This is a genomic window from Lysinibacillus sp. EB106-09-02-XG168 (genome assembly GCF_058791475.1).
This window is the reverse complement of sequence record NZ_JBYTDN010000003.1, coordinates 4,093,454-4,151,124: the sequence shown is the minus strand read 5'-3', so window position 1 is coordinate 4,151,124 and position 57,671 is coordinate 4,093,454. Positions and strand designations below refer to the sequence as shown.

Annotated in this window: 51 protein-coding genes, 16 tRNA genes, 3 rRNA genes, 1 pseudogene and 1 other annotated feature (2 of these 72 running past the window's edge); of the genes and pseudogenes, 53 read left to right on the top strand and 18 right to left on the bottom strand. The window is 38.5% G+C overall.

All coding sequences use genetic code 11. The annotated features are described in order from the left end of the window. The 3 genes from bcp to perR all read left to right on the top strand — a co-directional run. Positions 1-318 carry the 3' portion of a thioredoxin-dependent thiol peroxidase gene (bcp, locus tag AC3WSO_RS21100; RefSeq protein ID WP_492533422.1) on the top strand. The gene continues 159 nt to the left of window position 1, outside the view, so 318 of the gene's 477 nt are visible here — the last part of the coding sequence; the start codon falls outside the window, past its left edge; its stop codon occupies positions 316-318. Continuing rightward, positions 315-1,259, top strand: coding sequence for a D-2-hydroxyacid dehydrogenase (locus tag AC3WSO_RS21095; RefSeq protein WP_492533420.1), 945 nt, complete (start codon positions 315-317; stop codon positions 1,257-1,259). The genes bcp and AC3WSO_RS21095 overlap by 4 nt, the downstream gene beginning before the upstream one ends. A gap of 246 nt (positions 1,260-1,505) precedes the next feature. Further along, the gene (gene perR, locus AC3WSO_RS21090; protein WP_139377005.1) at positions 1,506-1,949 is read left to right on the top strand and encodes a peroxide-responsive transcriptional repressor PerR; all 444 of its coding nucleotides are present in this window, start codon (positions 1,506-1,508) and stop codon (positions 1,947-1,949) included. A 25-nt stretch (positions 1,950-1,974) separates the two neighbouring features. Here the strand turns inward: perR and AC3WSO_RS21085 are convergent, their stop codons facing one another. After that, positions 1,975-2,325, bottom strand: a complete 351-nt coding sequence (locus tag AC3WSO_RS21085) for a YgzB family protein (protein ID WP_079564327.1) — start codon at positions 2,323-2,325, stop codon at positions 1,975-1,977. Between the two features lie 209 nt (positions 2,326-2,534). On the opposite strand from AC3WSO_RS21085, the gene AC3WSO_RS21080 reads away from it, so the two are divergent. The 24 genes from AC3WSO_RS21080 (at position 2,535) to AC3WSO_RS20965 (ending at position 13,621) form a co-directional block, all read left to right on the top strand. After that, complete coding sequence (locus tag AC3WSO_RS21080) at positions 2,535-3,428, top strand: nucleotidyltransferase-like protein (protein WP_197143526.1); 894 nt, start codon at positions 2,535-2,537, stop codon at positions 3,426-3,428. Between the two features lie 343 nt (positions 3,429-3,771). Then, positions 3,772-5,323 (top strand): 16S ribosomal RNA (locus tag AC3WSO_RS21075). Between the two features lie 183 nt (positions 5,324-5,506). Beyond that, positions 5,507-8,434 (top strand): 23S ribosomal RNA (locus AC3WSO_RS21070). Positions 8,435-8,550: 116 nt separating this feature from the next. Next, positions 8,551-8,666 (top strand): 5S ribosomal RNA (gene rrf / locus AC3WSO_RS21065). The 16S, 23S and 5S rRNA genes sit together here with 16 tRNA genes alongside, the layout of an rRNA operon. Before the next feature lie 16 nt (positions 8,667-8,682). After that, a tRNA-Asn gene (locus tag AC3WSO_RS21060) sits at positions 8,683-8,759 on the top strand. A gap of 5 nt (positions 8,760-8,764) precedes the next feature. Then, a tRNA-Ser gene (locus AC3WSO_RS21055) sits at positions 8,765-8,856 on the top strand. 30 nt (positions 8,857-8,886) lie between these two features. Continuing rightward, positions 8,887-8,961, top strand: a tRNA-Glu gene (locus tag AC3WSO_RS21050). Positions 8,962-8,975: 14 nt separating this feature from the next. Next, positions 8,976-9,051 (top strand) — tRNA-Val (locus AC3WSO_RS21045). Positions 9,052-9,076: 25 nt separating this feature from the next. Next, positions 9,077-9,151: transfer RNA gene (locus tag AC3WSO_RS21040), tRNA-Met, on the top strand. A gap of 4 nt (positions 9,152-9,155) precedes the next feature. Next, a tRNA-Asp gene (locus AC3WSO_RS21035) sits at positions 9,156-9,231 on the top strand. A 14-nt stretch (positions 9,232-9,245) separates the two neighbouring features. Next, positions 9,246-9,321: transfer RNA gene (locus AC3WSO_RS21030), tRNA-Phe, on the top strand. A gap of 9 nt (positions 9,322-9,330) precedes the next feature. Continuing rightward, positions 9,331-9,406, top strand: a tRNA-Thr gene (locus AC3WSO_RS21025). 9 nt (positions 9,407-9,415) lie between these two features. After that, positions 9,416-9,499: transfer RNA gene (locus AC3WSO_RS21020), tRNA-Tyr, on the top strand. A gap of 9 nt (positions 9,500-9,508) precedes the next feature. Beyond that, positions 9,509-9,582: transfer RNA gene (locus tag AC3WSO_RS21015), tRNA-Trp, on the top strand. 16 nt (positions 9,583-9,598) lie between these two features. Further along, positions 9,599-9,674 (top strand) — tRNA-His (locus tag AC3WSO_RS21010). A 32-nt stretch (positions 9,675-9,706) separates the two neighbouring features. Then, positions 9,707-9,782, top strand: a tRNA-His gene (locus tag AC3WSO_RS21005). A 17-nt stretch (positions 9,783-9,799) separates the two neighbouring features. Continuing rightward, positions 9,800-9,874: transfer RNA gene (locus AC3WSO_RS21000), tRNA-Gln, on the top strand. A gap of 6 nt (positions 9,875-9,880) precedes the next feature. After that, a tRNA-Gly gene (locus tag AC3WSO_RS20995) sits at positions 9,881-9,955 on the top strand. A gap of 8 nt (positions 9,956-9,963) precedes the next feature. After that, positions 9,964-10,037 (top strand) — tRNA-Cys (locus tag AC3WSO_RS20990). A gap of 47 nt (positions 10,038-10,084) precedes the next feature. After that, positions 10,085-10,165: transfer RNA gene (locus AC3WSO_RS20985), tRNA-Leu, on the top strand. Between the two features lie 529 nt (positions 10,166-10,694). After that, entirely contained in the window at positions 10,695-11,252 is a 558-nt protein-coding gene (gene thpR / locus AC3WSO_RS20980) for an RNA 2',3'-cyclic phosphodiesterase (protein WP_492533417.1), read from the top strand. A gap of 180 nt (positions 11,253-11,432) precedes the next feature. Then, on the top strand, positions 11,433-12,467 hold the full coding sequence (locus AC3WSO_RS20975) for an ABC transporter permease (RefSeq protein ID WP_492533415.1): 1,035 nt from the start codon (positions 11,433-11,435) through the stop codon (positions 12,465-12,467). 1 nt (position 12,468) lies between these two features. After that, a complete protein-coding gene (locus AC3WSO_RS20970) occupies positions 12,469-13,155 on the top strand; it encodes an ABC transporter ATP-binding protein (protein ID WP_492533413.1) in 687 nt (228 codons plus the stop codon). 178 nt (positions 13,156-13,333) lie between these two features. Further along, positions 13,334-13,621, top strand: a complete 288-nt coding sequence (locus AC3WSO_RS20965) for a hypothetical protein (RefSeq protein ID WP_492533411.1) — start codon at positions 13,334-13,336, stop codon at positions 13,619-13,621. A gap of 240 nt (positions 13,622-13,861) precedes the next feature. Here the strand turns inward: AC3WSO_RS20965 and AC3WSO_RS20960 are convergent, their stop codons facing one another. The 3 genes from AC3WSO_RS20960 to AC3WSO_RS20950 are packed head-to-tail and all read right to left on the bottom strand — an operon-like array spanning position 13,862 to position 15,989. Further along, positions 13,862-14,677, bottom strand: a complete 816-nt coding sequence (locus AC3WSO_RS20960) for an SDR family NAD(P)-dependent oxidoreductase (RefSeq protein ID WP_492533409.1) — start codon at positions 14,675-14,677, stop codon at positions 13,862-13,864. A gap of 19 nt (positions 14,678-14,696) precedes the next feature. Continuing rightward, on the bottom strand, positions 14,697-15,392 hold the full coding sequence (locus AC3WSO_RS20955; RefSeq protein ID WP_492533407.1) for an SGNH/GDSL hydrolase family protein: 696 nt from the start codon (positions 15,390-15,392) through the stop codon (positions 14,697-14,699). Continuing rightward, positions 15,393-15,989, bottom strand: a complete 597-nt coding sequence (locus AC3WSO_RS20950) for a TetR/AcrR family transcriptional regulator (protein WP_492533405.1) — start codon at positions 15,987-15,989, stop codon at positions 15,393-15,395. It lies immediately after the preceding gene. A gap of 226 nt (positions 15,990-16,215) precedes the next feature. Here AC3WSO_RS20950 and AC3WSO_RS20945 point away from each other — a divergent pair. Further along, positions 16,216-16,564: pseudogene (locus AC3WSO_RS20945) on the top strand (VOC family protein). A gap of 101 nt (positions 16,565-16,665) precedes the next feature. Here the strand turns inward: AC3WSO_RS20945 and AC3WSO_RS20940 are convergent. Further along, on the bottom strand, positions 16,666-17,409 hold the full coding sequence (locus tag AC3WSO_RS20940; RefSeq protein WP_492533403.1) for an arylamine N-acetyltransferase family protein: 744 nt from the start codon (positions 17,407-17,409) through the stop codon (positions 16,666-16,668). A 204-nt stretch (positions 17,410-17,613) separates the two neighbouring features. Between AC3WSO_RS20940 and nagB the strand changes: the two genes are divergently transcribed. The 3 genes from nagB (at position 17,614) to AC3WSO_RS20925 (ending at position 19,598) form a co-directional block, all read left to right on the top strand. Beyond that, a complete protein-coding gene (gene nagB, locus AC3WSO_RS20935; RefSeq protein WP_492534439.1) occupies positions 17,614-18,327 on the top strand; it encodes a glucosamine-6-phosphate deaminase in 714 nt (237 codons plus the stop codon). 78 nt (positions 18,328-18,405) lie between these two features. After that, positions 18,406-18,672 (top strand): hypothetical protein, encoded by a 267-nt coding sequence (locus AC3WSO_RS20930; RefSeq protein ID WP_492533401.1) that lies wholly within the window; start codon positions 18,406-18,408, stop codon positions 18,670-18,672. A gap of 23 nt (positions 18,673-18,695) precedes the next feature. After that, positions 18,696-19,598 (top strand): S66 peptidase family protein, encoded by a 903-nt coding sequence (locus tag AC3WSO_RS20925; protein WP_492533399.1) that lies wholly within the window; start codon positions 18,696-18,698, stop codon positions 19,596-19,598. A gap of 49 nt (positions 19,599-19,647) precedes the next feature. On the opposite strand, the gene AC3WSO_RS20920 is transcribed toward AC3WSO_RS20925, so the two are convergent. After that, entirely contained in the window at positions 19,648-21,234 is a 1,587-nt protein-coding gene (locus tag AC3WSO_RS20920) for a catalase (protein ID WP_492533397.1), read from the bottom strand. Between the two features lie 878 nt (positions 21,235-22,112). On the opposite strand from AC3WSO_RS20920, the gene AC3WSO_RS20915 reads away from it, so the two are divergent. Then, complete coding sequence (locus AC3WSO_RS20915) at positions 22,113-22,763, top strand: hypothetical protein (protein ID WP_492533395.1); 651 nt, start codon at positions 22,113-22,115, stop codon at positions 22,761-22,763. A 102-nt stretch (positions 22,764-22,865) separates the two neighbouring features. Here the strand turns inward: AC3WSO_RS20915 and AC3WSO_RS20910 are convergent, their stop codons facing one another. Both AC3WSO_RS20910 and AC3WSO_RS20905 read right to left on the bottom strand, forming a co-directional pair. Then, positions 22,866-23,375, bottom strand: coding sequence for a hypothetical protein (locus tag AC3WSO_RS20910; RefSeq protein WP_492533393.1), 510 nt, complete (start codon positions 23,373-23,375; stop codon positions 22,866-22,868). A 14-nt stretch (positions 23,376-23,389) separates the two neighbouring features. After that, positions 23,390-24,079, bottom strand: a complete 690-nt coding sequence (locus AC3WSO_RS20905) for a B3/B4 domain-containing protein (RefSeq protein WP_492533391.1) — start codon at positions 24,077-24,079, stop codon at positions 23,390-23,392. Between the two features lie 59 nt (positions 24,080-24,138). On the opposite strand from AC3WSO_RS20905, the gene queG reads away from it, so the two are divergent. After that, positions 24,139-25,269 (top strand): tRNA epoxyqueuosine(34) reductase QueG, encoded by a 1,131-nt coding sequence (gene queG, locus AC3WSO_RS20900; protein WP_492533389.1) that lies wholly within the window; start codon positions 24,139-24,141, stop codon positions 25,267-25,269. Positions 25,270-25,283: 14 nt separating this feature from the next. Beyond that, a complete protein-coding gene (trmL, locus tag AC3WSO_RS20895) occupies positions 25,284-25,757 on the top strand; it encodes a tRNA (uridine(34)/cytosine(34)/5-carboxymethylaminomethyluridine(34)-2'-O)-methyltransferase TrmL (protein ID WP_492533387.1) in 474 nt (157 codons plus the stop codon). A gap of 74 nt (positions 25,758-25,831) precedes the next feature. Here the strand turns inward: trmL and AC3WSO_RS20890 are convergent, their stop codons facing one another. Beyond that, positions 25,832-26,677, bottom strand: coding sequence for a VOC family protein (locus tag AC3WSO_RS20890; RefSeq protein ID WP_492533385.1), 846 nt, complete (start codon positions 26,675-26,677; stop codon positions 25,832-25,834). A 530-nt stretch (positions 26,678-27,207) separates the two neighbouring features. Between AC3WSO_RS20890 and AC3WSO_RS20885 the strand changes: the two genes are divergently transcribed. Both AC3WSO_RS20885 and AC3WSO_RS20880 read left to right on the top strand, forming a co-directional pair. After that, complete coding sequence (locus tag AC3WSO_RS20885) at positions 27,208-27,384, top strand: hypothetical protein (RefSeq protein WP_170939047.1); 177 nt, start codon at positions 27,208-27,210, stop codon at positions 27,382-27,384. Positions 27,385-27,468: 84 nt separating this feature from the next. Then, positions 27,469-28,299, top strand: coding sequence for an aldo/keto reductase (locus AC3WSO_RS20880; RefSeq protein WP_492533383.1), 831 nt, complete (start codon positions 27,469-27,471; stop codon positions 28,297-28,299). Positions 28,300-28,343: 44 nt separating this feature from the next. Here AC3WSO_RS20880 and AC3WSO_RS20875 read toward each other — a convergent pair whose 3' ends face one another. The 3 genes from AC3WSO_RS20875 to AC3WSO_RS20865 form a co-directional block, all read right to left on the bottom strand. Continuing rightward, positions 28,344-30,521, bottom strand: coding sequence for a 5'-nucleotidase C-terminal domain-containing protein (locus AC3WSO_RS20875; RefSeq protein ID WP_492533381.1), 2,178 nt, complete (start codon positions 30,519-30,521; stop codon positions 28,344-28,346). A gap of 263 nt (positions 30,522-30,784) precedes the next feature. Further along, positions 30,785-31,624 carry an RluA family pseudouridine synthase gene (locus tag AC3WSO_RS20870; RefSeq protein WP_492533379.1) on the bottom strand — a complete coding sequence of 280 codons (840 nt, stop codon included), beginning with the start codon at positions 31,622-31,624 and terminating at the stop codon, positions 30,785-30,787. 54 nt (positions 31,625-31,678) lie between these two features. After that, on the bottom strand, positions 31,679-32,104 hold the full coding sequence (locus AC3WSO_RS20865) for a disulfide formation protein C (RefSeq protein ID WP_079563298.1): 426 nt from the start codon (positions 32,102-32,104) through the stop codon (positions 31,679-31,681). Between the two features lie 193 nt (positions 32,105-32,297). On the opposite strand from AC3WSO_RS20865, the gene AC3WSO_RS20860 reads away from it, so the two are divergent. From AC3WSO_RS20860 to AC3WSO_RS20840, 5 genes are all read left to right on the top strand, one after another. Next, the gene (locus tag AC3WSO_RS20860; RefSeq protein ID WP_492533377.1) at positions 32,298-33,413 is read left to right on the top strand and encodes a GAF domain-containing sensor histidine kinase; all 1,116 of its coding nucleotides are present in this window, start codon (positions 32,298-32,300) and stop codon (positions 33,411-33,413) included. An 11-nt stretch (positions 33,414-33,424) separates the two neighbouring features. Next, a complete protein-coding gene (locus AC3WSO_RS20855) occupies positions 33,425-34,072 on the top strand; it encodes a response regulator (RefSeq protein WP_492533376.1) in 648 nt (215 codons plus the stop codon). Positions 34,073-34,280: 208 nt separating this feature from the next. Continuing rightward, positions 34,281-35,195, top strand: a complete 915-nt coding sequence (locus AC3WSO_RS20850) for a helix-turn-helix transcriptional regulator (protein ID WP_492533374.1) — start codon at positions 34,281-34,283, stop codon at positions 35,193-35,195. A gap of 73 nt (positions 35,196-35,268) precedes the next feature. Next, complete coding sequence (locus AC3WSO_RS20845; RefSeq protein WP_492533373.1) at positions 35,269-36,012, top strand: effector binding domain-containing protein; 744 nt, start codon at positions 35,269-35,271, stop codon at positions 36,010-36,012. 223 nt (positions 36,013-36,235) lie between these two features. After that, positions 36,236-36,514, top strand: coding sequence for a hypothetical protein (locus AC3WSO_RS20840; protein WP_492533372.1), 279 nt, complete (start codon positions 36,236-36,238; stop codon positions 36,512-36,514). 119 nt (positions 36,515-36,633) lie between these two features. Here AC3WSO_RS20840 and AC3WSO_RS20835 read toward each other — a convergent pair whose 3' ends face one another. The 4 genes from AC3WSO_RS20835 to AC3WSO_RS20820 form a co-directional block, all read right to left on the bottom strand. Continuing rightward, positions 36,634-37,542: a cation diffusion facilitator family transporter gene (locus AC3WSO_RS20835; protein ID WP_492533371.1), complete on the bottom strand. Its 909-nt coding sequence runs from the start codon at positions 37,540-37,542 to the stop codon at positions 36,634-36,636. Positions 37,543-37,831: 289 nt separating this feature from the next. Further along, positions 37,832-39,169: a hemolysin family protein gene (locus tag AC3WSO_RS20830; protein WP_492533370.1), complete on the bottom strand. Its 1,338-nt coding sequence runs from the start codon at positions 39,167-39,169 to the stop codon at positions 37,832-37,834. A 1,022-nt stretch (positions 39,170-40,191) separates the two neighbouring features. Continuing rightward, complete coding sequence (locus AC3WSO_RS20825; protein ID WP_492533369.1) at positions 40,192-40,608, bottom strand: hypothetical protein; 417 nt, start codon at positions 40,606-40,608, stop codon at positions 40,192-40,194. A 167-nt stretch (positions 40,609-40,775) separates the two neighbouring features. Further along, positions 40,776-40,979: a YheE family protein gene (locus tag AC3WSO_RS20820; RefSeq protein ID WP_492533367.1), complete on the bottom strand. Its 204-nt coding sequence runs from the start codon at positions 40,977-40,979 to the stop codon at positions 40,776-40,778. 324 nt (positions 40,980-41,303) lie between these two features. Between AC3WSO_RS20820 and AC3WSO_RS20815 the strand changes: the two genes are divergently transcribed. From AC3WSO_RS20815 to AC3WSO_RS20770, 10 genes are all read left to right on the top strand, one after another. Then, a complete protein-coding gene (locus AC3WSO_RS20815) occupies positions 41,304-42,446 on the top strand; it encodes a DUF445 domain-containing protein (protein WP_492533366.1) in 1,143 nt (380 codons plus the stop codon). Positions 42,447-42,463: 17 nt separating this feature from the next. Continuing rightward, positions 42,464-42,808: a YlbF family regulator gene (locus AC3WSO_RS20810; protein ID WP_492533364.1), complete on the top strand. Its 345-nt coding sequence runs from the start codon at positions 42,464-42,466 to the stop codon at positions 42,806-42,808. 138 nt (positions 42,809-42,946) lie between these two features. Then, positions 42,947-43,609 carry a ribonuclease H family protein gene (locus tag AC3WSO_RS20805; protein ID WP_492533363.1) on the top strand — a complete coding sequence of 221 codons (663 nt, stop codon included), beginning with the start codon at positions 42,947-42,949 and terminating at the stop codon, positions 43,607-43,609. 533 nt (positions 43,610-44,142) lie between these two features. Next, positions 44,143-45,063 (top strand): stalk domain-containing protein, encoded by a 921-nt coding sequence (locus tag AC3WSO_RS20800; RefSeq protein WP_492533362.1) that lies wholly within the window; start codon positions 44,143-44,145, stop codon positions 45,061-45,063. 198 nt (positions 45,064-45,261) lie between these two features. Then, on the top strand, positions 45,262-46,299 hold the full coding sequence (locus AC3WSO_RS20795) for an LCP family protein (RefSeq protein ID WP_492533361.1): 1,038 nt from the start codon (positions 45,262-45,264) through the stop codon (positions 46,297-46,299). 150 nt (positions 46,300-46,449) lie between these two features. Then, positions 46,450-47,955 carry a coproporphyrinogen III oxidase gene (locus tag AC3WSO_RS20790; RefSeq protein ID WP_492533360.1) on the top strand — a complete coding sequence of 502 codons (1,506 nt, stop codon included), beginning with the start codon at positions 46,450-46,452 and terminating at the stop codon, positions 47,953-47,955. A 142-nt stretch (positions 47,956-48,097) separates the two neighbouring features. Beyond that, positions 48,098-49,249: a glycerate kinase gene (locus AC3WSO_RS20785; RefSeq protein ID WP_492533359.1), complete on the top strand. Its 1,152-nt coding sequence runs from the start codon at positions 48,098-48,100 to the stop codon at positions 49,247-49,249. 85 nt (positions 49,250-49,334) lie between these two features. After that, entirely contained in the window at positions 49,335-50,522 is a 1,188-nt protein-coding gene (locus AC3WSO_RS20780; protein ID WP_492533358.1) for an MBL fold metallo-hydrolase, read from the top strand. Then, positions 50,509-50,757 carry a DUF3006 domain-containing protein gene (locus tag AC3WSO_RS20775; protein WP_492533356.1) on the top strand — a complete coding sequence of 83 codons (249 nt, stop codon included), beginning with the start codon at positions 50,509-50,511 and terminating at the stop codon, positions 50,755-50,757. Before AC3WSO_RS20780 ends, AC3WSO_RS20775 begins: the two co-directional genes overlap by 14 nt. A 240-nt stretch (positions 50,758-50,997) precedes the next feature. Further along, positions 50,998-51,786 carry an HAD family hydrolase gene (locus tag AC3WSO_RS20770; protein ID WP_492533354.1) on the top strand — a complete coding sequence of 263 codons (789 nt, stop codon included), beginning with the start codon at positions 50,998-51,000 and terminating at the stop codon, positions 51,784-51,786. A gap of 108 nt (positions 51,787-51,894) precedes the next feature. Here AC3WSO_RS20770 and serA read toward each other — a convergent pair whose 3' ends face one another. Beyond that, positions 51,895-53,502, bottom strand: a complete 1,608-nt coding sequence (gene serA, locus AC3WSO_RS20765; RefSeq protein WP_492534437.1) for a phosphoglycerate dehydrogenase — start codon at positions 53,500-53,502, stop codon at positions 51,895-51,897. Positions 53,503-53,801: 299 nt separating this feature from the next. Further along, positions 53,802-54,040, bottom strand: a binding site (T-box leader). A 375-nt stretch (positions 54,041-54,415) separates the two neighbouring features. Here serA and AC3WSO_RS20760 point away from each other — a divergent pair. Next, positions 54,416-56,068, top strand: coding sequence for an FAD-binding dehydrogenase (locus AC3WSO_RS20760; protein ID WP_492533353.1), 1,653 nt, complete (start codon positions 54,416-54,418; stop codon positions 56,066-56,068). A gap of 124 nt (positions 56,069-56,192) precedes the next feature. On the opposite strand, the gene trhO is transcribed toward AC3WSO_RS20760, so the two are convergent. After that, on the bottom strand, positions 56,193-57,164 hold the full coding sequence (gene trhO, locus AC3WSO_RS20755) for an oxygen-dependent tRNA uridine(34) hydroxylase TrhO (RefSeq protein ID WP_492533352.1): 972 nt from the start codon (positions 57,162-57,164) through the stop codon (positions 56,193-56,195). A gap of 138 nt (positions 57,165-57,302) precedes the next feature. Between trhO and AC3WSO_RS20750 the strand changes: the two genes are divergently transcribed. Further along, positions 57,303-57,671 carry the 5' portion of an enoyl-CoA hydratase gene (locus AC3WSO_RS20750; RefSeq protein ID WP_492533351.1) on the top strand. Its footprint extends 414 nt past the window's final position, so only the first 369 of its 783 coding nucleotides appear in the window; its start codon is at positions 57,303-57,305; its stop codon lies off the right edge, out of view.

Here is a 57,671-nt window from a genome sequence, read left to right as displayed (position 1 = left end):
GATAAACATGAGGATTTTAGTAAATTAAATGCAGTTGTGCTTGGTATTAGTCCTGACGAAGCTAAAAGGCATATCAAATTTATAGATAAACATGGATTACCATTTTCACTATTAGTGGATGAGGATCATGCCGTGGCAGAGGCGTATGGAGTTTGGGTGCTGAAGAAGATGTATGGACGTGAATATATGGGGATTGAACGTTCAACATTTTTAATTGATACAGAAGGAAATTTGATAAAGGCTTGGCGTAAAGTACGTTTGAAAAATCATATTGAAGAAGTATATACATATTTAGCAGAATGGGAGGCAAAGCAATGAGAATTTATTTTACATTTGAACCAAGACCAGATTTACGTGAGCCACTAGTAGCAGAATTTCCACAAGTGGATTTTGTTTTTGAAAATGGATTATCAAATAATGAGCTACAAGAAGCGGATGTGCTCGTGACATATGGTGAAGATTTAAATGATGAAAATATTCAGTATGCGACAAAGGTTAAATGGATTTTTGTAGCTTCAGCGGGGATCGAAAAAATGCCAGCTCAAGCCATTATTGACCGAGGAATAGTTGTTTCGAATGTGCGTGGCATTCATAAAACGCCAATGGCAGAATCAATGCTTGCTCATATTTTAGCGATTAAGCGTGCACTACCATGGGTGTATGAACAGCAGAAGAAAAGTGAATGGTCAAAAAAAGCGAAACAAACCGAGTTGCGAGATAGCACAGCACTTATTTTGGGGCCTGGAGCTATTGGCTCGGAAGTAGGTCGCTTATTGCAAGCTTTTGGTGTTTCGACAATTGGCTGTAACCGTTCAGGGAACGGAGCGGCATATATGAAAGAGATGGTGAGTTTTGATCAATTAGCCGAAACTTTACCTAATGCTGATATTGTCATTTCAGTTTTACCAAAAACAGAAGAGACGACACATTTATTGAAAGCAGACCATTTTAAAGCGATGAAAAATGACGCCATTTTTATGAATTTTGGTCGTGGGAACTTAGTAGAAGAGACTGTTTTGATGCATACCATTCAAACAGGTGAAATTGGTTACGCTGTTTTAGATGTATTTGAACAAGAGCCTTTAGCGGCGGATCATCCAATATGGACTTTGCCGAATGTCATTGTGTCTCCGCATATTTCAAGCCACTCATCTCGCTATGTTGAACGTAGCTTAGCGATTTTTAAGCCGAATTTAGAGAAGTGGTTACGTGGTGAAACAGATGTAGAAAATAGGCTGGATTTATCAAGAGGTTATTGAAGCAACAATCCTAAACCAATTATGCCTCGGCATAATTGGTCCGGAATCGGCTTTGTGCTTGCACAAAGAACTCCTTTTCGATTTCCGTGACATCCGCCGGAGGCTTTAACTTCTTTCAGGTGTTTGGATACCCGCTGAAAGAAGTTAAAGTGAAATGTGTATGAATGTTGACAGAAGTAAGCTAAATTGGATACACTAATTATAACTATTATTAATTAATAATCTTTATGGAAGAGGTGCATGACGATGTCTGAAATGCATTTACAGGATGCACTTGACACGTTGAAAACAACTGGTGTTCGTATTACTCCTCAGCGTCATGCTATTTTGGAATATTTAATTCAAACAATGGCACATCCAACTGCCGATGAAATTTATAAAGCACTTGAAGGGAAATTCCCGAATATGAGTGTAGCGACTGTCTATAATAACCTTCGCGTATTTCGTGAAGTTGGTCTAGTGAAAGAGCTAACTTTCGGTGATGCTTCAAGCCGCTTTGATTTCGTTACAAACGATCATTATCATATGATTTGTGAATGCTGTGGAAAAATAGTCGACTTCCATTATCCTGGTCTCGACGAAATTGAACATTTTGCATCACAAGTAACAGGCTTTGATGTGCATGCGCATCGTTTAGAAATTTACGGCACTTGTCCATCGTGTAAAGATGTATCTGCAAAAGTACAATAAAAAAATCCTAGCTCTTCTATGAGGGCTAGGAATTTTTTGTCTTATTATAAGATTGATCGAACTCTTTTCCTTCTAGAGTTGGATCCAGAGTTAATGGTTCATTGCAGTACATACACATATCTACACGGCCTAATACTTTTGTATGCTTATGGCAATTAGGGCATTCGACTTGAACAGCTTTTGTTGAGAGCAGTCCAATCCATGCATAAACAACTGTACTACCAATAATACAAAGTACACCAAGGGTCATGAAAATTAAGACTAGAATAGGATAGTTTTTAAAGAAGATTCCCCCATACATAACTACAAAGCCGATAAAAATAAGTGCTAATGCGAATGAACGGATTTTATTAATTTTACTTTTGTAAGGTTTCATTTATCATCTTGCCTCCCAACCTAAAATCTACTATAACATATAAGAACAAAGTATTTTAGCTTTGAAAACGTGGAAAGAAGGATTACTTTTAGAGTATGTCGAAATTTTAACGAAATCAATTTCGCCTTGGCGTAATTGAGCACGGTGTAAATCCGTGATATCCACTGAATGAAGATAAAAGGTTACAAACAAATAGAGGGGGACTGAACATGGAACAAGTTTTGCGTCCAATATATCAGGAACGTGCAAGTCAGTCGAATACACTAGGCGTTATTTTGGTGGAAAAACGAGAGGAACAAAGTAATGTTACAGATACATTTGATACAATCTTACTTATTATCGTAAAAGAAGCAGAACAGCCAGTCTTTACGAAACATTACCTATATGAAGGAAATAAAGTAGCTTTACATACGGTTACCGAGAAAATAATACGAAAATGGCTGCTTATTGGCTCGAATAAAAAAGTGGTCGATTGGATTTTCTTTGGAAGAGTATTATTTGATCGTAATGAATTTCTTCATAAATTAAAAATTGAATTACAGGAGTTTCCATTTAGTGGTCGTAAAATCAAAACAGGCATTCAATTTTCAAAATTAATTCGTCGTTACTTAGAAGGAAAAGAATACTTTGATAAAGGTAGCTATCTTGATGCTTATAATCATGTAGTAGATTCGTTACATCATTTAGGCCGTTTATCCATAATTGATAGTGGACTTTATCCTGAAGTAACTGTTTGGGCGCAGGTGAAAAAAATAGAACCAGCGATTTATAAATTGTACGAGGAGCTCGTTACAAGTATTGAGCCAATAGAGAAACGATTAGAGCTATTGTTTTTAGCGAGTGAGTTTTTAATACATTCACGTACTCGAGACGGCGCCCAACATATTTTAGAAGTCATGCAAACAAAGGATACTTGGACTATTCAGGAATTGCATGATCATGGTGAGCTCATGAATTACTCAGTAGATTTAGAAGTATTTGTAGAATATCTAGTGGACAAAGGTTATATTCAAATTGAACCGATCGTTGCGAAAAGTGAGATGATATTCCACCGTCATTATAAGGTAAATAAAGAAGCTCTAGAAATGGAGCAAGGACTGTAGTATGCTAGTTATCGAGGTATGAAAAATACCTCGATATTTTCTATAAAAAAGTTATTGACTTTTAATTAATTGATATTGTATTATATTAATTGTCGCTAAGACATAATAAAAAACTCAACGAACGGAAAAAACTTTTTTAAAAAAGTTGTTGACATGAATTGAGTTAAATGTTAATATAAAGAAGTCGCTGAAAAAACAACGACAACGAAATGAACCTTGAAAACTGAACAAGCAAAACGTAATCAATAAAGTTTTCAGTAGCTAACCTTGAGTTAGTGAACGAAACAAAAATTTGGACATCAAACATGATGCCAGCAAAACAATTTGAGCTAATCAAATTTCTTTTATGGAGAGTTTGATCCTGGCTCAGGACGAACGCTGGCGGCGTGCCTAATACATGCAAGTCGAGCGAACAGAGAAGGAGCTTGCTCCTTTGACGTTAGCGGCGGACGGGTGAGTAACACGTGGGCAACCTACCTTATAGTTTGGGATAACTCCGGGAAACCGGGGCTAATACCGAATAATCTATTTTACTTCATGGTGAAATACTAAAAGACGGTTTCGGCTGTCGCTATAAGATGGGCCCGCGGCGCATTAGCTAGTTGGTGAGGTAACGGCTCACCAAGGCGACGATGCGTAGCCGACCTGAGAGGGTGATCGGCCACACTGGGACTGAGACACGGCCCAGACTCCTACGGGAGGCAGCAGTAGGGAATCTTCCACAATGGGCGAAAGCCTGATGGAGCAACGCCGCGTGAGTGAAGAAGGTTTTCGGATCGTAAAACTCTGTTGTAAGGGAAGAACAAGTACAGTAGTAACTGGCTGTACCTTGACGGTACCTTATTAGAAAGCCACGGCTAACTACGTGCCAGCAGCCGCGGTAATACGTAGGTGGCAAGCGTTGTCCGGAATTATTGGGCGTAAAGCGCGCGCAGGCGGTCCTTTAAGTCTGATGTGAAAGCCCACGGCTCAACCGTGGAGGGTCATTGGAAACTGGGGGACTTGAGTGCAGAAGAGGAAAGTGGAATTCCAAGTGTAGCGGTGAAATGCGTAGAGATTTGGAGGAACACCAGTGGCGAAGGCGACTTTCTGGTCTGTAACTGACGCTGAGGCGCGAAAGCGTGGGGAGCAAACAGGATTAGATACCCTGGTAGTCCACGCCGTAAACGATGAGTGCTAAGTGTTAGGGGGTTTCCGCCCCTTAGTGCTGCAGCTAACGCATTAAGCACTCCGCCTGGGGAGTACGGTCGCAAGACTGAAACTCAAAGGAATTGACGGGGGCCCGCACAAGCGGTGGAGCATGTGGTTTAATTCGAAGCAACGCGAAGAACCTTACCAGGTCTTGACATCCCGTTGACCACTGTAGAGATATGGTTTTCCCTTCGGGGACAACGGTGACAGGTGGTGCATGGTTGTCGTCAGCTCGTGTCGTGAGATGTTGGGTTAAGTCCCGCAACGAGCGCAACCCTTGATCTTAGTTGCCATCATTTAGTTGGGCACTCTAAGGTGACTGCCGGTGACAAACCGGAGGAAGGTGGGGATGACGTCAAATCATCATGCCCCTTATGACCTGGGCTACACACGTGCTACAATGGACGATACAAACGGTTGCCAACTCGCGAGAGGGAGCTAATCCGATAAAGTCGTTCTCAGTTCGGATTGTAGGCTGCAACTCGCCTACATGAAGCCGGAATCGCTAGTAATCGCGGATCAGCATGCCGCGGTGAATACGTTCCCGGGCCTTGTACACACCGCCCGTCACACCACGAGAGTTTGTAACACCCGAAGTCGGTGGGGTAACCTTTTGGAGCCAGCCGCCGAAGGTGGGATAGATGATTGGGGTGAAGTCGTAACAAGGTAGCCGTATCGGAAGGTGCGGCTGGATCACCTCCTTTCTAAGGATATTTTCGGAATACAAACCTAGGGTTTGTAAGATTACGTTTTGCGTTCAGTTTTGAAGGTTCATTCTTAACGAATGAAATACTTCAAAACTTGTTCTTTGAAAACTGGATAAAACGACATTGAAATAGTAACAAACACATTTATTTTTTAAGTTTTTTTTATAGGCTTAATAACTTGGTTAAGTTATTAAGGGCGCACGGCGAATGCCTTGGCACTAGGAGCCGATGAAGGACGGCACTAACACCGATATGCTTCGGGGAGCTGTAAGTGAGCTTTGATCCGGAGATTTCCGAATGGGGGAACCCACTACGTTTAATCGCGTAGTATCTTGACGTGAATACATAGCGTCTTGAAGGCAGACCCAGGGAACTGAAACATCTAAGTACCTGGAGGAAGAGAAAGAAAAATCGATTCCCTGAGTAGCGGCGAGCGAAACGGGAAGAGCCCAAACCAAGAGGCTTGCCTCTTGGGGTTGTAGGACACTCTATACGGAGTTACAAAAGAGCGAGTTAGATGAAGCGACTTGGAAAGGTCCGCCAGAGCAGGTAAAAGCCCTGTAGTCGAAAGTTCGTTCTCTCCTGAGTGGATCCTGAGTACGGCGGAACACGTGAAATTCCGTCGGAATCCGGGAGGACCATCTCCCAAGGCTAAATACTACCTAGTGACCGATAGTGAACCAGTACCGTGAGGGAAAGGTGAAAAGCACCCCGGAAGGGGAGTGAAAGAGATCCTGAAACCGTGTGCCTACAAGTAGTTAGAGCCCGTTAATGGGTGATAGCGTGCCTTTTGTAGAATGAACCGGCGAGTTACGATTACGTGCGAGGTTAAGCTTTAGAAGGCGGAGCCGCAGCGAAAGCGAGTCTGAATAGGGCGAAATAGTACGTGGTCGTAGACCCGAAACCAGGTGATCTACCCATGTCCAGGGTGAAGGTGAGGTAACACTTACTGGAGGCCCGAACCCACGCACGTTGAAAAGTGCGGGGATGAGGTGTGGGTAGCGGAGAAATTCCAATCGAACTTGGAGATAGCTGGTTCTCTCCGAAATAGCTTTAGGGCTAGCCTCGTGATGAGAATACTGGAGGTAGAGCACTGTTTGGACTAGGGGGCCATCCCGGTTTACCGAATTCAGACAAACTCCGAATGCCAGATATTTATACACGGGAGTCAGACTGCGAGTGATAAGATCCGTAGTCAAAAGGGAAACAGCCCAGACCACCAGCTAAGGTCCCAAAGTAATCGTTAAGTGGAAAAGGATGTGGCGTTGCACAGACAACCAGGATGTTGGCTTAGAAGCAGCCATCATTTAAAGAGTGCGTAATAGCTCACTGGTCGAGTGACGCTGCGCCGAAAATGTATCGGGGCTAAACGATTCACCGAAGCTGTGGATTGACATCTACGATGTCAGTGGTAGGAGAGCGTTCTAAGTGCGTTGAAGTCAGATCGGAAGGACTGGTGGAGCGCTTAGAAGTGAGAATGCCGGTATGAGTAGCGAAAGACGGGTGAGAATCCCGTCCACCGTATGACTAAGGTTTCCTGAGGAAGGCTCGTCCGCTCAGGGTTAGTCGGGACCTAAGCCGAGGCCGATAGGCGTAGGCGATGGACAACAGGTTGATATTCCTGTACCACCTCCTCACCGTTTGAGAAATGGGGGGACGCAGTAGGATAGGGTAAGCGCGCTGTTGGATATGCGCGTCCAAGCAGTAAGGCGTGTGTGTAGGCAAATCCGCACACTGTAACGTTGAGCTGTGATGGCGAGTCCGTATGGACGAAGTTCCTGATTTCACACTGCCAAGAAAAGCCTCTATCGAGGTGAGAGGTGCCCGTACCGCAAACCGACACAGGTAGTCGAGGAGAGAATCCTAAGGTGTGCGAGAGAACTCTCGTTAAGGAACTCGGCAAAATGACCCCGTAACTTCGGGAGAAGGGGTGCTCTTGAGCGTGCAAGCGCATGAGAGCCGCAGTGAATAGGCCCAGGCGACTGTTTAGCAAAAACACAGGTCTCTGCAAAACCGTAAGGTGACGTATAGGGGCTGACGCCTGCCCGGTGCTGGAAGGTTAAGAGGAGTGGTTAGCGCAAGCGAAGCTGCGAATTGAAGCCCCAGTAAACGGCGGCCGTAACTATAACGGTCCTAAGGTAGCGAAATTCCTTGTCGGGTAAGTTCCGACCCGCACGAAAGGCGTAACGATCTGGGCACTGTCTCAACGAGAGACTCGGTGAAATTATAGTACCTGTGAAGATGCAGGTTACCCGCGACAGGACGGAAAGACCCCGTGGAGCTTTACTGTAGCCTGATATTGAATTTTGGTACAACTTGTACAGGATAGGTAGGAGCCAGAGATCTCGGAGCGCCAGCTTCGAAGGAGGCGTCGGTGGGATACTACCCTGGTTGTATTGAAATTCTAACCCATGCCCCTTAGCGGGGCAGGAGACAGTGTCAGGCGGACAGTTTGACTGGGGCGGTCGCCTCCTAAAAGGTAACGGAGGCGCCCAAAGGTTCCCTCAGAATGGTTGGAAATCATTCGTAGAGTGTAAAGGCACAAGGGAGCTTGACTGCGAGACCTACAAGTCGAGCAGGGTCGAAAGACGGGCTTAGTGATCCGGTGGTTCCGCATGGAAGGGCCATCGCTCAACGGATAAAAGCTACCCCGGGGATAACAGGCTTATCTCCCCCAAGAGTCCACATCGACGGGGAGGTTTGGCACCTCGATGTCGGCTCATCGCATCCTGGGGCTGTAGTCGGTCCCAAGGGTTGGGCTGTTCGCCCATTAAAGCGGTACGCGAGCTGGGTTCAGAACGTCGTGAGACAGTTCGGTCCCTATCCGTCGTGGGCGTAGGAAATTTGAGAGGAGCTGTCCTTAGTACGAGAGGACCGGGATGGACACACCGCTGGTGTACCAGTTGTCTTGCCAAAGGCATCGCTGGGTAGCTATGTGTGGACGGGATAAGTGCTGAAAGCATCTAAGCATGAAGCCCCCCTCAAGATGAGATTTCCCATTACGCAAGTAAGTAAGATCCCTCAAAGACGATGAGGTAGATAGGTTCGAGGTGGAAGTGTGGTGACACATGGAGCTGACGAATACTAATCGATCGAGGACTTAACCAAAATGTTTGAAACATTCAATGCACCGTTTATCCAGTTTTGAAAGAATAAAAACTATTAAAAATATACTTGTAACTTCAACAAAGATATGTTATAATAAGTATTGTCTTTCAAAATAGTCTAGTGATGATGGCAAAGAGGTCACACCCGTTCCCATACCGAACACGGAAGTTAAGCTCTTTAGCGCCGATGGTAGTTGGGGGCTTCCCCCTGTGAGAGTAGGACGTCGCTAGGCTATATGATAAAATTATTCCGAAGTAGCTCAGTTGGTAGTAGCACCTGACTGTTAATCAGGTTGTCGCAGGTTCGAGTCCTGCCTTCGGAGCCATTCTTGGAGAGTTGTCCGAGTGGCCGAAGGAGCACGATTGGAAATCGTGTAGGCGGTTAACACTGTCTCAAGGGTTCAAATCCCTTACTCTCCGCCAGCACTTTAAGGATTTTCCATTCCAAACGATGGCCCCTTGGTCAAGTGGTTAAGACACCGCCCTTTCACGGCGGTAACACGGGTTCGAATCCCGTAGGGGTCACCATTTAATACCCAGATGGAGGATTAGCTCAGCTGGGAGAGCATCTGCCTTACAAGCAGAGGGTCGGCGGTTCGAGCCCGTCATCCTCCACCATTATTTAAATAAATCACCTTATTATCGCGGGGTGGAGCAGTGGTAGCTCGTCGGGCTCATAACCCGAAGGTCGTTGGTTCAAATCCGGCCCCCGCAACCAAAATGGTCCCGTGGTGTAGCGGTTAACATGCCTGCCTGTCACGCAGGAGATCGCCGGTTCGATCCCGGTCGGGACCGCCATTTTTTAAAAATATGGGTCAGTAGCTCAGTTGGTAGAGCATTAGATTGAAGCTCTAAGTGTCGGCGGTTCGATTCCGTCCTGACCCACCATATTTTTTTGCCGGTGTAGCTCAGTTGGTAGAGCAACTGACTTGTAATCAGTAGGTCGTGGGTTCGACTCCTATCGCCGGCACCATGTATTCCCGGAGGGGTAGCGAAGTGGCTAAACGCGGCGGACTGTAAATCCGCTCCTTAGGGTTCGGCGGTTCGAATCCGTCCCCCTCCACCAGTTTTTTATAGGGGCATAGTTTAACGGTAGAATAGAGGTCTCCAAAACCTTTGATGTGGGTTCGATTCCTACTGCCCCTGCCAATTAATTAATTTCATGGCGGTTGTGGCGAAGTGGTTAACGCACCTGATTGTGGTTCAGGCATTCGTGGGTTCGATTCCCATCAGTCGCCCCATTTAATTTAAAATAATAAAATATAATAATATGGCGGTTGTGGCGAAGTGGTTAACGCACCTGATTGTGGTTCAGGCATTCGTGGGTTCGATTCCCATCAGTCGCCCCATTTATATATTTAACTTTTGGGATATAGCCAAGCGGTAAGGCAACGGATTTTGATTCCGTCACGCCCTGGTTCGAATCCAGGTATCCCAGCCATTTATTGCGGAAGTAGTTCAGTGGTAGAACACCACCTTGCCAAGGTGGGGGTCGCGAGTTCGAACCTCGTCTTCCGCTCCAATTATTAAGGCGGCATAGCCAAGTGGTAAGGCACAGGTCTGCAACACCTTTATCACCGGTTCAAATCCGGTTGCCGCCTCCATAATTTATTACTCAATCGGTTTATCCGATTTTTTTTATCTCCATTGTGCCGGTGTGGCGGAATTGGCAGACGCGCACGACTCAAAATCGTGTTCCTTTGGAGTGTCGGTTCGACCCCGACCACCGGTATCTTTAGTTTAATTTACGTTACGATAAAAAAGTTAAGAAAGCTCATAAACCTTGATATGATAGGGTTTATGAGCTTTTTGCATTTCCTGAGAATAAGATAGAAAACGATAAGAATTGATTTTGTTTTACACAAATTTTACACATAATCAGATTTGTTTTACAGTAGTAATCCAAAGTGATGCACCAGCAGCACGAACGTTTTTGTAACAGCAGTAACAATAATAGAAGCTATTAAGTTAAACAGGAGTTTAACAAGGAGAAGGGAAATAAATATTGAGATAATAGGTGCTGTGGTAACAGGAACACCGAAAGCTGGGGAGTTATTTAATAAGAAAAGATAATAAGAAAAGATAATAAGAAAAGATAATAAGAAAAAAATAGATAAAAAGCAAAGTGGATTATTTAAATAGCAGGAATGTTTACTTTAGCTGAGCAGTATTCGCCTTTAGCGTGAGTAGTTATGGTTAAATTATAGTAGGAAAAGACATAATGCCTGTGAAGTAGCATTTACGATGAGAGAGGTATGATTATGAACAGACACTTTTTTATTGCGGTTCCACTTCCTTCAGACATTAAAGCAGCTCTTAATGTGAGAGGGGAAAAATTAAAAACAGACTTTCATTTTAAACGATGGGTTCATCAGGAAGATTATCACATCACTTTGGCTTTTTTAGGTCATGCGGATGAAGAGCAATTACAAGCTGTAATGAATGAAGCGAGGGGAAATCTTTTGAATGTTTCTCCATTCGAATTAAAAATTCAGGGGTTCAATACTTTTGGAAGAAAAGAATATCCAAGAATTTTATGGGCGGATCTGCTCGAATCGCGGCAATTAAAAGTTGTGCAAGAAATAGTATACCAAGACTGTATGAAGGTTGGATTTGAATTAGATAAGAAGCCCTTTGTCCCCCATATAACTGTTGCAAGAAAGTGGGATGAAGCATGCGGGAAAATTTCGTCAGAGGCATTGATGGAAGATAATTTTCAGCTTCCTGAATTTCTAGTAGAAGAAGTAGTTTTGTACGAATCAAGAATTGAGGAAACCCCAAAATATTATAAAAAAGCTGTCATTCGTTTAGAGGGCTAATGGATCTGTTAAAAGCGTACTATAATAATGATGAATATTACAATCAGCTCGTAAACCTAAAAAAGAAAAGGTTTATGAGCTTTTTTTTGTTAAAAGCATCTCATAATTAATAATTAGTTCATCTTCCGTTCATTTAAGGATTTTATGCTAAGGATGTAAAAAGGAATGGAGGAGTTAACGATGAATCTTGCGTGGAAAGAAATTAAGAAAAATAAAATAAGATTTTTAATATTAGGGTCAATTGTTTTTTTAGTTAGTTTATTAACTTTTATTATTTCTGGTTTGGCGAACGGATTGTCTCAAGATAATGCAGCTCTAATTAAGGATTTACCACAAGGTCAATTTTATATGAATGAGGATGCAGATCGAACTTATAATCTGTCAAAAATAGATAGTGGTACACAAAATGAAATATTGAGCAAAGAAAAAGATGCAGTAGCTTTTTCATTACAAATGGGCTTTTTAAATGATCAGGACGATAAGCAGCAAAGCGTTGCCTTTGTTACATCGACCGATTCAGCGTTATTTGAAAATGTGGAACATGAGGAAGTTATATTAGACAGTTCCATGAAAGATAAAGGAATTAAAGTAGGAGATACATTAACGAGTAATCAATTTGGTGGCAAGTTTGTAGTAAAGGGATTTGCCATCCAAAAGAAATATAGTCATGCACCTGTTGCCTATATTAATCAAGAGGATTATAAAGAAATTTATCGTGTGGATGAAATGCAGATGATTTTCGTACCAGACGGAGATTCTTCGAAAGAATTTGCTGGATTAGAATCATTTTCAAATAAAGAATTTCTTAACACAATCCCAAGTTATAACGCAGAACAAATGTCTTTAAATATGATTGTTTGGTTTTTAGTAGTCATTAGTGGGATGCTGTACGCCATCTTCTTCTATATGATGAATGTCCAAAAAATCGGCTTATACGGAATCTTAAAGGCGATTGGTTTGAAAACAAGCAAGTTATTCAAAATGATATGGACACAGATGGCCATCATTACAGTTATTTCACTTGTTTTATCTGTAACCTTTAGCCAGGCCTTTAATCTGATAGCGCCAAAAGGAATGCCATTCACTTTATCGATTGCGACAACAACACAATTATCGATCGTATTCCTAATTATTGGATTTGTAGGCGCTACAATTTCAGCAATCCAAATTAAAAAAATTGAACCATTACAAGCGATACAGCAAGGAGAGGCTTAATATGACTTTATTTAAAATCGATGAAGTTAGAAAAACGTTTACGACTGGCGAGGTAGATGAGGAAATACTAAAAGGGATAGATCTTTCATTAAAAGAAGGAGAAATAACTGCATTGGTAGGTGCATCTGGTTCCGGTAAAAGTACGCTATTGACAATTGCCGCGGGACTTCAACCTGCAACAGATGGATATGTTATATTTGAAGGAAAAAACCTGTCAATTATGAACGCTGAGGAGGTTCGAAAAGTACGAGCAAGTGAATTTGGGTTTGTCTTTCAATTTGCACACCTCGTACCTTTTCTTACAGTTGAGGACCAGCTGCTACTAATGCTAGATGTTTCTGAATCAAAATTAAATAAACAGGAACAAAAAAATGAAGTGGATCGCATATTAAAATTAGTAGGGATGGACCATCGGAAAATGGCCTATCCTCAATCATTGTCTGGCGGGGAGAAGCAACGTGTTGCAATTGCTCGTGCGATCATTCATAAACCAAAAGTTCTATTCGCAGATGAACCAACTGCAAGCTTAGATTCTCAACGATCAAAAGAGGTTATGATATTAATTAAGGATTTAACTAAATCGTTAAACATTACAACTTTAATGGTGACCCATGATGAAGGGATGCTTGCTTATACAGATCGTATTATAAAAATGAGCGATGGTGTCATTTTGCAAGATGATATTTAGATCGAGTAGTAGAAAGCCACAACCATAGCTTTTTGATGGTTGTGGTATTTTTTTTGAATCAATGGATGGTTGCAGTCTAGGCACAAATTACGAAATATTTTTAAAAGCCTAGTGTTAAGTTACCAAATCGATAAACGAAAGCAGCATATTGTAGAAGGAAAGGAGGAGGTGATTTGAAATGACGTTTGTTATTGCCTTAATAATTGTATTAGTAGGGTTAATAGCGGGATTCCAATTAAGCGAAGGAAGGTTAAAAAAAGGAAGATATATCATTTGGGGTATCATTATAATGATTGCGTTTGCACCATTTTTATCATATATAATTGGCGTATTGTATGGAGTATTGGTTAGAAACGGTTGGGCAGCATCGATTATGATGGTTTTATTTCCTATAATTTTTATCATAGGTCTTATTATTTTACTCTTAGGTATTTATAAGAAAAATGAAGAAGAGCATAAAAACTAGCTACTTGTCTCTTAAAAGGGGTTATTTCGTTCAGTGTTTTTGTTATCTAAATTAAAAAGGTAAAAAGCCGCGAGACTCCTAGAATTGTTTTTCAATGTAGTGTAAATGAAAATATAGCGAAGGAGACATATGCCTTCGTGTTCAAGATCCTATTTTTTGCACTGATGCGGCTCGTGCCTTGCCGGCAGAAAAGCATAGCGGTTTTTTACCATCCGGAAGAAAGCTTTTACCGTTACAAACTTATGTTAATCGAGCTTTTCGACTTACTTTACAGACCATTCTCATTAATGCCCTGTGTAACGAAGGTAAGATCGTAAAGACAACATCCATTGTTTTACGCATTGGCATAGGACAAATAATAGGCTTATTTTTGTGGACGCCTGCAATAGCGATTTTCGCTAGTTGCTGTGAAGACATCATTTTTTGCTTTTTCAATTGTTTGAACATCGCTGATTTATCGATATTAATAGCTGTTGCTTTATCAAAAATAGGTGTATCAACAAAAGTCGGACAAAGGGTACTTACCTTGATGCCAAATTCCTCAGCTTCATAGTGTAGTGATGTTGTTAAGCCTACAACAGCATGCTTCGTAGTTGAGTATGCAGTTGATATAGGAGATGGTCCCAAGCCTGCAGCTGATGATGTATTGATGATATGTCCAAAACCTTGCTCCTTCATGATTTGATACCCAATTTGTGTACCATAAACAACGCCCCAGAAATTAATATCCACAATGTCTTTCCAATCGTCAATTGACATATCATAAATTTCACCGTACATAGCTATACCAGCATTATTGAACAAATAATCTAATCGTTGAAATTCCTCATATACATTTGTAATGACATGTTCAACATTTTTGAAATTGATTACGTTTAATTCAACAAATCGAGCATTTGAAGTATCTTTATTTAGTTCTGCCTCTAGAAGACGTCCATCATGTTCGTTAATATCTGCAATAATGACAAATACATATCGACTTACTAACTCTTTGCAGATAGCCCTCCCTATACCTGATACACCACCAGTAACAATCGCAACCCTTCTCATAATCATCACCTCTTGTATGAATTCCTTAATGGACAGGGGCTTCCTGCAATTGAAGTCGTTTAATGACAGCTGAGTATTCTTCGACGACAAGCTCTGCTCCTTTACTATTTAAATGAATACCATCCAAAGTTAAATGTAGCCCTCTCTTTTTGGATAATCGATCAATACGTATAGGATTTTTATACAACAGTACATCTTTCATCACTCGTATAACATTGGTGTTCACATACCCCGAACTAGTAACATGTTTTAATTGATCTTCAAAAACCTCTTGCATATTTAAAAAGCTAACATTTTCATATTTAGAGGAAATGGAATGAATAATGGAGGAGAGCTCTTTTAATTCCATATTGGGATTATTTTTTATTTCCTCTCCTATTAAAGCTGGTGTTACTAAAACTACATGTTTAGAGAAGGCTAAAATCATTTTTAAAACATTTACATAGGAATCTTTAAACTCTTGATGATCTTTTGAAACCGGTTGTGCCTGCACTTTCAAAAGTTTAGTGTAGACATCATTGACACCAATCCAAAGAAAGCTAAGGTCATAAAAAGTAGCTAGCTTCGATTTCTCTAAACGAGTGAGTAAGCTTTTCACTGTCTCACCTGGTTTACCGAGATTATCAAATTCTATATGTTGATGTTTAGCTCTTAATCGTTTAAAAAATGAAACCCCTGGTCGACCTTCTGTTAAGCTGTCTCCGATACATGCAATTTTCATTTATATCCCACCTTTTTTAATTTCTCTTAAAAAAATGGTAACTGCCTGATTAAAGAGTGGTTCTAATGCTTTAAGCTCCTGCGTATTTGTCAACTGACATAAACCTCCTAGCCATGTACCTAGTAGAACTGTCCATTCATCAATATTGCCATTAACAAATTCTCCTCGATCAATGCCTTCTTGAAGGATTGCACGATAAGCACCCATCGGTAAAATCGCTAAATTGTATAATTGTTCCACTGATTCAGAGCTCGATTTTGGATTGGAAGCTAGTTCTTGCCCGGATCTTAATAAAGGTGTTTGGTAATGATAGAGAACATGCATGGCCATGCCATATAGTTTCTCTGCTGCCGTGAAGTAGATACACTCTTTTTGAAGCCATTTGTTGTGCCAATCTTGGATTGTTTGTTGTGCTAGAATTACAAAAAGCTTTTCTTTGTTTTCAAAATGGTAATAAATATGTCCCTTGCTGTAGCCTGAAGCGGTTGAAATATCTCCGACTGATGTTTGATTATAGCCCTTTTGAGAAAACAAACTAACCGCATGTTCCATAATTTCAACTTTTGCTTTCTCGCTATCATAACGTCTTTTATTCAATGATTTACCCCTTTATAACATTTGAACGGCCGTTCTAATTTTATTATACAATATTTTACTATTAAAAGAATGGTTAAATACCTAAGTCATCAAGTTTTAACAATTGTTACGGACTAGCCCGCTACAAAAGTTTCTTACCTTTTTGGCTAAGACATAATTTGGGTCGAGGGAATATTCACCAAACTGTTGAACGATTAATTATGCTTCAAAAATCAGGGGGGATAATATGGGGAGAGTAGTTGGGTTTGAATTAAATAGTCAGGAGCCAGAGAAAGCTGCTGCGTTTTATGCCAAGGTTTTTGGTTGGGAGGTAGCTGCACCTAATTGGGAATATAGGGGTGTAACAACTGGAGATGATAATAAATCAGGGATTAACGGCGGTATTGTAAAGGGGCCACATGACTATCCTTTTGGAACACGTATTCAAATTGAAGTTGATTCTAGATGAAGCTATTTCAAAGGCTACGCAAAATGGTGCCGTTATTGTACGAGATAAACTGGAATTTGATGAATTTTATCTTGCTTATTTGGTAGATCCAACTGGGCTTGGCTTTGGCATGATTCAAAACAAGTAACCTGACACTGATTAAGAATTCTCTGCAATGGATTGTGGGGGTTTTTTTGTTAATGCAACAGAAAAAGCAAGTCTCCCATTGATAAGGAGGCCTGCTTTTGTCTAATCTAATGTGATATGAAAAAAACGCTGAAGTGCTTGTCGCCAATCCTTTTCGTTATGAGTTGAATAGGTCGTTAGGGACTGCCCCTCATATATTCGGAATTCATTGTTAAGCATTGTATGTCGTCCGCGAGGGGTGCGAATCATAGCAATTTTATTTTTTTGTTTAGAAAGTCGTGGCGCAAACTTTGCATCGTTAGCGTCATCAAAAAAAGTATACAGTAAACGCCAACCGTGTTTTGTTTGTTCGTACAGCATCCAGCCGTTCACTTCATCTCGTTCAATTTTATAAAGTTCATTACCTTCACGGTGTTGATGCCCAGCTATTAGTGGCACTGGTTTACAAGGAGCTACTGCACCAACCCCAACATCTGAAATATATGATTGACCAGCAAAATGGACAAGCAATAGCTGGTGCATAGGTACAACCTCAACAGGAGTATCTGCTTCAACGTTACGCCAAAACTGTGCATAGCGATTGGTCACAGAAAAGCCAAGCTCGCGAAGTAGCCAACTAAATAAAATATTTAGTTCAAAGCAATTGCCTCCACGATGGTGAATAATAATTTTTTGAAAAAGGTCAGGGATAGCGAAGGAGATGCCGTATTTCAAGGCAACATCTAGGTTCTCATAAGGAATTATATGTAGATGTCTTGTTTGGAGCTGACTAAGTAACTTAATAGAAGGCTCTAAAGATCCTTGAAATTGAAGAAGCTTTAAATATTGCTGTATTTGTAAATTCATAATATCGCCTCACTCCTTATTAAATAACATAACCGAAATGGCTTAAGAATACACGCGATTATTAGTAAGAAAATAATAGAAAAATAGGTAAATAACTTGTAAAATTAAAATATTAGCTACTATAAGAATACTATTTCTATTAGTCTAGTTAATAATAATGATTGTAAGGTAGGTATACGAATGACAAGCGAAATTAAATGCGAAATGAAATGGATAGAAGTAAATTCATACGATGAAATGAGCGAAGTAGCAGCGGATATTTTCACTAAACAATTACAAGCAAAGCCAGCAAGTATTTTAGGATTAGCAACTGGCGGTTCTCCAGTAGGGATGTATAAAGAATTATTAAAACGCCAACAAGCTGGAACTATTTCTTTTAACGACGTGATCACTTTTAACCTAGACGAATATGTAGGTCTCGACCAATCAAGTCCCGCAAGTTATTGGACATTTATGCATGAGAACTTATTCAATCATGTAGATATTAAGGAAGAAAATATACATTTACCAAATGGCAAGGCAGAAAATTTAGATGCGGAGTGTGTTACTTATGATGCTCGCATCAAGGAAGTGGGAGGCATTGACCTTCAGCTATTAGGCATCGGCGTTAACGGACATATTGGCTTTAACGAACCGGGCACATCTTTCGAATCTCTGACTAATATCGTAGAGTTAACAGAATCTACACGCACAGAAAATGCCATCTATTTTGATGATTCTAAGGATGTACCGACGCACGCTATTACAATGGGCATTCAATCTATTATGAATGCCAAGGAAATCGTCTTAATTGCATTTGGTGAGAAAAAACTAGAGGCCATGGAAAAATTAAAAAGTGGGATCATCACTGAAGATTTCCCAGCAAGCCAATTATTAAACCATCCGAATGTAACGATTATTTACGGCGGAACAAAATAGAAATTAAGCGTAGACTTTATTTTATTTGAAGTCTGCGCTTATTTTTTTGAATTCGAAGGGACGGGGATAGGAATCAGAGTGACGGATAGAGTTGGCAAAGCGACGGAAAGAAAGACGAGAGCGACGGGAAGAAATGCGAGAGTGGCGGATAGAAAGACGAAAACGACGGATAGAACAGGCAAAATCGTGGATAGAACAGGCAAAATTGTGGATAAAACAATCAAAATCGTGGATAGCCCCGCCATAGCCCCGCCAAAGTCGGGCTATTCACCCGGACATTTAAAGATTGTAGGCATTAGCTTCGCCATTAATCAATGCTACAATATTATCTATATGCTAGAATGAGAAAAACAATAGGAGGGGTTAGGGTGAAAAGCACCGTATCACATTTAGAAAAGGGCGATATAGTTGGTCTTGTGGCTTTATCAAGTCAAGTAGAGCCCGAAAAGCTAGGAGTTGCAATAGCCTTTCTTGAAGAGTTAGGTCTTAATTATATAATTGGGGATACGATTCAGGCAAAGCATGATTATCTGGCAGGTAGTGATGAGGAACGTCTGGCTGACTTTCATGAGATGGTGAGAAATCCAGAGGTGAAAGCAATTTTTTGTGTTAAGGGAGGCTATGGCGCTGCTCGAATTGCGGAAAAGATTGACTACGGACTACTTGAGGAAAATCCGAAAATCTTCTGGGGCTTCTCTGATCTTACATATTTACATTGTGCGATTAATGAATATGCTAATTTAGTGACGTTTCATGGACCGCTCCTTATGTCTGTAGATAGAATAGATGATTTATCAAAGAAAATGTTTTTACAGTTATTTTCACCGATGGAGTTACAGTATACGGAGGATATTGCCCCGTTAACAACGATTGCACCTGGTATTGCTCGTGGTCAGATTATTGGTGGGAATTTACGTCGTCTTGTTAATACAATAGGTACTAAATTTGAAGTGCGCACGGAAAGTCGAATTTTATTGATTGAGGAGCTTGGAGAAACTATTCCAAAAATCGATGAGATGTTGCAGCAATTAAAACAAGCAAGAAAGCTTGAGCAATTAGCAGGAGTTATTATCGGTTCCTTTACACAAACAGAAGCGGATGAAGCGGCTCTATATACTTTAATGAAGGACTATTTTGCGGATTTAGACGTTCCGGTTGTAGCAGGCTTTAAAATTGGTCATGATTCAACGAATATTGCTATTCCATTAGGGGTAGATGCTATTTTAGATGCACAGGAAAAGTTACTGAAAATTTTGCCTGGTGTGCATTAAAAGAACGCTCAGCACTTTATATTGTGCTGAGCGTTTTACTGTAAGGTTATTAATAAGGCTCTGCGTCATGACCTTTATCTACTGCCTTGTTAGGCGCTTTATCACCATCAATATTGCCAAGTGGCTTTGATGAAGAAGAATCATTCTGAGCTTTTTGCAACCCTTCTTTTAACAAGCGACCATACTCCTCGTCTGCTTTCTCCGCTAATGCAATCATCGCCTCTTGAATGGCAATATTACAGACAGCTAAATCACGAATTAAATTTTCAAGCAGTTCATCTCGCTCCCATTGCTCAAAACTGCGATATGTTTCTCCAGCTTGCTTCGTATTACTTTGACGATCAATGGATTCCCGAACGAGATTACCTTCCACAAGTGGTGTGTGTTCTTTAGCCGTTTGGGTAGCTTCCTTTAAACCATTTAACATCGAAGGCTCATAGTTAATATGAGGATTTTGCCCTGGAGCTAAATCACGCTTATACATCATTTGACCACCATTTTGATTGGTTGCTACTCGTTTTTTAGGAGCATTGATAGGAAGTTGCAAATAGTTTGCACCTACACGATGACGCTGTGTATCAGAATAAGAGAAGGTACGACCTTGTAACATTTTATCATCTGAGAAATCCAATCCGTCCACAAGCACACCTGTACCGAATGTAGCCTGTTCAACCTCAGCGAAATAATCTTCTGGATTTTTATTTAACACCATCTTACCAACTGGATACCATGGGAACTGATCATTGGGCCAAAGCTTTGTATCATCTAATGGATCAAAATCAAGCTCTGGGTGCGGACCATCCTCCATAATTTGGACGTTAAGCTCCCATTCAGGGTAATCACAGTTTTCAATTGCATCGTATAAATCCTGTGTGGCATGATTAAAGTTTTTCTTTTGGATGTCTTCCGCTTCTTTTTGTGTTAAGTTTTTAATGCCTTGTAAAGGTTCCCAATGATATTTTACAAGGACAGCTTTGCCTTCATTATTGACCCATTTATACGTGTTAACGCCGGAGCCTTGCATCATTCGATAATTAGCTGGAATACCCCATGGTGAATAAATGAATGTCACCATATGGAAGGATTCTGGAGAGCTTGCGCAGAAATCAAAAAAGCGTTCAACGTCTTGAATATTTGTAATAGGGTCAGGCTTAAAGGCGTGAATCATATCCGGGAATTTCATAGCATCGCGGATAAAGAAAATTTTTAAATTATTGCCGACTAGATCCCAGTTACCATCCTCGGTATAAAACTTTACAGCAAAACCTCGTGGATCTCGTAATGTTTCTGGTGAATGGCCACCATGAATAACTGTTGAGAAACGCACAAAAACAGGCGTCTGCTTCCCTTTATCCTGAAATACTTTTGCCCTTGTATACTTAGAAATAGGATCATCCCCGACAACACTGTATGTCTCAAAATAACCATGTGCCCCTGCACCTCGCGCATGAACAACACGCTCAGGAACTCTTTCCCGGTCAAAGTGACTTATTTTTTCTATAAAATCATAGTTTTCAAGGGTTGCAGGACCTCGATTACTGACAGTTCGTATATTTTGATTTTTAGTAATAGGGTGCCCCTGTCGATTTGTCAAGGTCATGTCATGCTCGTCTGTTGAATCATGTTGGTTTGTCATTGTTTAACCCCTTTCTTTTGATATAGCCATTCTGTCCATATTAGAGGGCAAATAGACATGAAAAAAACTAGATGAGTGAGAGTTAACGAAAGTGAAATTATCAAAATATGATGTTGATTTTGCCTCTGTTGATATTCATTGCGAATGAAAGCGAATGAAAAAAGCCCTCCCACACACAAGGTGTAAGAGAGCTATTGGATGGTGTTTTCGAATGATTTAGTAAGTTTACAGGTATGGCCATTGCTTATAGTTGGTTAATAGTCATTGGTCATACAGTAACAGGTAACTTGTCATTGGTTTCGTTTAAGTTAGCTCCAAAAAGCTAGTTTTGAAAACAGCACATCCAATTCGATATGAAGTCTCATCGACTCCATAACCTATTGTATACATTTCCCAATGATATGAAAAGCTTTGATTCATCAGTATGTACGCATTGTAAATCGTTACTAATAAATTACATACTCTAATAGCGAGCAAAAATTCATATTTATTACAAATTTTTGAAAGACTCACAGTGACATACTGAGGATAAATTATTTTATATTTGAATTGTTTATTCCTGTACACACTCTTCCTATTATTTTATGGCCTTAACCTTGATATACAAGGCTTTATTAATTTTGAATAGATGTTTCCTTCGGTGTAATCGAGAGTATTGAATACCTTTTTTAGTTAGTTCAATGTACATCATAAAGTTTTTATTTTACCAAAATGTCGAAAAATGGCGAATGATATTTATGGTAATATACACCTAGTTTTGCCAGAATTCTAATAAGAGGATATTAAATAGAAATAAAAGTATTTTTTACTATGATTCTATTTTATTGAATCTAAACACGTATAGTTATAATGATATGCATTCGGAGGGAATATAGGTAATGAGGAAAGCTTTATTATTACTTCTAGTAACAGTTATGCTAGTTGGCTGTTCTGGAGAAGGAACAGAGAAGAAACAAGAGAAAGATGTAAAGAAAGATGAGGTAGTAAAGGAAGAGAAAGTAGTTCCTGTAAAATTTGAAGAAGTTGATCCTGAATCAAAGGCTGAGGTAGAAAAGTTTGTTAAAAAGTATAATACCAGAGTTGATATGTATAAACAGAATGCAGAAGCAGGAATTGAAATAGCGAAAATTCCAGAACCAATAACTAGTGAACTGAATAAAGAGGAAAATATTTTCTCACAAAACTTATTGGATACTGATTTTATAAAACATAAGGGTCATTATAAGATAGATGCTAGATATAATGAGAATAAAAAAATACTTGGATATTTTATTTCTATAGAAGGAATCCCTGCAAATGAAATAAGTGCAAAGGGAGAAGAATGGGCAGAAGGAATGACATCCACTATGTCAATTGCTTATATACTAGGACTGGATATAGATAAATTTGACGAAGAAGGTGATATAGCTCTTGAAGAGGAGAAACCCACTTATACATATACTGATCCTAACACTAAGACTAATGTAACTTTTCTTTTTGCTGATTGGGATTTAGGGAAATTTGAAATCGAATATGATTTAAGTAAGTAAAACAAAAAGCATCCCAAAGCTGCACTCCAATTGTTAAACAGAATTGCAGGTGCAGTTCAAAAAATAGGATGCTTTTTTTTATTGCAGTATTTTACGATCTGATTAGAAATAACGAGAATCATCAAAGTTGATTTCAACACTATAATTTTTTGCATTGATAAGATTCGATAATTTATGGGCATCTTTTTCTAGTGTAATAGCACGTTCACGATACTCATCTGGCTCATACATTGCAATTTCATAAAGCATTGTATTTTCACCATAACCCATGCGTACACTCTCTTTTTCATGCATACTAAACTGTTTGCAAAGCTCGGCATCTGCGCGCAGCTGTGTAGCAAGCTCAATCGCTTCAACCAATGCTAGTTTTTCACCTTTAAAGTCCACTGTGTTTTTTATATTTGCTTCATATACTAAACGATCCAATATACGAACATCGAGACGTACTTGAGCCAATTCAGCTTCAATTACGTTCATTGCACGATTACTGGTTTTGGGTGCTTGTCCTTTTTCAACAGTTACAAAAGCGCTACGTTCTAATTCGCCAATAAGCTCCTGTACTTTTTTTGCTAAAATACTCTTTAGCTTAACGGATTCTGCAAGATTAATCATGAAAACACGTCCTTTTACAGTGTTGTAGTTGGTGCTGCGTTTGTTAATAGGTCCATTTTATAATCGCCACCATGAACTTGGTTAAACATCTTACCGGCAGAGGCAAGAAGCTCTTTCGCATTTTCTTCTGATAATGATGGACGAAGGTAAAAAATATGTAGAGCCTCGGTCGTTTCCTCTGAAACAGACGTACGTTTAGAATCGACAAATGGTGATCCAAATGCTCCTTCAGCATCACAGCTATAAAGGATATTTTTTAATGCATTAAAACGACCATTTAAGCCTTCATAGCCAGTATCCTCGTTGCCAAGTGCGATTTCTATATTTCCTTTTAGTTCAGCTACATCATATAAGCCTACTGGAATCTCATATTGCAGGGAGAAGAAATTATTTAAATCAACACCTGAGTGAAGTGGTGTTAAATAATTTTGCTTACTAATTCGACGCATTAAGCTTTCTGCTGAGTGACGATAGCGATTCGGATCTGCGCCAAGCTTTTTCCATAGTTGTCGCCATTCTGCGATACCCTCACGTTGCGTTACAGGACGATCTTGCATTTCTAAAAAGAGATTTTCCTGATACAATTGCATGCGGCCTTTAATCATTTGAGGGGATTCTGCGACGACAATTTTGGTATAATGAATAATGCCGATTTTAAGCTCGGGATGTTGTGTCAATAGAGATTGATTAATTGAAATGTCCATAAAACATCACCTACTTTATCTATTTTTATTATTGTACCATGTAAGGAGTTGGGAATAAAATGAACATACATGACCTACAACGTGAATTTGTGGCGTATGCAATGTCCATTGGTGTAGACAAGATTGGCTTTACAACAGCAGCTCCATTTACAGAATTAAAAAATAGACTGCGCCGCCAGCAAGAGCTTGGCTATCAGTCTGGCTTTGAAGAAAGCGATGTTGAAAAACGTACCGAACCCCTACAATTGTTAGAGGGAGCAGAGAGCATTGTGGCGATCGCAGTAGCCTATCCGTCGCGCATGCAAAATGCACCTGTTGGCAAGAAGGGAGCAAGACGTGGAATTTTTTGCCGTGCTTCCTGGGGTGTCGATTATCATACAGCATTACGTGAGCGATTGAGATTATTATCAGCCTGGCTTGAGGAGCGTGTAAAAGGTGCACGTATTGAGTCAATGGTTGATACGGGGGCGCTTGTGGATAGGGCAGTTGCAGAACGTGCAGGGATAGGCTGGAGCGGAAAAAACTGCTCGATTATTACACCTGAGTTTGGTTCTTATGTATATTTAGGAGAGCTTATTACGAATATCCCTTTTGCTCCTGATAAGCCTATGGAGGATGAATGCGGGGATTGCCGTTTATGTTTAGATGTTTGTCCAACAGGAGCTTTAATCGAAGGGGGACAACTAGACTCGCAACGTTGTATAGCCTTTTTAACGCAAACTAAGGGAATGCTACCAGATGAGTTTCGTACCCATATTGGTAATCGTTTGTATGGCTGCGATACATGCCAGACAGTATGCCCAAAGAATAAAGGCAAGATTAATTGGATACATGAGGAATTTATGCCTGATCCAGAGCTTGCAAAGCCATTACTTGTTCCACTTTTAACGATTTCAAATCGTGACTTTAAAGAAAAGTTTGGACATGTTTCTGGTTCGTGGCGGGGGAAAAAGCCAATTCAACGCAATGCTATTTTGGCACTTGCGCACTTTAAAGAAGAAGCTGCGATACCAGATTTAGTAGCACTTCTTGGAAAAGATGAACGACCTGTTATTCGAGGAACAGCAGCATGGGCTTTAGGTAAGATAGGCGGGGAGCAGGCCCAATCTGCATTACTTGAGGCAAAAGCAAAAGAACGAGACGAGGAAGTACTCGTTGAAATAGATAAAGGTTTACAATTTTTTAGTTAAGGAAGTGTACCGTTATGCCATTGCATATCGTTTTATATCAACCAGAAATTCCAGCGAATACAGGAAATATTGCACGCACATGTGCTGGAACAAATACCTCATTACATTTAATCCGTCCTCTTGGCTTTTCTACGGACGATAAAATGCTAAAACGTGCTGGCTTAGATTACTGGCATAGTGTAAATGTCGTATACCACGATTCGCTAGAGGATTTTTTAGAGGCATCCAAAAATGGCGACGTTTATTTAATTGAAACATATAGTGAAGAGCCCTTTACGACACATGATTTTAGTGATAAAGATCGTGATATTTACTTTATGTTTGGAAAAGAAACGACTGGCCTTCCAAAGGATTTTGCGTATGAGCGTCGCAATATGTGCTTACGTATTCCTCAAAGTGAGCATGTGCGTTCACTTAATCTATCGAATACAGCAGCCATTGTTATTTATGAAGCGTTACGTCAACAAGGATATCCAGGATTACATTAAAAAAGGCAGTTCTCTCATAGAGGAGAACTGCTTTTTTCGTAAAAACGAATCCAAAAGTGCCGGAAACATTACTTTTAAAATTTTAATAAAACAACAATACCTGATGGGTCCTCTGTTTGGAAACCTCCATCTATATCAGTAACAGGTGCACCAATTGCACGAAGATTTTCTTTCATTGTTGCTGCTTGCTCTTCATTATCTAGACGCAGTGAAAATGTTTGTAAGCCAACCTGATTTTCACCAAGCTTTGGTGCGTTTTCAGAGTGCCAAGTGTTTAAACCGATATGATGGTGATAGCGGCCAGTTGAGATGAATAAAGCTTGTGCGCCGTAGCGAGTGACAATCTCAAATCCTAATCCTTTTGTATAAAATTCCTCTGCGGCAGCTAAATTAGATACTGATAAATGAATATGCCCCATAACCGTATCAGCTGGAAGGCCATCCCATCTACCATCGCCCTCCTCTAATATAGAATGGATTTTAAGAGGTTCAGTCACCATATGCACTTGGTCGAAATGCCAAGTCCATTCATTTTCAGGACGATCCGCATAAACCTCAATACCATTATTATCAGGATCATTTAAATAAAGTGCTTCACTGACATCATGGTCAGATGCTCCGAAGTACACGCCATTGTTATGGAAATGAGTAATGATATTTGCTAAATCACGACGAGTAGGCAATAAAATGGCAAAATGATAAAGGCCAGTTGTTAAGCTCGTTTTTTCTTCTACTGTTTCAGGTTGGATGATTGTCAGTAAAGCTGTTTTACCATCAGCTGTTAAAGTTGCTCTATGTGACTCTTGATGTAAAACTTTAAAACCAATTACCTCCTGATAATAAGTTAATGAACGTTGTAAATCACTCACTTTAATTTCAACGTTTGTGACATATGTGTTAGGTTTTTCATGAAAATGCATAGCCAATTACCTCCAAATAAAAGTTATTATTAATTATCAACTTACTTTATGTAAGTAAGTTTATTTTATAAAGTGTAGAAAGTCAAGCAATTATATTGTTTCAAAAAATATGAGAAATAACCAAAATCGGACGCCGCAGGAAAAGCACTCAGTCGGAACGGAAATCAACTCCTCGCTTTGCCTATGAGCGCAACTTTATTTAATATGACAACTTATTTTCTTTGCGGTAGTAGTTTTACAAAAACAAAAAATCACTAAGCACAAACTTATGCTTAGTGATTTTCTTGAGGTATTATTTGTCTGATCTGTAGTCGCCTTCGTAACCAGCAGTGAAAATAGCAGTTAAGAATGCTACAGTTACACCAATAATTAATAATAAACTCATGGAAGTACCCTCCTCATGTTTATAAAGACATCTCTTTTTAGTATAGCCTATCTACTATAAAAATGAAACGACGTAGCGGAATAAAATATGTCAGAAATGGTTCGGAAATAACTATTTAGGGGAAACTATAAGAGAGGTGATAATAGTGGAAAAAAAGGTCCCAAACATCGAAAACGGTACAATGGCTAGAAATTTTAAGGATTTACAGGATTTAGGGAAGCAAATGGAGCATTTACGTGATGGTCAAGAGCTTATAGAAGACGATCGAATTCCAGACCCTATCCAAGTAGATGATTATGAAGAGAAAGCAGAAGAACAATAAGAAATAACCCCGTAAATTTTCCTTATGTTTCTTAAAACCAATTTTTTGTATAATGGAACTAGGAAAAGAAAGGGGTTGTTATTCTTGAATTTACAATCAACAAAAACATTAACAAACGGTGTGGAAATGCCTCGCTTTGGCTTAGGTGTTTATAAAATGACAGAGCGTGATGAGACTTTGCAGGCTATTGATAAAGCTCTTAAATATGGCTACCGAGCTATAGATACGGCTTCGCTTTATGGTAATGAAGCTGAAGTGGGCGAAGCTATTCGTCATTCAGGCGTTAAACGTGAGGATATTTTTGTGACGACAAAGGTTTGGAATAATGACCAAGGTTATGATAAAACATTACGAGCTTTTGAAGGATCTTTGAAAAAGTTAAATATGGATTATTTAGATTTATATTTAACGCATTGGGCAGTTCCAGAAACATTTGAAGAGACGTATAGAGCAATTGAGCGTTTATATGATGAAAAACTAATTCGTGCAACAGGGGTTTCAAATCACCATGAGCACCATTTACAAAAGCTATTAGCTAAAGCAAATATTGCACCAATGGTCAATCAAGTAGAGGTACATCCATATCTACAGCAAGATGCATTAAGAGCATATTGTAGCGAACATGGAATTGCTGTTACAGCATGGTCTCCATTAGGTCGCGGTGGAGTGCTTGATAATCCAACGATTATGGAAATTGGTCGCGAAATAGGGAAGACAGCTGCTCAAGTAGTGCTGCGCTGGCATTTACAAAATAATACACTTATTATTCCAAAGTCTGTGACACCAAGTCGTATTGAGGAAAACGCACAGATTTTTGATTTTGAATTGACACTAGCACAAATGGATAAAATAGCTACAGTAAATCGCGATGAACGATTTGGGAAAGACCCAGATAACTTTAACTTTAATTTTTAACAGAAATCCCGCTCTCTACACATAGAGAAGCGGGATTTTAAAAATTATTTTTTAGATTCTTTTACAAAAGGAACGTAGTTAGAAAGCATTTTTGCCATATGTGCACGTGTAGCGTTGTTACCAGGCATAAATTTGCCGTTTGCGCCGCTAACAATCTTTAAGTCTTTCATAAGAGCAATAGCGTTTCGAGTTTCAGTGTCGTATTTAGAAATATCGCTGAAATCAGCTTTTAAACCAGTTTTTGTATCGTGTTGTGTGTTGTATGCACGAGCAAACATTAATGCAAGTTGAGCACGAGTTACTTTTGCATTTGGATTGAATTTACCATTCACACCTTGTACAATTCCTGCTTCAGTAAGTGCTGTAATTTCTTTTTGTGTTGCAGGATTTATATTAGCGATATCAGAGAATGTTGCTTGGCCTTTTGCTTCAAGCTTTAAGGCGCGTGCGATAAATGATGCAGCTTGTGCACGCGTTAAGTTTGCGTTTGGTGAATATGTTGTTGCAGAAGTACCGTTTGTTAAATCACGGTAATAAAGGTCGCGAACATAGCCTTCTGTTTCTGATCCTTTTACGATATCTGTAAATGGAATTGTTGCAATAATACGTCCTTCTACTTTTGCATCAACTTTTTTCAGTGTGTTTAAGTGTTCGATAAACATTTCATAGTCAATCGTACCTGGTTCACTTACACGGCCGTCTTCATAAACTTTTTTCAGTGTATCATAGCCGTCTCCACCTTTAGCAGTGAAGGTATTTGTTGCAGCTTTATAATAGGCTGCTTTATCTAGTTCTTTACCATTTAATTTAATAGATTTTACACGTTTACCAGCAGGTGCTTTTCCATCAAATTCTACTTGTAAACCAGAGAAATGTAAGAAGCCACCAAATTCTTTAGGGAACTCTTTCACACTATGTTCAGCAATTTCATAGATTTCAGCGCCTTTTAATTTTACGATGCCAAGTGCATTACCAAATGGCATGACTGTCATAACTTCGCCAACAGTGATATCTCCTGCATCAATACTTGCGCGGATACCACCACCATTTTGGAAAGCAAATTGTACTTCAGGGTCAATTTTTTTAGCACCAGCAAGCATACCATCAGTAATTAAGTTACCAAGGTTTGTTTCTCCAGCACGAACACCCCAAAGATTACGACCGCCATTTAGCGGTGAAACAGCTGTATTACCAGTTGATTGATTTAATATTTTCGAGATTTTCTCTTTATATGGAGCTAAAAGTGCTGTAGCCTCAGCGTCAGCTTCTACAGGCTTTTCTTTATCATTTAGAGCATGTAATTGACCGAAGTAGTCAACTACAGCACCGTTATTGTCGAATGTTAAGTCTAATTCACCTAAATTTTCGCTATATTGACCTGTTTGAACGATAATTGTAGGGTTCTTAAATGAAGTTTCAGCTTTCACAGGCTTATCTAATTTTGTATGTGTATGACCACCTACGATTACATCAATGCCTTCTACAGCTTTCGCTAATAATTGATCATTATCCCATTCTACGGAGTCATCGAAGCCTATGTGAGTTAATGCGACAATTTTGTTAACACCTTGTTTTTCAAATTCTGCTACTGCTTTTTTCGCAGAATCGATATAGTTCGCAAATTTCACATTAGCAACGCTTGAAATCGAAGGTGTTTCTTCTGTTGTTAAACTGAAAATACCTACTTTTTCTCCGGCGATTTCTTTAATAATACCGTCATAAATTTTACCGTTTTCAAAGTCTTTAGTGACTGTTTTGAATTGTAAGCCGTCGAATAAAGAATCCTTTGAAAAGTCTAGGTTACTTCCTAATAATGGGAATTCAGCACCCTTAACGAATTTAGCAAGTGCAGCATGTCCTTCTGGGCTTGATCCTAAATCGAATTCATGGTTACCAAAAGTCATGGCATCATACCCCATTAAGTTCATTAACTTCATATCAGCTTCTCCAGCAAATTCGTTAAAGTATAAAGTACCAGAGAAAACGTCACCAGCATCTAAAAGAAGTGAATTTGCATTTGCAGCACGAAGTTCTTTTACTTTTGTTGCACGCTTTGGAGCATCCTCAGCGTGTGCATGCGTGTCATTTGAGTGTAGAACTGTTAATTTGAAACCATCTTTCGTAGTAGTTGGTGTTGTTTCCGCTGCATTTGCGGCAAAACCGGGTGTAGCTAGTAAACTAGCAACTAGAGTTGTTGCTGCAATACTTTTAACCCATTTCATCAATAAATTCCCCCTTATATTAGTCAGATGACTGATATTTCACTCTAATTCTATCATGAAAAAAATCCATCGTCATTACCAATAATGGAAATGTATATTAAAATTGCTGTAAAAAATAGATGAAAGAAATGTAAAAAATATATTTATACTTTTATAGAATAATAAGTAAAAAGATTTGAAGTAAAGGCTCATTTTCATAACGAAAATCAACCTATATAAAAAAACTGCACCTCCGATTGTTAGCTGGAAGTGCAGTGCAACATTTATTTCTCGTCCTTTACAACGATTTGCTTAGTTAAAAATGGATGCTCGAATTCCAATTGAATAGCATGGAGCTCGTAATCATCACTTGCCGTTTCTCTTGCTCCATACATTGTATCGCCAATAATCGGATGACCGAGATGTGCTAAATGTACGCGAATTTGATGTGTTCTCCCTGTTTCAAGAATTAAATGAACAACACAAGAGCTTTTATAGCGAGCTACAACTTCATAGTGTGTAACTGCATGTTGTCCAGTTTTAGAAACGACACGTCTTGTTGCATGATGTCGGTCTTTCCCGATTGCTTCAGAAATTGTGCCAGATGAAGAACGTAAATTTCCTTGCACTTCTGCAGCGTATGTTCGAATAATTGATTTTTCCTCAATCATACGGTCAAAGATTGATTTTGCTAAGGGATGTTTTGCTACAAGTAACAAACCTTTTGTCCCTCTATCTAAACGATGCACATGCTCCGCATAAGTGCCGCCTTGTTGTTTAATATGAGCCATAACATGATTCATACAAGTATGAGTATCACGCTCATCGTTAGGATGTGTCGACATGCCTTTTGGTTTAGAAACAATCAAACAATGGTCATCCTCATAGACGACATCAATTGCACACACCGGTGTCGGTTGATAATTGGATGTCGGAATCGGGAATGTAAATTTTATAATTGTTCCTACTTGTAGTGGGTCTTTCCATTGAATAGGCTCTCCGTCAATAGTTGTGATAGCCTTCGCCATTCTTAGTTCATGGACTAGCTTTTTGCCAAGTCGCCAATGATTGCGCAATAGGTCCTCGACTGTCAAATCATTCGTATTTATTTCATAGTGAAACATATATCTTCCTCCGTAGAAAAGACCGTATTCCAATTGTAGAACACGGTCTAGAAATTAATTTGCTGCTTTAGCAGCCTTCATTACATAGAAGCTTGCCCCTGCAATTAAAATAAATGCAGTTAACGCTAAAAATGGGATTGTGATAAAACCTAACCAGTTGATATATTGACCAGTACATGAAACAGCTCCACAAGAAGGTGCAGTTTCAGCTAAAAAACTAAGCTTTTGAATACCATAATGATAAAGTGATATACTGCCTCCCATAATGGCAAAAACAGCAGTTGTTACAGCAATACGTGCATTTTTTTGGATAAAGGCAATCGTTGTCATAATGACAATTGGATACATGAAAATTCGTTGGTACCAACACATTTTGCAAGGTTCATAATGGCGGATTTCAGAAAAGTATAAGGAACCCAATGTTGCAACAACAGAGACAATCCAAATAAATAATAAGCCATTCTCTACTTTTTTAGACATATAAGTTCTCTCCTTAGTATAACCATGTACTTGTTCGATTATAGTTGTTCTAGTTTTATATGTAAATTAACTTACCCAAAATAAGGTATATTCTTATGAAAAATTTCAGTCTAAAGTATGAATGGCTTAGGCAGACGTTCCAGACTTTGAAATGTTATCATTAAGTTAGCAATGCCAAAGAAGAGGTGTTTTTGTGAGGGAGAATGATCATTCCAATATTGGTATTTTAAAAGAAATTGCAGAGTTATTAAACGAAGAAACTGAAATTGTGTCGATGTTAAAAGGAGCACTTGTGAAATTTTTAAATGGCACAAATTTTGAAACAGGCTGGATTTTTTTTATCGATGAAAAGGGGCGGTCAGAGCTTGTTGTCCATGTCAATTTACCAGAGGCTTTGGAGTATAAAAATTGCCATTATTTAAAAAAGGGAGGCTGCTGGTGTGTTTCCCGCTATCGTAATGAGGAATTAAAGAAAGCCTCTAATATTATTGAATGTCAACGTATCGAAAGTGCAATTGATGCAAATGTTGGTGATCATGAAGGCATCACACATCATGCAACGGTTCCACTTCAATCAGGGCAAGAGCGTTTTGGTGTCCTAAATGTTGCATCAAAGGATACCGTGCGTTTTTCAGAGGAAGAGCTAGCATTACTTGAATCGGTTGCATTTCAGATGGGGTCAGCCATTAAGCGTATTTTGCTGACAAAGCAGGAACAAGAAATGGCACTTGTGAAGGAGCGCAATCGTTTAGCCCGAGATTTACATGATTCTGTCAATCAGCTACTTTTTTCTGTTACATTAACGGCGAGAGCTGGTATTGAAATGACAAACGACTGTGATGTAAAGGAAACATTTAAGGAGATTCAGCACTTAACACAGGATGCCTTAACAGAAATGCGTGCTCTCATTTGGCAGCTCCGTCCAAAAGGATTAGAAAATGGTTTACTAGAAGCGATCAAAGTATATGCTGAAATGCTTGGCTTGAAGCTTCAAATAACGGTCTCTGGAGTACTGCAATTCCCATCGCGTATCGAAGAAACATTATTTCGGGTAGCCCAAGAAGCACTGAACAATGTTCGTCGTCACGCTGGTGTGCTGGAGGCTGCACTGTATATAACGGTCACTTCTACAGATATTTTACTTGTTATTCGTGATGAGGGACGAGGCTTCGTCATCGATCATAATACGAAACTACTTTCAATGGGCTTGCAATCCATAAAGGATCGTGCAAAATCAGTTGGTGGCAAAGCTGACTGGGTTAGTGAAATTGGCAAAGGAACAGAGCTGTTAATCCGCTTGCCATATTAGGGGGGAAGAGTATGATACGTGTTTTAATCGCAGATGACCATCATGTAGTACGTCGTGGATTATTGTTTTTCTTAAAAACACAAAAAGATATTGAAGTTGTAGGAGAAGCGAAAAATGGACTAGAGGCAGTAGCATTAGCGGAAAGTATACAGCCTGATATTATACTCATGGACTTGGTAATGCCTGAAATGGATGGTATTCAGGCAACAAAGCGCATTAAAGCTAAGTTTCCGCATATAGAAATTCTAATGCTGACAAGCTTTTCAGATCGTGATCATGTGGTACCAGCTATGGAGGCAGGCGCTGCTGGCTATCAGTTAAAAGATATTGAGCCTGATGAGTTGGTATTGTCCATTTGTCGTATTATGCGAGGAGAAAATACATTACATCCAGAAGCAACAACGACTCTAGAAATGGACCGTCAAGAAGCGAAAAATGCACCTCATGTTTTAAATCCGCTAACACCTCGTGAACAAGATGTGCTTGCAGAGCTTACAAAAGGGAAAAGTAATCGAGAGATTGCGTCCTCTTTATTCGTTACAGAAAAAACAGTGAAAACTCATATTTCTAATATTTTTACGAAGCTACAGGTGCAGGATCGTACTCAGGCGGCTCTTTATGCTGTGAAGCACGGACTAACAGAGGGTAGCGGTGTTTAAAAGATATTGAATGTAACGGCGGGTTGCTACAAATTGTAGCAACCCGCCGTTTTTGTATAAGAAGGTGTGGAATGTGACTCGGGAAGCCCGATGATAAATACCTAGGTTGTTTTTTCTTATATTGTAATTAAAACGGATTAAGGAATTGGAAGTGAAACGATATAATTAACATAAAAGAAAATAGGGTTGAGAGTAAAGGAGCACAAATATGAAATTAGAGCGACTTTTAACGATGACAATGATTTTAATAAATCGTAAAAAGGTGACAGCCCAGGAGCTTGCCGATTTATTTAATGTGTCAGTGCGTACTATTTATCGAGATATTGAAACATTGAGCTGTGCAGGTGTTCCTGTTATTAGCCAGCAGGGGGTTCATGGTGGAATTAGTTTGATCGATGGCTATCGTGTTGATAAGCAGGTGTTGACGAAGGAGGAGCTTACATCACTTTCTATTGCCATTAAAAGTGCATTAACAACATACGAGGATTCACATGCCGAAGCAGTACTTGAAAAATTAACAGGTGTTGCGGATGAGGAAGTAAAACAATCGATTGATCAACTATTTATTGACCTTAGTCCTTGGGGGCCAAATGTTATTTTCAAGGAACAAATTACATTATTAAAGAAAGCAATTGAACGCGTGCATTGTGTAAGCTTTACGTATTCTACTACACATGGTCATATAACAAGGCGATTATTAGAGCCTCATACTATAGTACAAAAGGGAAAAGTTTGGTATGTTTATGGCTATTGCACATTGAGAGAAGATTTTCGCTTATTTAAAATTTCAAGAATGAAGGATATACAAGAAGAGATGAATACTTTCCAGCGCAGGGAAGTTAACTTATCTGAACTCCCATGGGATAAAGAGTGGCACCATCCTCAAAATGTAGTAAACCTTACGTTATCTTTCGATTGTGCCATAACGACATTAGTAGAAGAATCATTTGGTGCTGAGCATGTAGATAGTGAAAGTTCTACTATCAACATTGCACTGCCTGAGGATGAATGGCTATACGGCTTTCTTCTTAGCTTTGGGCATCGCCTAAAAGTTTTAGAACCACCTCATATACGTGAAATTGTATTAATGCGAGCAAAAGAAATTGTAGCGTTGTATAAATAAAATGAATTGATGACATACAGTTGTCAGGTTTCCTTTGTTATAGTCATTACAAACAGGACGAAGGGTGGAAGTAATGATGCAAAGTTATTGTCAAAGCTGTGGAATGCCATTAGTGGATGAGGATTTATTTGGTACAGAAAAAGAAGGAAACAAAAGTGAGGACTATTGCACTTATTGTTATGAAGTAGGAGAGTTCAAACAGCCAAATTTAACAGTTGAAGAAATGATCGAAATTTGTGTCCCACATTTAAAGGAAGATGGTATGGCGGAAGAGGATGCACGCCAAATGTTGACGTCATTTTTACCAAGCTTAAAGAGATGGAGAAAGCATGATATACAAGAACCAGTTGTGATGAATAAAGAATCATTTCAGATTGTAGGAATTTCAGCGCGAACAAGCAATGCGAATGAAATTACCGCTCAAGCAAAGATCCCGCAATTATGGTCGGATTTTTATCAGCAAAATGTTGTAGGGCAGGTAGCTAATGCAGTAAATCAAGTAACGTATGGCTTGTATTCTGATTATGAAACGGATGTTAACGGAGAGTATTCCATTACACTTGGAGTGGAAGTATTAACTGCCGACGAAACTCCTGAAGGTATGGTTGTAAAAACAGTGCCAGCTGCTAAATACTTAGTTTTCACTTCTGATAAAGGCCCATTTGAAGAAGTTGTCGTAAAAGCATGGCAGGATGTCTGGGCTTGGCTTGCAAGCTCAGATGTAGAGCGAACATACACAGGTGACTTTGAAATGTACGATGAACGATGTGTCAACCCTCAAGAAGCTCAGGTCGATATTTATATTGCCATTAAATAAAATAAAAAAATTAAACCTCCTATCTATGATAAATAGGAGGCTTCTTTGTTTATATTGATTTTTTTTACATTTAAAACGGTGTGAAAACATACGCTTCCATAATTATGTTGTATCATGAAAAGAAAGAATTGTCTGGTGTAGTCACTACGGAACTTAACCCTTGTTCTGACAATGAGTCGTTTAGCTGTAGAAAAGGGATAAAGACGAATGAGGAAGTGGTTATTTGACTAAGAGAAAAGCTGGAGACATTTTAAGCGTTACATCTTTATTACCCGCGATAATAAGTGTTATTTTTTTCTTTATAACAAGAGGGCCAGATTTTGATATTTATTTTGGTATCGCCGTTTTTAGTATTTTATCAATTATCGGTATTATATTTGCTGTAATTTCTTTGTTTATTTCTAAAAAACGTATTTTTGGTTGGATCGGTCTAATGGCAAATGTATTAATTTTGATATTTGCTTATTTCTTACAATTAGCAATGGGAATTGGTGAACCATAAACGTTTTCTTTTGTTTTAACACAATATATGGAACTTTCAGGCCATAAAATAAACCCTATTGAAAAAATTCAAGAGGCCACGTCGATTTAGTTCGTTTTACAAAATAAGTCTCCAACCAATCAATTGGTAGGAGACTTGTCGTCATTTGCTAGAGGATTTACTTCTATTTCAGGCTCAATATGCACGAGTACCTGACAGAAGGGATTTTCATGAGTAACGGTTTTTTCAATCTCTTCTGTGATTCGATGACTTTCAAAGACATTTAAGTAAGGATCAACGGTCACTGTTACGTCTATAAAATACATATTGCCGTGAGCTCGGCCCTTAAAGTCCAAGAGCTCGATTACTCCGTCAACATTACGAATTAAAACGGATAATGTTTCAACTTCTTCAACATCAAAGGCATCTGTGAGGCTTTGAACTGCCTCCCAAAAGATTTCTACAGCTGTTTTAATAATAAGAAGTGCGACGAGTAGAGCTGTTATTGTATCGATAATGGGGAAGCCAAAAATAGCGCCAAAAATTCCAATTGCTGTACCGATACTAACAAGGGCATCTGAGCGATTATCATAGGCTGCAGCCTTAACCGCAGCGCTTTTTATTTTTTGGGATAGGGCCAAATTATAGCGATACACGATATACATCACAACTGCACTGCCGATTGCCACAAAGGCTGTTAATAATGATGGTGCTGTGCCAGTTGGCTCCCATAGACTTTTTAGCGAATTGATGAGTACCTGTAGACCAACAATTAGCATAATAAACGAAGCAACAAGTGAAGCAACGGTTTCAGCACGTAAATGTCCGTATTGGTGATTAGAGTCAGGTGGCATTTGAGCAATCCGTAATCCAATTAATACCGCAATGGATGCGATAATATCAGTAGTATTGTTAAGTCCATCTGCTTTTAGTGCTTCTGATGTTCCGATATAGCCAATCGTTAGTTTTATTGAGCTTAGTATTATATACGTACCAATAGATAACCAGGCACCTTTTTCCCCTTGACGTAAATTTGTATAGAGCTCCATTTTGTTTCCTCCTAGCAAAACTTTATGGTATTATAAAACGACTCCCTTCTCGTGTAAGGGAGTCGTTTTTTGCGTAAATATTTATTTTACTTCAGTAGAAGCTCTGACCATTATAGGCTGTGAGCAAAATATTAGTTTTATACTTGATCAAACAATCGCGACATCAATCATACCACTGCAATTAACCTCTTTCAGCGGTTGTCCAAACATCCGCTGAAAGAGTGGGATTCAGGTTTTGTGTATGTACAAAGCCGAATCAAATGCAATTATACTAAGGCGTAATTGATTTTTAGTCATTTACTTCACCGTTGTCATTTGATAAATCACGTTCAGGTAATTTCAGAACTTCTAAGTATAAAATATGGTGACCATCTAATTCTTTTGCGATAAATTCATAACCTTGTTCTTCAATACTGTCTCCTTCGACCGCATCAAAGCGTTTTGTCATGAACCAACCACCGATTGTATCAATATCATCATCTTCTATGTCAGTACCTAGCATATCATTAACACTTTCAACTAGCATCTTCGCGTCTAAAATAAAGTGATTTTCTGCAATTTCCTGAACTTCTGGAATTTCATCTTCATCGAACTCATCTTGAATGTCGCCGACAATTTCCTCAATAATATCTTCAATCGTAACTAGACCAGATGTTCCGCCATATTCATCCATTAAAATGGCCATATGAATGCGTTCACGCTGTATTTTTAGTAATAATTCGTTAATTTGCGTTGTTTCCATTACGCGAATAATTGGCTGCATATAGTCAATTACTGGTTTATCGCCATTTGCTGGGTCTTTAATGTAGGCGGTTAATAAGTGCTTCATATTGACTAAGCCGATAATATGGTCTTTGTCACCATCGATAATTGGGTAACGGGTATATTGCTCAACGCCCATTAAATCGAAAACTTCTCTAATCGTAAGTTCTTTTTCAATGCCGACGATTTCAGTACGTGGGACCATGATTTCTTTTGCAAGACGATCAGAGAACTCAAAAATACTATTTACATATTCATATTCTGAAGTATTAATTTCTCCACCTTTTAAACTATCCGACAAAATCATACGTAACTCTTCTTCCGTATGGGCCACTTCTGATTCTGACATCATTTTCAAGCCGAAAAGGCCAGTTAAGCCACGTGCAGATCCGTTTAAAAGCTTAATGATTGGATACGTAATATTGTGGAATAATACTAATGGGCCAGCAAGGTTTAATGTTACAAATTCTGCTTTTTGGATGGCAAGTGTTTTTGGCGCCAATTCCCCTATAACTACATGCATAAACGTTACAATTGAGAATGCAAGTATAAATGAAAGGACAGTAGTTAAACTTTCACTCAAATTTAGAAATTCAAACACTGGATTCAAAATAATCTTAAATGTAGGTTCACCAAGCCAACCTAGACCTAAAGCAGTGATCGTAATACCTAATTGACAAGCAGATAAGTATTCATCTAAATCTGAAACTACACGTTTTGCATTTTTTGCTTTTTTATTGCCTTCTGCAAGCAATTGATCAATACGCGTAGTCCTTACTTTAACGATTGCAAATTCAGTTGCAACGAAAAATCCTGTCATTATTATTAGTAGGGCAAATGCCACCAACCTTATGGTTATTTCCATTATGTCTCCGTCCAAATAATTCCTTTGTTCCCGCCCGAATGAGGGAAGGAAGCAAAGTGTACACCTCCTATGATTTAAAAAATTGTTGAATGATTTAATCATAAAATATTTACATGGAAAACACAAATATTGACAACAACTTTTTTTAGTTAATTTTCTCACGATATATAAAAAATATATAATTTCAAACACCAAAAGATTGAAAATAAAAATTTGTTATGCTAACTTTAAATATAGCAAAGAAGATAGTTTGTTTAGAGAAAGAAGCATTTACATCTCATATAAAACGACACGTCAAAAATCTCAAGAGTGCATACTTGCGGATTTTTTTAAATGAATTATTTTTAATAGCAACAAAAACGGAGCCATCTCATGAAAATGAGGTGGCTCCTTTGTATTGTAGAAAAATAAAATAGACGGAGTCATAGTATCACTTTTTGGCAAAGTAAGGGTTGATTTCCGTTCCAACTGGGCGCTTTGTTGCTGCCGCTTCGCTTTCGCACAGTTAAAACATTTGTTGCTGCCGCTTCGCTTTCGCACAGTTAAAACATTTGTTGCTGCCGCTTCGCTTTCGCACAGTTAAAACATTTGTTGCTGTCGCTTCGCTTTCGCACAGTTAAAACATTTGTTGCTGCCGCTTCGCTTTCGCACAGTTAAAACATTTGTTGCTGCCGCTCCGCTTTTGCACAGAGCAAAGCTTCCAGGGGGCGTCCGATGAGCGGCTTCACTCGCGTTGCTCGATCAAGGCTCTCGGGCCAACACGATGTTGGTCACGGTGTTATCACAGGATGCGATGCTTTTAGCCTCCGTTCCTCTATTGCTGATCCCCAAGGAGTCGCCCAGTCTCCACTCCAATCAACCATTCTGCATAATATATGTGTTGGCAGGTTACTCTCATTTGTAGTGATAAAACAAAACTTCAAATTATGTTATTTGTGCGAAAGAGTAGCTACGGCCAATTTCAAAATAGTTTTCAACAAAAAAGGAGCCATTTTCGTATGAGATGGCTCCTTCTGCAATATTTAATTATTGTTGAAAGCGTAATTCAAGCACGCTTTTTCCACATCGTGTAGCGTTTCTTTTACCGGGATTTCACCTGAATAAAGAGAAATTGTAACAGGTGCTTTTTCTGCTATACCTTGTTTTGTCAAAATATAATTTTTGCCCTTATACGTTAAGTACATATTTTTAGCAGGTCTTTTTCCGAAAGTACTAGTAGATGAATCGAAAAATCCTTTTAATTGACTGCAATATTCATTGTAGAAGTCACTTTTAAAGCCAGAAAGAGTTTCGAATTTTTTACTATCTATAGATTCAGCCTCATTTGCTAACTCGAAAATTTCAGCTGAAAATTCGGAAAAAACTTCTTTTACTTTTGCACGAATTAATGCTTTTGAATTATAACTGTTTAAGTCATCAGAAAGAGTGACTTTACTCATTGAAATAGCCTCCTGCATAAAAAACCTTTATTACTTGATAACATAAATGTATAAGAAAAATAAGGGAATTTCAATATACTTAAACAATTATAAGATAATAGCAGTGCTGGAAATAGTGTAAAATAGGTATATTTATACAGAAAGAATGCTGAAAAGTATTACTTTGATTAGTCGTAAACGTGGTACAACATAAGCTCGTGTATCATTTTTTTTACTTCCTCTTCGTTAGGAGGGATAGAGCCCTTCCATTGTATAACGCCATCTTTTAAGTACTCCGCTGAATAACGTTCGCGTTGATAAAAAAACGAGATGGACCAACCTGGAAGCTGAGAATTTTCAAATAAAGGCTTAAAGCTAAAATGCTGAATCATAACCAAACCCCATTTCTTATATATGTAGTTAATATTATTCAAGGATAGTGGTAATTTTGCAACTCCAAATGTCCTTCTTATCGTAATGGGCAGATAAAAGGATTTGTTTGTTGATAGTTTGCTCCTATGTACGTCCATTTTTAACTAATTGAAGCTCGTTGTGGAAATCAGTATTTGCAAATTAATGAAGAAGGATAAAAATAGTGAATCATCATACTTTAACAGGGGGTATTTCTTTCGTAGAAAATCATTGCTCTGCTATAATGAGTGCAGCAGGCGACAAAAAACGCCAATAGTGAATACAATTGAAATGAGAGGATACTAATGGATAATTTTCTAGTGACATTAATATTTATGGCAGTCATTGGAGCTGCAATTGGTGGTGTAACGAATCACTTAGCCATCAAAATGCTTTTTCGACCACACAACGCGATATATATTAAAAATTGGCGAGTACCTTTTACTCCAGGCCTTATTCCAAAACGACGTGACGAATTAGCGAAGCAACTTGGGCTAACGGTTGTAAATTATTTATTAACACCTGAAACTTTTAGAAAGAAATTTTTCTCAAAGGATATTCAGGAGAAGGTTGAACAGTTTGTACAAACAAAGGTAGAAGAAACGTTTTTTACAAATGATAAAACAATTCAGGATTGGCTATCATTAGCTGGATTTTTCAATATGCCAGCAACAATTGAACAGAAGGTAGAAGCAATTGTTGAGGGACAATTTGAATCAGTTAAGAATACACTATCTACGAAATCAATTCGTACACTCTTATCTGCAGATATTCAACAAACGATTGATGCAAAGATACCAGTAGCGGTTGATCATATTTTAGAAAAGGGTGAGGATTATTTTTTATCACCCGAGGGCGAACTGACAATTAAGGCGATGATTGATGACTTCTTATCGTCAAAAGGATCACTTGGTGGAATGATTAATATGTTTTTAGGTGATTCTTCGTCGCTCGTGGCGAAGGTTCAGCGTGAGCTTGTGAAATTTTTACAGGCGCCAGGGACTTCAACATTACTAACGAAAATTTTTACGCAGGAATTGGAGAAATTAAAAGATCGCCCAGCAATGGATTTCTTACAAGATATTCGCTTTGAAGCCATATTATCGAAATTACAAACTTACGTAAAAGAACAATTAGCAATTGAAGAACGCTTGAATTATCCAATTTCGCATTATTGGCCAGAAGGGAATTCGTGGATGAAGGAAACTGTAATTCCCCAAGCTATCGAAAAAGCTTTTGTAAAAGCTGAAGCCAAATTAGAAGATGTATTGAAACGTCTAAATTTACAAGAAGTAGTGCGTGAGCAGGTTGATTCTTTCCCTGTGGAGAAATTAGAGGAGCTTGTACTAGGTATTTCAAAGCGTGAGTTTAAAATGATTACAGTACTTGGTGCAGTTCTTGGTGGATTGATTGGGATTGTGCAAGGATTAATTGTTTACTTTATTTAAAAAGGAGAATTATGTTGATGATTAATATTTACAATGAAATTAACGCGTTAGAAGTAGCTTTTCGTAAAACACCTGAATTTGAAGCTTTGGAAGCAGCAGTGAAAGTTGTTAAGGAAGATGAAGAGGCATTAAATCTATTCAAAAATTTCCGTAAGGTTCAACTTGACCTACAGAAAAAGCAATTAACTGGTGAAGATATTCTGGAAGATGAACTTGTATATGCGCAGAAAACTGCACAGCTTGCACAGCAAAATACAAAAATTTCTGCAATGATTCAGGCAGAAATGAATTTAAGTAAGATCATCGAAGAGGTAAACCGAATTTTAATAAAACCTATTCAAACATTGTATGAAGAATTTTAACAGTCAAGTTCAGAGTCCTGAAAAAGCGCAGGCATAAAAATACTATTAGTTGCACATATAACAAGTAAGAAGAAAACGTGTTTCCGCAAGTCGGAGCACGTTTTCAATTTATGGCTTACTATCATTGGAGGTTATACTATGCATGTCATCATTGAATGGACTTATAAAGCGAAAAAGGGAGCGGAAACTGTTTTGCGTTCAGAAGAAATGCCAGCAGCTCAAGCATTACTACTTGCAGAGGACATGGAGCGAACAGGGAGAGTAAAATCACTGCATTGTATCGATCGACAGGATACAAGTTGGTCTTTAAAAGAACTCAAGGCATATTTAAAGGAAATTGACACTGAGCCACACAATATTACAGTTTATTTTGATGGTGGTTTTGATCGTGCAACATATCAATCGGGGCTGGGCTGTGTGATTTATTATGAACAAAATGGCAAGCCATATCGATTAAGACAAAATTCTTTTTCGTCCGAGCTTAAATCAAACAATGAAGCAGAATATGCAGCGCTTTATTTAGGGTTAGTCGAGCTTGAGCTATTGAACGTTCACCATTTGCCCGTTTGTTTCACTGGTGATTCCCAAGTAGTGATTAATCAATTGAATGGGGAATGGCCAGCGCTAGAAAAGAATTTATCTAGCTGGGCAGATAAAATCGATGCAAAGTTAGAGGAGCTTAGTATTCAGCCAGAGTACAAGCTGATAGCACGTAAAGAAAATTCTGAAGCCGATCGCCTTGCAACTCAAGCATTAAACGGTATCGATATTACAGGATTAAAGGAAATTGTAAAGGAATAATTATTAGTAACTCCAAAAGAGAACCACCAGTATTTTGAAATGCACACTCAATTGTTAGATAGTGTATCTAACAATTGGCGCAGATCAGTGACAAGGTGGTTTTTTACTATTCTATAGCATTAATCCCTGATCCCTAATGAAAGACTAGTTAGCTCAGCGTTACTTTGATCATGATTAAATTTAGCTTGGAATAAACATTATCAAATTCTAAATTTGCATAATATACGATATCAGCAGGATTTTCATATCTAACGGTTCTTTTGTAACATTTTTAAAAATTAAAAGGTAATAATGACTAACAGGTATCTCTTCCTCAGCTAGACAGAAAAAGTAATTATCATGAAAAGAGCAAAGACCCCACTCATAATAATCCTCCCCTTCCGGCAAGCCGGCTCTCCCCTAGCATTCTTTATTGCTAATTATAATAGATATTGACTTAAAAACGGTTATTATCATAAATTCTCCATTTTTAATGAAACTTTTACCATACTAAAACTACTACTACTATGAGCCTAATAATAAGGAGAGATTTTATGAATATGAAAAAAATTGCACCCGTAGCAATGACAGCATTATTATTTGGAAGTGTAGTAATACCAGTCGCTTCAGCAAATGAAAATGCAGCAGACGCACAACAACAAGTACCACAAATCCAAATTGATCCTGTACACATCTTCAACAATACCTATGGAACGGTTGAAAAAGTGAATTCAAGTGAAAATATTACATACTTCACAGTACAAGATGGTGATCAAACAAACGTTTTAGAAATCACAAAGGATACTCTTGTTTTCGATAATACAGGTAAAAAAGTGGAACTAAAAAAAGGGGATAAAATAGAAGCTTATACATTTGCAAACAAGCCACAAAAATTAATATATCCACCACAATTCAATCCTGATGTTGTCATTGTTGAAACTGAGGAAGCTGGATTTGTTGAAGTTGATTACTTCTTTGAAAACTTAACGAATACTTATGATATGTTGAAGTTAACCATTGGCGATAACACAGAGCTTATCAGTTCAAAGGGAGAGAAAGTTGCAGCTAAAGATTTAATAGAGAAGAATTTAGTAGTTTTCTATACAGCTTCAACAAAAAGTATCCCAGCTCAGACAACACCTTCGAAAGTAATTGTTCTTGATGACGAGTCTGAAAATCCAACAGAAAATACTGTAGAAGCGGAAGTAGCACAAATTATCGCGACAGATTCCTATGAAGTAGATGGAGCAAAAATGGTTCCGTTGCGTTTGATTGCCGAAAAACTTGGCTATAAAGTAGAGTCAACAGGTAAAGGTGCAATTGTATCAAAAGGTAATCTATCTTACACAATTACTCGTGGAGAAAAAATGTTTGGTTATAACAAAGCATTACGTCCACTTAATGCAGCACCTGCTTTGCTAGAAGCGTATAAAACATATGTACCAGTTGAATTTGTAGAGGAATATTTAAAATAATTTAGAGACCCATATTAAGGTGCCACCTTTGTATGGGTTTTTTGTGCCTTAAAATGCTGAATTCATTCACTGTCTTAACTGTTATTTTAAATAAATATTTGATTATATTCCCAAACATAATCATTACAGGAAACTTGTGAGAGCATTTATCGTCTTTATCAATTAAGAGGGCTACTTTAACAGAAGAGAGGATTTTGTGTGGAAAGAACATTAAGAAGGTCTAAAAAAGCGAAACCTAAAAATAAAATAATAAAAATAACTTTAATAGTAATGGTAATTTTACTATTAACCATAACTAGTTATGGAGCTTATGCGTTTGTTAAATTTAAAAATGCCTATGATAGTTCCAAGGTTGATTTAAAAAGAGATGGAAATAAATCAGAGCTAAGGGAAGAGGATGTTTCATTTACAAAAGATCCAATCTCAATTCTATTATTAGGTATTGAAAATTATTCTAGTAAGACGAAGGATGGTCGAGCAGACACTCAAATGGTCATTACTTTGGATCCGGATACATCTGAAATAAACTTAATTACAGTTCCTCGAGATGCCAGAGTTAACATAGAAAATGCAGGGGAATATACAGGGATACATAAAATGAATGCTGCTTATAATTACGGATCAATTACAGGCTATGGGGCAATTAAACTGCAATTAGAGACAGTTGAAAAATTCCTTAATATACCGATAGATAACTTTATTGCGGTAAACTTTGATGGCTTTAGAGATATTGTCGATGCTTTAGGTGGAGTAACAGTAGATATAAAAGAGGATTTTTGGGAAGATAATATTTACGATAAAAAACGGATAGACTTTCATAAAGGAGAGTCGCATTTAAACGGGGAAAAGGCACTCGCATTTGTAAGAATGAGATACAGACCTATAAATGCTTCCTACTCTCGTGAAGAAAGGCAAAGACAATTTTTGACTGCAACAATTGATCAAGCAAAATCGACGAATACCATATTTAAAATTGGCCAAATCGCAGATATTTTAGGAGAAAACGTAGAAACAGATTTAAACCCTAAAGAGATCTACGCACTTCAAAAGCAATATTTGAATGCTAAAAACATATCTACGAAAACGATAGAAATAAAAGGCGAAGATCAGTATATCGACAAAGTTTCTTATTTTATACCCGATATGGATGGCTTGGAGAAAGTAAGCATGGAATTAAGAAAAATTCTTAAACTAAAAGAAGAAAAATTCAAAACAAACGCGGCTATTGAAAGATAAAAAATAAGAATCCATTTTGATAAATTTTTCAAAATGGATTTTTTGTATTAATAAACGGAATGTTCTGTCATTAGTTGTAGCTTTGCTTAACGTTATGAAAATTTGTTAAACTATTGGTGCTGTAATTTTTGAGAGAAAAGAGCGAAGACAATGAAAATTATTCACATAGATCAAAAATATCCTGAGGATTGGATTCGCGTATTAAATCATATTGCGAATTTATTTTTTGAGGATTCCAAGTTAAAGGTAGAAGCTGATGGAACAGATATGACAGTGTCATTCGAATATAACATTGGTGATGATTTTTCCATTTCTACAAAAGCTATGCTTGAGGTAGATGGTAAGCGTTATACGAATGATTACCGTATTCAATACGAATCTGGGGCTGAAGGACGTGAGCTAAATATTCGTATGAAGCGTGCTTTGTCACACGTATTTTTAGATGTGCTAGAGCAACATACGGGCATGCAACAACAGTGGGGAATTTTAACGGGCGTACGTCCGACTAAGTTGTACCATAAATTTCGAAAGGCCGGAAAAAGCGATGAAGAAATTGCTGATATCCTAATTCGTGATTTCCGTCTGTCAGAGGAAAAGGTAGCACTACTTAAAGAAATAGTTGAACGTCAGTTAGTGACGATTCCTGATATAGATGAAATCGGTAAAGAAATAAGTATTTATATTGGCATTCCTTTTTGCCCGACTAAATGTGCCTATTGTACTTTCCCAGCGTATGCGATTGGCAGCAATCGCAAGCAAGGGCGAGTGGCAACATTTTTAGATGGATTGCATATTGAATTACGGGAAATGGGTAAATGGCTGAAGGATAATAACATGAAAATAACATCCATTTATTGGGGTGGTGGTACACCGACATCTATCGAGGCTGATGAAATGGATGCTTTGTATCAGACGATGTATGACTCCTTCCCGCATCCTGAAACAATCCGCGAAGTAACTGTTGAAGCGGGCAGACCTGATACGATTACGCCTGAAAAACTAGAAGTGTTAAAAAAATGGGGCATTGACCGAATAAGTGTTAATCCACAATCGTACACAGATGAGACCCTTAAAGCAATTGGTCGCCATCATACGGTACAAGAAACAATTGATAAGTTCTGGTTAGCGCGTGAATCAGGTATGAATAATATTAATATGGATTTAATTATTGGTTTGCCGAATGAAGGAATTGAAGAATTCCGAAATTCGTTAGATGAATCTGCAAAAATGCAGCCAGAATCGCTAACAGTACACACGTTATCATTTAAACGTGCATCAGAAATGACACGTAATAAGGACAAGTACAAGGTAGCAGACCGTGATACTGTTGCAGAAATGATGCATATGGCGCAAGTATGGACGAAGGAAAATGAATATGTACCGTACTATTTATATCGTCAAAAAAATATTTTAGGTAATTTAGAAAATGTCGGCTACAGTAAAGCTGGCGAAGAAAGTATCTATAATATTGTCATCATGGAAGAAGTACAGACTATTCTAGGGATTGGCTGTGGAGCCTCCTCTAAATTTGTTCATCCTGAGACAGGAAAGATTACACAGTTTCATAATCCAAAAGATCCTGCTGCCTACATCATGACGTTTGAAGAGGCAATCGGTAAAAAAATTGAGTTTTTAGATGAATTATATAAGGCATAAACAAGATGGCAATCTGATGTTTTTCGGGTTGCCTTTTTTTATTCCGATAAATCCAAGAAACATTCCGATAAAAGCTCAGGAATGTTTTTAGTCTGAATTATAATGATGATAAGCATCTAACTAAAATGAGTGGAGGTATAACATGAAAGTCGTTATTAGTCCAGATTCCTATAAGGGGACTTTGTCGGCCATCGATGTGGCTAGTGCCATGCAGGCAGGAATATTGGATGTTGATCAATCGATTGAAACAGTCATTTTACCAGTGGCAGATGGTGGTGAAGGTACACTAGAAGCCCTTGTTACTTCAACAGAAGGTCAATATTTTTCATACCGTGTACTTGATCCATTAGGGAGAAAAATTGAAGCGAGATATGGTGTGCTTGGTGATAATGAAACATGTGTTATTGAAATGGCTCAGGCATCTGGTATTATGCTGTTGCAAGATGAAGAAAAAAATCCCGAGCTTGCATCGACGTATGGGACGGGGCAGCTAATCAAGGCGGCTCTTGATAAAGGGTTTAGAAAATTTATTGTCGGAATCGGCGGTAGTGCGACAAATGATGCTGGTATGGGCATGTTAAAGGCACTTGGATTGCAACTGAAAAAAGAAGATGGCACTTTAATTGAGGATGGAATATCGGCACTACTAGATTTAGCTTCAATTGATATCAGTCAGTTAGACTCCCGATTAGCTGAAGCGACATTTATTATTGCCTGTGATGTTGATAATCCACTGATTGGAGAGCAAGGGGCAACAGCTGTTTTTGGGCCTCAAAAAGGTGTTAAAGAGCATCAAATTGCTTATTTTGATAGCTGCTTAAAGCAGTTTGCGGACATTGTTGAAAAGCATGTTGGTATTCGATTACATGACTACAAAGGGGCAGGCGCTGCAGGTGGGATGGGAGGCGCGTTAATCGCCTTTTTAAACGGCAGTTTTCATGCAGGTATTGAGATTGTGATGAATGCAGTACAGTTAAAAAAGCATTTAGAAGGTGCCGAGTTTGTAATAACAGGTGAAGGAAAATCAGATCGTCAAACATTACATGGGAAAGCGCCATTAGGTGTGGCAAAGTCTGCAACATTAGCGAGTGTACACGCTGTGTTATTGTCGGGGACGATAGATGAAAATGATAAACCTGCATTACTTGAACATTATACTGTAGTTGAATCATTAGTAGATGAGACTATTAGTGTTTCGCAGGCAATGCAAGAGCCTTATTATTTTATTCGCATGAAAACAAAGAAAATGGTTGAACATTTTATACAAAATGGGTATAACTTTAATCCGTTATAAATTGATCTTGCAACTCATCGAACACCCACCAGCTCATGGATAGCTCTCTTTTTTGTATAATAGAAAAGTAGAAAGGAAGTTAGAGATGAAAAAATTAATAGTAATGTTCCTTTGTATTTTTTTATTAGCAGGCTGCACGGAGACGTCAAAAACGAAGAAAGTATCCGTCACTGCGGGACAAGAAATGCGCGTACATTTTATTGATGTAGGACAAGGAGATTCGATTTTTATTGAATCGCCAAACGGAAAAACAATGCTTGTTGATGGAGGCGTTAAAGGAGCGGGTCAAAAGGTTGTTTCGTATTTGAAGGAACTCGGTGTGAACAAGCTTGATATTGTAGTCGCAACCCATCCTGATGCAGACCATATTGGTGGTTTAATTCCTGTGTTAAACTCGATAGATATTGGACAATTTTATGATTCAGGGAAGGTACATACATCTCAAACTTTCGAAGAGATGCTGACACTTATTGATACGAAGAATATTCCTTATAATATTCCGAAAACAGGCGACCGTATTGCGTTTGATAATGATATAAATATAAAGGTGTTAAACGCCGATGAAAATGCAACAGATAATAACGATGCTTCCATTGTCTTTAAACTTGCATATGGTAATGTATCATTTTTATTAACAGCCGACGCGGGAATAGCGTTAGAAAAAGAGATGATGCAGGACGATGTGAAAGCCACAATCTTAAAGGCAGGCCATCATGGCTCTAACACGAGTAGCTCTGCAGAGTTCATTCAGGCAGTACATCCTGAAGTAACAATTTTAAGCTATGGTGAGGGCAATAAGTATGGTCATCCTCATGCTGAAGTAGTTGAGCGTTTACAAGCAATTGGCAGTAAAATTTACGCAACTGCAGAAGCGAGAACTGTTATCGTATCGACAGATGGGGTAAACTATGATGTGAATTCGAAGGAGTGGTCTGGAACTATTACCTCAGCACCAACAACGCCACAAACGACGAGTACAAATGTTGAAATTGTTAGTAAGGATTTAATAAAGGAAATTGTAGGCATTAAAAATGATAGTAATGAAGCAGTGTCCTTAAAGGATTGGCAGCTTATATCAATTGAAGGAGCTCAAGTTTTTAATTTCCCAAATGTGACATTGCAGCCAGGGAAAACGTTTTATGTCACTAGTGGCTCAAACGCACGAGAAGGTCAAAACTATTTAAAATGGACAAAGAAACAGATTTGGTTGAATGATGGAGATGCTGCGCAATTACGTAATGCGAAAGGGGATATCGTTAGTGAACTCGACTAAATACACCTTAGACCGTATTGAAGATGGATATGCAGTTTTTTTGAAGTACCCAGAGGAAGAGGAACAGCTAATCATTTTACAGTCCGCTATGAATAAGCCAGTGCGAGTAGGCGATCGTGTACTAATTGAAGAAGTGGACGGCATCTACCAGTTTGAAATTTTAAAAGAAGAAACAGAACAAAAAAAGGCTAATATACAAAGCTTAATGGATAGATTGCGTAGGAAAAATCAATAGTAGAAGAGACTAGGATTAGGCTCATCATTAGAAGTTAGGGATGGCATTTGTAAAAGCGTATGTCATGATTTTTATTGCAATTTGAACGCCCTCAGATGGAATAGACATCAACCCCACGTTATGGCGATGAACCTAAATTTTTGCTGTTCAAATCGAGCATGAAAAACTAAAAACGCTATGCTAAATATTTTGAATATATGCTAAAATAATTATACTTATAGGAAGCTAGGAGCTGACACAATGTCAATTAACACTATTATTTTTGATTTAGATGATACGCTATTATGGGATAAAAAATCCGTCAAAACAGCATTTGAAAAAACATGCGAATATGCAGCAACACTACATAATGTGAATCCGGCTGAGCTTGAGGAAGCTGTGCGTAAAGAAGCACGTGCACTTTACGAAGGCTATGAAACATATGATTATACGGTGTTAATCGGCATTAACCCATTTGAAGGACTTTGGGGCACATTTGATGATCCAACAGATTATTTCCAAAAAATGAAAAATATCGTACCGGGCTATCGTGCAGAGGCATGGACAAAAGGCTTAGCAGCTCTTGGCATTGATGATGCACAACTAGGGGCGGAGCTAGGGGAGCGCTTTGTGGCAGAGCGTAAAGTGTCTCCATTCTTATATGAAGATACTTTTGATGTGCTAGATAAGCTGAAAGGAAAGTATCAGCTCGCATTACTGACAAATGGAGCACCAAGTTTACAAAATTTAAAGCTGGAAATAACACCAGAAATCGCGCCATATTTTGACCATATCATTATTTCTGGGGACTTTGGCAAAGGGAAACCGGATGCCTCTATTTTCGAATATGTGATGGAAAAAGCACGTATTACAGCAGACGATGCGATCATGGTTGGCGATAACTTAAACACGGATATTTTAGGCTCCTCTCGTGTTGGTATGCGCAACGTTTGGATCAATCGTGAAAACAATGCACCAAATGGTGTTGTCACTCCAACATATGAAGTTGATTCTTTAACTGCATTATTAGAACTTATAAGTAAGCTATAAGACAAAAATGTACTGATTAAATCATAGAATCAGTACATTTTTTTGTTTCTAAAGTTTATCAAAACAAAAAAACAGAGAGTATTTGTACTCCCTGCTTCTAAAGCAAAATTATAGGTTAATTGCTCTTACTTCATCAATATTTTCAAGCTGTGCAACGAATGTTAGATCTTCTTCTGATACAGCATTATCGACTGTTAGCATCATGACAGCTGTTCCACCAACCTGTGCACGACCAACTTGCATTGTTGCGATGTTCACATCTTTTTCTGCTAGCTTTGTCGCTACGCGGCCGATTGCACCTGGTTTGTCAGTGTTTTTAATGTAAAGAAGGTGACCTTGTGGAATAACGTCAACAACATAGTCTTCTACTTTAACAATACGTGCACCTAAACCATTTAATAATGTACCAGCAACTGTGTGTGTTTCGTTTACTGTTTTAATTTCAATCGTAATTAAGCTAGTGAAGCCTTTAGCAGTTGTTGTTTTATGCTCATTTATTTTCATGCCGATACGTTCAGATAGGTAACGAGCATTTACGTCATTAACATGATTACCGTGATTTTTAGCTAATAAGCCTTTTAACGCGTTTGACGTTAATGGACGAACATCATAATTTGCTACTTCACCAGCATAAGATAAGTTGATTTCTTTCACAGGCTCAGTTGTAAGTTGAGATAAGAATGAACCAAGTTTTTCAGCTAATTCAAAGAATGGCTCAACTTGTGCAAGCAACTCTTTCGGGATAGATGGCATGTTCACTGGGTTAGTTACAGTACCTGTTTTATAAAATTTAATGATGTCGTTTGATACGTCAACAGCTACAGACTCTTGTGCCTCGATTGTAGATGCACCTAAGTGAGGTGTTGCGATTACTTGTGGTAAAGTAAGTAGCTTATGATCTGTTGCTGGCTCAGTTACGAATACGTCAAGAGCAGCACCAGCTACTTTACCTTTTTCGATTGCATCATATAAATCATCCTCATTGATAATACCGCCACGTGCACAGTTAATGATACGCACGCCATCTTTCATCATAGCGAATTTCTCTTTGTTAATAAGATTACGTGTTTCAGGAAGAAGAGGTGTGTGTACTGTAATGAAATCAGCTGCTGCACAAATTTCTTCAACTGTTGATTTTGTTACGCCTAACTCTTTAGCGCGCTCATCTGTTAGGAATGGATCGTATGCCATAACGTTCATGCGTTGACCTTTTGCACGATAAGCAACTTCCACACCGATACGACCGAAGCCTACAACACCTAAAGTTTTATTTTTAAGCTCAACCCCAACATAAGATTTGCGATCCCATTTACCATTTTTAAGTGTATTGAATGCTTGTGGGATGTGACGAGCAAGTGAAGTCATCATGGCAATAGTGTGCTCAGCAGCAGAGTTAGTGTTACCGTCTGGTGCATTTACAACGATAATGCCATGTTCAGTTGCAGCAGTTAGATCGATGTTGTCTACACCTACTCCAGCACGTCCGATAAGTTTTAAGTTTTTAGCCGCTTCAATTACTTCGCGTGTTACCGTTGTTTGAGAACGTACTAGTAAAACATCTACATCTGCAATTTTTTCGATTAACTCTTCTGATGCAAGACCAGTATCAACGATGATGTTTAAGTCTAGATCTTGTTCTTGGCGTAGTGGGAAAATACCATCTTCACTTAGTGGGTCAGCTATAAATACGTTAATTGCCTTTGTTGCAGTAGTCATTTGTAATGTAGTCATTTGTAATTAGCTCCTTTTAATTAAAAAATTTTAGTGTTCTTTATAGACGAAACAGTCTGAATTTTATAGAGATTGTATATCTTACAGCATACAAATCTCCTTTGTAGAAATGAGAACAATAACAATTTCGCCTTGGCGTATTTGCGTCTGGTTTTTGAATTGTGCTTGCACAATTTATTCTTTTCAAAATCAATGACATCCGACAGAGGCATCTTCATTTTGTAAGTGTTACAAAATGAAGATAAAAAAAGCCCTCCGCGCCTTACAAACACAGATATTGTGTTGTAAGGGGCGAAAGGCATAATAAACATTGGTTCGCGGTACCACCCTTAATCACTGCTTAAAAATTTCTAGCAGTCTTAGCTATATGCGTAACGTGCATGTGACGGATAAGCTTACTTTGGAGATGTTCGGCTTATCTATTCAGGAGTGGAACTATTATCGTAGAAATCACTGATTTACACCAACCATCAGCTCTCTTTGGATTTTCTAGCGACTAGCGTGTCTCCGTCGTTATATTTTCGTGTGATTTAATTGTTAACATCATAATCCTTATTGTTCACCTTTGTCAACAATATTTCTGAAAAAGATTAAAATTTATGACTGTGGGCGTCTGTTTAGTAACTAAAAACGAACATTATTTCATGTTATGCTAAATATCATTCGTATTTTAGGGAAGGACAATGAAAGCGCTACCGATATATGCTAAGTCAGATTACATGGGCGTTTAACAAATATTTTAGGTAGAAAATTATACGTTGGAAACTTTCTTTGTTTAGTGGAGGAAAGCGAACGTTTTTTTCTTGTCACATTTTTGTCAAAATTATGATGTGTAGAAGGTAAACCGTCAATTAGAGAAGAATGTAAGTAAAGGAAGATTGATTTTTAGGGGGTGTAAATGATGTATGATGTAGCAATCGTCGGTGCAGGACTGGCAGGGTTAGTAGCTGCCTGTGAGTTAGCGGATGCAAAGAAAAAAATTCTATTAGTAGATCAAGAACCTGAAAATTCAATGGGGGGACAGGCATTTTGGTCCTTTGGGGGTATTTTTTTAGTGAATTCACCCGAGCAAAGAAGGCTTGGTATTAAGGATAGTAAAGAGCTGGCATGGCAGGATTGGCAAGGAACAGCTAGCTTCGATCGCTTGGAGGATGAAGATTCGTGGGCATACAAATGGGCTAGAGCTTATGTAGATTTTGCAGCTGGTGAAAAATATAGCTGGTTAAAGTCTATGGGGATTAAGTTTTTTCCTGTCGTCGGTTGGGCAGAGCGAGGGGGATCCTTAGCAGGCGGCCACGGTAATTCTGTACCTAGATTCCATATCGTTTGGGGAACCGGACCAGGCATTGTAAAGCCTTTTGTTGAAAAGGTGAAAAAGGCTATAAAGAATGGTTATATAGATTTTAAACCAAGACATCGTGTCGATGAATTTATGCAACAAGATGGAAAAATTACAGGAATTAGTGGCACAGTTTTGGCGCAAAGCTATGCAATTCGCGGCGAAAAAAGCTCAAGGCTAGGCATTGGCGAATTTTCTTATGAAGCGGGCGCGATTATTGTGGCGAGCGGTGGGATAGGTGCAAATTTTGATTTAATCAGAAAAAATTGGCCTGCTAGACTTGGTACACCACCCCAAAATATGGTTAGTGGTGTACCTGCTTATGTAGATGGTAGAATGTTAGAAATTACGGAGCATGCGGGGGGACGTATCGTTAATCGAGACCGCATGTGGCATTATACAGAAGGCTTGAAAAATTGGGACCCAATTTGGCCCAATCACGGTATTCGAATTTTGCCGGGCCCTTCATCGTTATGGTTTGATGCGGAGGGCAATCGATTTAGAGCACCTAATTTTCCTGGTTTTGATACGTTAAGCACATTAGAAGCCATTCAAAAAACTGGCTATGATTACTCATGGTTTATTTTAACGGAAAAAATTATTGAAAAAGAATTTGCCTTATCGGGTTCTGAGCAAAATCCTGATTTAACAAATAAAAGTATTAAGGATGTTCTGAAACGTGTTCTGCCAGGACCACCTGCTCCCATTCAAGCATTTAAAAATTATGGTGAAGATTTTATTATTGCTAATGATTTAAAGGAATTAGTTGATGGGATGAACAAATTGGCTGGCAATGGCCTTCTCGATTTTGTCAAAATAAAAGAGCAAATTTTAGCAAGAGATCGTGAAATGGACAATAAATTTTCAAAGGACTTACAGGTTAATGCTATTCATGGTGCAAGAAACTATGTAGGTGATAAATTTGTGCGCGTTGCGAAGCCCCATAAAATATTAGATCCTAACAATTGGCCACTTATTGCAGTTCGCTTAAATATTTTAACGCGTAAAACATTAGGAGGCTTACAGACGAATTTGAATGGTGCTGTGTTAGGTGCGGATGGTCAGCCTGTACCAGGTTTATTTGCAGCTGGAGAAGTTAGTGGGTTTGGTGGTGGCGGTGTACATGGTTACCGTGCTTTAGAAGGGACATTTGTTGGAGGTTGTTTATTTAGTGGTCGACAGGTAGGGCGTTACTTAGCAAAAGGTGAATGAAGGGAATTTAAGTGTGGAAAATAATCGCTCGGGTATGGCGAGAAAGTGTATTCCTTCACAGACATAGAAGAAATCCTAAAAAATATGAAAGAGCATCGCCACAAATGGATGATGCTCTTTTTTCTTATAAAGAAGAATTTTGAACTTGAGCGATTTGAGCGATTTGTTCCTCAATCTGCTCTTTTGTCCAACCATTCTCTTCAACAAAGAAGTTACGTTCTGCGCGACGGCATTCGTCTGAACAGCTACGCATATAAAAGGCCTCGTGCTTTTCCTCGCAAAGCATTAATTTATGGCATTCAGGATTTGCACAGTTTGTATAACGTTCTGTTGGTTCACCAGTGAAGAAATCCTTACCGACAATCACATGCTCGACCTGATTAATGGGTACACTGCGACGACGATCAAAGACGAACATTTGTCCATCCCATAGTTGACCTTTTACTTCAGGGTCTTTAGCATACGTGGCAATACCACCATGTAATTGGCCAACACTTTCTCCATAGCCTTCACGTTTTAACCAGCCAGAGAATTTTTCGCAACGGATACCACCTGTGCAGTAAGTTAAAACTTTCTTGCCAGCAAAATCTTCTTTATGGGCCTCCATCCAAGCTGGTAGGTCACGGAAGTTTTCAATATCTGGACGAATAGCGCCACGGAAATGTCCAAGGTCATATTCATAATCATTGCGTGCATCAATAACTACCGTATTGTCCTCCTGCATATGTTCCATAAATTCCTTTGGTGATAAATAATCTCCTGTTATCTCTAAAGGATTAATATCATCTTCTAAACCAAGGTGCACAATTTCTCGACGTGGGCGCACATGCATTTTTTTAAAGGTATGCCCTTCAACTTCATCAATTTTCCACATAATGTCACTAAAACGAGGGTCTGCCTTCATATGATTCATGTAAGCATCAGTTTGCTCGACTGTACCTGAAACGGTTCCATTAATGCCTTCATAGCCAACTAAAATACGACCAAGAAGCCCGATATCTTTACAAAGTGCTAAATGTTCCTCTGCAAATGCCACAGGGTCTTCAATAGCTATATATTTATAATAAAGTAATACACGATAGTCTTTCTGTGTCACAACCATTAACCACCTTTAAATCAATATTCGTCATTAAATATAGCATATCAAGTGCAATTTTGCGTAGGATAGAAGGAGTTTTCTAAAAAAACACGAATAGTACATAGTGAATGACTATTCATATTTGGGGGTGTTGGGATGGAATTTTCAACGATTACATTAGAGAAATTAGAACGCCGTGCAACATTAACATTAAATCGTCCACATGCCATGAATGCTATGGACGGTGTGATGATGCGCGAACTAGCAGAATGCTTTGAGGCACTACAGCAAGAACAAGAAATACAAGTTCTCGTTATTCGTGGGGAAGGAAAAGTCTTTTCAGCAGGTGGCGATATTAAAGCGATGATGGATCCAGATAAGCCACTTAATATTAATGAGGCAATGGTTTATTTAACACGTATTGTCAAAGCATATTACCAGCTACCGATGATCGTCATTGCAGCGGTTCATGGAGCGTCAGCTGGATTAGGCTTTAGTCTAGCGCTAGGGGCAGATATAGTGGTG

Coding starts and splice junctions, on each gene's coding strand:
- thpR (WP_492533417.1), top strand. CDS start 10,695: ATGAACAGACACTTTTTTATTGCGGTTCCACTTCCTTCAGACATTAAA.
- AC3WSO_RS20785 (WP_492533359.1), top strand. CDS start 48,098: ATGAAAGTCGTTATTAGTCCAGATTCCTATAAGGGGACTTTGTCGGCC.
- AC3WSO_RS20910 (WP_492533393.1), bottom strand. CDS start 23,375: ATGATTAATCTTGCAGAATCCGTTAAGCTAAAGAGTATTTTAGCAAAA.
- AC3WSO_RS20890 (WP_492533385.1), bottom strand. CDS start 26,677: ATGCATTTTCATGAAAAACCTAACACATATGTCACAAACGTTGAAATT.
- AC3WSO_RS20820 (WP_492533367.1), bottom strand. CDS start 40,979: ATGATTCAGCATTTTAGCTTTAAGCCTTTATTTGAAAATTCTCAGCTT.
- AC3WSO_RS20970 (WP_492533413.1), top strand. CDS start 12,469: ATGACTTTATTTAAAATCGATGAAGTTAGAAAAACGTTTACGACTGGC.
- AC3WSO_RS20760 (WP_492533353.1), top strand. CDS start 54,416: ATGATGTATGATGTAGCAATCGTCGGTGCAGGACTGGCAGGGTTAGTA.
- AC3WSO_RS20845 (WP_492533373.1), top strand. CDS start 35,269: ATGATGCAAAGTTATTGTCAAAGCTGTGGAATGCCATTAGTGGATGAG.
- serA (WP_492534437.1), bottom strand. CDS start 53,502: ATGACTACTGCAACAAAGGCAATTAACGTATTTATAGCTGACCCACTA.
- AC3WSO_RS20780 (WP_492533358.1), top strand. CDS start 49,335: ATGAAAAAATTAATAGTAATGTTCCTTTGTATTTTTTTATTAGCAGGC.
- nagB (WP_492534439.1), top strand. CDS start 17,614: ATGAAATGGATAGAAGTAAATTCATACGATGAAATGAGCGAAGTAGCA.
- AC3WSO_RS20940 (WP_492533403.1), bottom strand. CDS start 17,409: ATGAATTTACAAATACAGCAATATTTAAAGCTTCTTCAATTTCAAGGA.
- AC3WSO_RS20865 (WP_079563298.1), bottom strand. CDS start 32,104: ATGTCTAAAAAAGTAGAGAATGGCTTATTATTTATTTGGATTGTCTCT.
- AC3WSO_RS20965 (WP_492533411.1), top strand. CDS start 13,334: ATGACGTTTGTTATTGCCTTAATAATTGTATTAGTAGGGTTAATAGCG.
- AC3WSO_RS20770 (WP_492533354.1), top strand. CDS start 50,998: ATGTCAATTAACACTATTATTTTTGATTTAGATGATACGCTATTATGG.
- AC3WSO_RS20855 (WP_492533376.1), top strand. CDS start 33,425: ATGATACGTGTTTTAATCGCAGATGACCATCATGTAGTACGTCGTGGA.
- AC3WSO_RS20920 (WP_492533397.1), bottom strand. CDS start 21,234: ATGACAAACCAACATGATTCAACAGACGAGCATGACATGACCTTGACA.
- AC3WSO_RS21080 (WP_197143526.1), top strand. CDS start 2,535: ATGGAACAAGTTTTGCGTCCAATATATCAGGAACGTGCAAGTCAGTCG.
- AC3WSO_RS20825 (WP_492533369.1), bottom strand. CDS start 40,608: ATGAGTAAAGTCACTCTTTCTGATGACTTAAACAGTTATAATTCAAAA.
- perR (WP_139377005.1), top strand. CDS start 1,506: ATGTCTGAAATGCATTTACAGGATGCACTTGACACGTTGAAAACAACT.
- AC3WSO_RS20960 (WP_492533409.1), bottom strand. CDS start 14,677: ATGATTATGAGAAGGGTTGCGATTGTTACTGGTGGTGTATCAGGTATA.
- AC3WSO_RS20870 (WP_492533379.1), bottom strand. CDS start 31,624: ATGTTTCACTATGAAATAAATACGAATGATTTGACAGTCGAGGACCTA.
- AC3WSO_RS20790 (WP_492533360.1), top strand. CDS start 46,450: ATGAAAATTATTCACATAGATCAAAAATATCCTGAGGATTGGATTCGC.
- AC3WSO_RS21095 (WP_492533420.1), top strand. CDS start 315: ATGAGAATTTATTTTACATTTGAACCAAGACCAGATTTACGTGAGCCA.
- AC3WSO_RS20815 (WP_492533366.1), top strand. CDS start 41,304: ATGGATAATTTTCTAGTGACATTAATATTTATGGCAGTCATTGGAGCT.
- AC3WSO_RS20835 (WP_492533371.1), bottom strand. CDS start 37,542: ATGGAGCTCTATACAAATTTACGTCAAGGGGAAAAAGGTGCCTGGTTA.
- AC3WSO_RS20955 (WP_492533407.1), bottom strand. CDS start 15,392: ATGAAAATTGCATGTATCGGAGACAGCTTAACAGAAGGTCGACCAGGG.
- AC3WSO_RS20915 (WP_492533395.1), top strand. CDS start 22,113: ATGAGGAAAGCTTTATTATTACTTCTAGTAACAGTTATGCTAGTTGGC.
- AC3WSO_RS20810 (WP_492533364.1), top strand. CDS start 42,464: ATGATTAATATTTACAATGAAATTAACGCGTTAGAAGTAGCTTTTCGT.
- AC3WSO_RS20800 (WP_492533362.1), top strand. CDS start 44,143: ATGAATATGAAAAAAATTGCACCCGTAGCAATGACAGCATTATTATTT.
- AC3WSO_RS20875 (WP_492533381.1), bottom strand. CDS start 30,521: ATGAAATGGGTTAAAAGTATTGCAGCAACAACTCTAGTTGCTAGTTTA.
- AC3WSO_RS20805 (WP_492533363.1), top strand. CDS start 42,947: ATGCATGTCATCATTGAATGGACTTATAAAGCGAAAAAGGGAGCGGAA.
- AC3WSO_RS20830 (WP_492533370.1), bottom strand. CDS start 39,169: ATGGAAATAACCATAAGGTTGGTGGCATTTGCCCTACTAATAATAATG.
- queG (WP_492533389.1), top strand. CDS start 24,139: ATGAACATACATGACCTACAACGTGAATTTGTGGCGTATGCAATGTCC.
- AC3WSO_RS20975 (WP_492533415.1), top strand. CDS start 11,433: ATGAATCTTGCGTGGAAAGAAATTAAGAAAAATAAAATAAGATTTTTA.
- trmL (WP_492533387.1), top strand. CDS start 25,284: ATGCCATTGCATATCGTTTTATATCAACCAGAAATTCCAGCGAATACA.
- AC3WSO_RS20850 (WP_492533374.1), top strand. CDS start 34,281: ATGAAATTAGAGCGACTTTTAACGATGACAATGATTTTAATAAATCGT.
- AC3WSO_RS20905 (WP_492533391.1), bottom strand. CDS start 24,079: ATGGACATTTCAATTAATCAATCTCTATTGACACAACATCCCGAGCTT.
- AC3WSO_RS21085 (WP_079564327.1), bottom strand. CDS start 2,325: ATGAAACCTTACAAAAGTAAAATTAATAAAATCCGTTCATTCGCATTA.